The organism is Paraburkholderia sprentiae WSM5005, assembly GCF_001865575.2.
GTDB classification, from domain to species: domain Bacteria; phylum Pseudomonadota; class Gammaproteobacteria; order Burkholderiales; family Burkholderiaceae; genus Paraburkholderia; species Paraburkholderia sprentiae.
The window spans coordinates 1-55,792 of record NZ_CP017562.2 but is presented as its reverse complement, the minus strand read 5'-3'; the positions used below and the strand labels follow the sequence as shown (position 1 = coordinate 55,792).

Genomic DNA, 55,792 nt, shown 5'->3' with positions numbered 1-55,792 from the left:
TTCAAACGCAGACGCATTAATCTTTGGCGAGTGCAAACTGTGTCGCAATGGGAGGACTGACATGTCGCACGTCGTCGTTGAAAGGAGCTTTCCGATGCCGCAGTCGGACGCGGACCTGTACGTCCTGGAAGACCACCTGGCCCCGTGCAGCGAACTGCATGGCGTTGTCTGGATACGCAGTGTCGTGTCCATCGATCGCCGGCATATGATCTGCGAGTATGAAGCGCCCGATGCGGAAACCGTCCGAAAGGTGCAACGGGAAGCCGGCGCTGCCTTCGATCACATCTGGTCGGGCGACGTCATTGAAAGCTAAAGCGGCACGCGCGTTGGCGTAAGCCGCAGCGTCGAACAGACACTTGGGAAGCTCCTGCTTCCTAATGACGCGCCGCGCGCGTCGTTTTTTTATCGCGGCTACCGCGCTTTGACAGGCGCTATGTCCCGAACGACTCGGCGGCGCATGCAGCCAACGCCGCCCGTCTGCTACAGGTCAAAATGACCGCAGTTCCATGTCAATCTGCCGTTTTCAAAGACCGAACGCCGGCAGCGTCGAAAGGCCGTTAGTGGCCGCACCCCGCCCGACCAATCGATTGCGCGGATCGTCGGCGTAACCGCGCCATGCAAAGGGATATCACGACCCATTATGCCGCCGGTCGAGCCGTCAGGGCTGCAACGGCAGGTATCAGACGATACTGTTGAAAAAGTCGCTGACAGTCTCTGTCGCTGGATCTTGCAGCTGATCAATTTAGAACTGCGACTTGTTCGTGCCTGACAGAGTCTAGGTTCACTCAAGCCGTGGTGTGCTCCAGACACGCATTCAAGGAGGCTGTTCCATGAGCGACCAATATTCTTCGGCACTCGATACCGCCTACCGCAGAGCGATTCGATTCCACAAGGCAAGGAAAGGCCTGCCGGCACAAGCGTCTGCGACGTTCGACCAACTGCTTGAAGCTTTCGGCGGTCCGATGACGGATGCCGGTATCGCGCCGGCAACGGTCATCGAGCGCCTTGCAGATGCCGCGGAGCCTGGTTTGACCGGCACGGCTGGACCGCGCTTTTTTGCCTGGGTGATGGGTGCATCACACCCGGTCGGAGTCGCCGCGGATTGGCTAACGAGCATGTGGGGCCAAAATGGCGCCGGCTATCACAGTTGCCCGGCGAACGCGGCGGCCGAGACTGTAGCTAGCAGGTGGCTGCTAGAACTCCTCCAGCTTCCGCCCGAGTGCTCGGTCGGATTTACCACTGGTGGGACAATGTCGCACTTCGTATGTCTTGCAGCCGCGCGTGGCGAACTGCTCAGGCGGCAGGGATGGGACGTTGAGGCAGACGGCCTGTTCGGTGCACCAGAAATCACGGTGTGCGTGGGTGCTGATGCTCACGTCAGTGTGTTTTCCGCCCTGCGATATCTTGGATTTGGTCAGCGTCGCGTCGTCGCAATACCGACGGACGGTGAAGGGCGAATGAACGCGAACGAGCTTGGACGGGCGATTGCGCGGGTCAAGGCCCCATTGCTGGTGATCGCTCAAGCCGGACAAATCAACACCGGGGCCTTCGACCCTCTGGATACGATCGCTGAGTCGACGCATGAGAGACAGGGCTGGCTGCATGTCGACGGCGCTCTCGGACTTTGGGCTCGCGCCTGTCCTTCGCGTGCACATCTGGCGGAAGGAGCTGAACGGGCGGACTCATGGACGACCGACGGGCATAAATGGCTGCAAAGCCCCTACGACTGCGGCTATGCAATCGTCCGCGATGCGCGCGCGCACCGTCGCGCCATGACGGTTAAAGCCAGCTACCTCCCCGTGTCAGGAAACGAAATTCGTGACCCGAAGGAGTGGGTCCCCGAGCTGTCGCGCAGGGCTCGAGGTTTTGCGAGCTGGGCATTGCTCTGCGCATTTGGCAAGGACGGAATTTCGGCGATGGTTGAACGGCATTGCCAACTTGCCGAACGAATGTCATCCGCGCTAGCCAGCGAACCGGGCATCTGTGTGCTCAACAAAGTAGAGCTTAATCAGTTCCTTGTCCGATTTGGCTCGGCCGAGGTATCCGAGCAATCCGACCAGGCGACGAGGGATGTCATTGCTCAGTTGGAGACAGAGGGCAGCTACTTCTTCTCGGGCGCGGAATGGAGAGGAATGTGGGTCATGCGCGTGTCAGTGATCTCCTGGGCGACGACCCAGTCGGATGTGGATCAGGCGATCAACGTCGTCGTGGAAGCGTGGCGCCGGGTGACGGGCGAAACGAAGAATCCGGCAACCTGAGCTAATACCCAAGCGCCGACACAATCCGTCACGAAGGTCCGTTACTTGCGGCAGAGCCGACGTTCGAACGTCCGCACGACGGCATCGGCGAACGTCGCTAGCTGGCCGATCGCGGAAGCCGCAATCAAGCGGTGAGCCCTGCTTTCGCCTCCGTCAAGCCGGGTGCAGCAGTTTGCCTCGGGAACAGCGCCGCCAAAGCGGCTCAATTCTGGATGTTTTCCTCGCAATCGTTCCAGTACCGCAGCGGGTCGCGATGTTGTGGATAGCGTAAGTTGAGCCACGCTGACAGCCTGGTCCAATCTGGATGATTGGTACCGGTCTGAGCGGACCAGATCGATGACCGCTCAAGAATTTGACCGTTCCCGCGATCACGGACAAGCAGGCTGCCTAGTCCGCTAGAACTGTTCGCTTGTGACTCAATAAGATATCGCGGCAGAATTTTGAGTTCAGCATCCGCAGCCCAACCGTATAAGGCGCGGACCACGCCGGACGGATCTCTCAGCTCTATGGGGCCGCTTTCCGGGCGAACGGCTGTCCATCCTTCGGGAAACTCGGTGACAACCTCGTTTTTACCTTCCCTCACCCACTTCACGCGCCATGCGCGGACCATCGCCTCGCGCATGCGAGACACCGACTCGTAGCCAACGGGCAACTCGATCGCCATCGGAAGCGTAATGAGGTTGTCTTTCCAGAGTTTGGTTTCGTCGTCGACGCGCTCGAGCACGTCGAATGCTCCTGCTTCGAATGGGTTCTCGGGCCGGCCCGATACTTTCGCGTTGCCGCCGGGCAATCCCTCGAAAAGGCGCTCAGCATCATGGCGGGTAAGTTTTGTCTTTCCTTTCTTCATGGGTCTTCCTACAGCAAGGTTGTTGTCTCGCTAACGCCTGGGCCCTCATGATTCGGCCACTGCCGGCCGCGCGTTTCCCGCCGACTTCGTCAGGGTTTCGCATCGTCCGGCTTGGGGCTCCAGGCCGCAGCCAAGCGGCTTTGTACAGCGACGAGTTGGTCATCGGTGGTCGCCACCAGCCACAAACGTGAGTGCTCCGCGATTTGGCGGTTGTGGTCCTTCAACGGTCCCATGGTGGCAGCGGACTTCCAGGCCACCGGGCCGATTCGGCTGCTCCGGCCCGAGGGCGCACCCACCAGCAGGCAGTAAGGTCCAAGAGGAAGCGAGACGAACGGGAGGGCCGGACTAGCGCGCACGCGCCAGTCGATGAACGGCGCCTCGTTGATGAGCAACGGAGTGGGCAAGCCGTAAAGCACACTGAAATCGTACAGCGACAGTTGCGCGCGCGCGCCCGCGTAGATACGCCGGATATCGTCGACAACCGCGGCGCGGATTTCATCGTCGAACATGGGCTCCTGCGCATAGCGTGCAGAGGCTTCCTGAGCGTCAATCTGATATGAGCTGAACAGGCCAAGTTCCACGCAGTCCTGCACTGCGCGCTGGACCTCCACCATAGAGCCGGCTTCCTCCGGCTTGCCCAACTGCGCTGCCCTCAAAAACCGGGCAAGACCCGTCTCCTGGATCGGAGGACTCTCCATAGACGCATCGTCGTCAGCATCCTTGTCGAGCGGCACGAAAATGTATTCTTCGGCCGCGAAGCGCGACTTCTTGCCTTCGTCAAACTTGATTTCGCCATCGATGCAGTCCAGATAGCGAGTACCGATTCGGCCATGCTCCCAAACCCAATTCTTCAGGAGCGGACGTAGCGGATGCAGCCTGTCGTGATTAGCCATGGGGGTCTCCAACTGCCCAAGTATAGATCCAAGTCGCCGCTTGCTCTGTTGGGGTCTAGTCTGGCAACGCGCGCTTGAGCGGGTTTCTGCGGTCACTCTTGGTCGGCAAGTGTTAGTCCGGGCCCAGCACGGTACCGACGGCCCTTTGCCGCCACAACCCTGCAATGGTTGCCACTCGCAAAAGGGATCTACGCTATCTCGTTAGCCGTGATCGATTGCGAACTTCGCAATTGCGGACCAGTCACGATCACCGAAACCCGCGTTCACGGCGTCCCGCATCCGGCCGTGAACGACATCAAGCATCGGCAGTACGCGAGCCGCATCGGTGGCGGCCTCCTTCGCCAGACGAAGATCCTTGAGCCCAAGCGTTGCCTTGAATCCAGGTTGGTATTCGTTCCGGATGATATTGCCGGAATAGGTCTGGTAGGGACGACTGCCGAACAGCGTACCCAGGATCAATTCAAAGAAGCGCTCTCGCGAAAGTCCGTTCGTCTCCGTTAGAACGACGGCTTCCGCCATCGCCTCAATTGCCATCGTGATCATCATGTTGCAGGCGATCTTCGCAGCATAGGCCGTGGGCGGTTCATCACCCATCTCCCAAACCTGTTTGCTAATGACTTCCAGCACTGGTTTGACTTTTTTCAGAGCGCCGGGCGCGCCGGCGGCGAGAACGTTGAGTTCGCCCCTAGCGGCGACATCCGGCCGCCCGAGCACTGGAGCAGCCACATAGGCGACGCCTGCCGCGCGATGAATCGCCACCAGTTCTTGCGCGAACGCCACGGAGATTGTCGATGCTACAACATGCACCAGGTCTGACCGCGCCTGGGACAGCAACTTCGCGTCAACCAGAACGTTGCGGATTGCAGAGTCGTCGGACAGCATCGTCAAGGCCATGTCCGCCTGCAACGCTTGCGCAGGCGTCTCTACCATGCGTACACCTTCGACATCCCCGCCTGAACGGTTCCAGGCTTTGACGGCGTGACCGGCAGCGACCAGATTGCGGGCAATTTCCCGGCCCATCGCGCCTAAACCAATGATTCCAATTCCATTTGAGTTCCCTGGCGGCTCATCACTATCGATGGCACGCAGCATGACTTGAATAGCCCTGGTCGGATCACCCGCCTGCTGTCTTTTCACGTTCATTGCTTTCGCTGAGTTGGGGTTTCCGTGTTCTCGATAAGCCAGTTCAACACCGGCATCAGTGCGTCATCGGAGTTCTTCTCGTAGATGAGACCGTGGCCGTTTCCGAACACACCATGGTCGGGAAGATGCAACAGTTCCGCCTGGCTGCCAGCCGCTTTCAGTTGCTCAACAGCGGGGCGACTGGCGGCGGCGAAGGCTGAGGCTTCGGCAGTGACGGCGACGATCGGCAAACCGGCGAGCGCAGGCAGCCGGTGCGCGCCAGCAGCAGCAGCCCGCAGATCTTCAGGTGTGGCGACGGACGGCTCCCAGTTCAGCGGCACCGCCGCGAGGCCCCATGTGAGCGACCCGATATTGGGAATATCCGCAAACGGGGGGCCCATCGGCTCAACGGCGACGATCGCTTTGACCAGCCCGGGCCGACGATCTGCCACTACCCAACCGACCGGTCCCGACGCTGAGTGCGTCAGGAGAATCGCCGGGCCAATCCTGTCCAGCAGCTTTGCGATCCTGTCCGCCTCCATGTCCTCGGAGAACGCGAGGTCTGCGGGAAGCGGGCCATAGCCGGCGATGAACCCGTCCATCGCCGCCTCGTCATCCCGGGCAAAAGGCCATTGGGTGTGTTGATCTTCATATTTTGTCGGGAAGTAGATATCGCGCCCGTGTTCATACGAGAACCCCGGTCCCATCGGCCCCATCGTCTCGACGTGGTACGGCGATCGTCCTTGTCCAGGACGGTCGACCACGAGAACCGCGTAGCCTGCTTCCACCAGACGTTGTGCCCAGCCTGGACGGCCATCCGGCGTGTCGAACCACTCGGTTCCCTGATAGCCACCGCCATGCACAAGCACAATCGGCCACGGACGCGTGGCCTGCTCCGGCGCTTCCCACTCAACGAAAAGCGGGCCGCATTGGTACGTCTCTCCGTCTCGTTCGATACGATTGCCAGAAATCCACATATGGCCGCGACGCACGGTGCGGGGGGCAGTACTTTTCCAGAAGGCCAAGATCTTTCTCCAATTTGCAAGTGAGAGGCGCGTAGCGCCGATCTGAAATTGACCCGCTCAGAGCGGAGTGACGCGCAAGCGTGTTGGTGCAAGGTCGGTGAAACTCGGAACGTCGGCCATGACCTCCCGGGTTTCTGGAGATCCGAAGGCGGTTTCAATTGCCGCTTTGTCTCGAAAACGGCATTCACAAATCGCGAGGGTGCCGACATGCGTCATCGGCGGAAAGAAGGCCGCGACGCTCTCAAGGCCGTAGCGCTGCCATGCCTGCATCACGAGCGGCAGGTGACGTTCGACGTAGTAGCTCCGATCAAAACGGTCTCCTGGCGCACCTTCGTAGGTGACATAGACGGTCTGCGATACAAGTTGCGACATGCCAATCTCCGTTTTGCCAATTTCTCCGAGCTGTCCCGGCCCGTAACCTGAAACGCCGATCAGGACGAGCCATGAGGGCGCCGCGACAGTGGATGCAGCGAAGTTTCCCGCATTCACTATTGTTCGACAATCCAATAAAATGAACATTCGCCGTTCATTTTTGTGGGACTCGGGTATGGAATGGAGTGATGTCCGGATTTTTCTGGCGATAGCGCGCACTGGAACATTGGGTGCTGCTGCACGACTGTTGCACCTTAGCCATCCAACAATTGGGCGACGCCTTCGCGCGCTCGAGGACGCCACGGGACAAGTGCTCTTTCAGCGAACAGCGGAGGGCTTCGTGCTGACGGAGGAAGGCACCGCGATCCTGCCCCTCGCCGAGCAGATGGAGGACAGCGCGCTGACCATGGAGCGGCGGCTGGCTGGTGAACAGCAACAGCTGGAAGGAACGCTGAGGGTGTCATCGGCTGACTGGTTTGGCGCCTATGTCCTGCCGCCAGTGATTGCTGAATACTCGCGCGAATATCCGCATGTTGAGATCGAGGTCCTGACGGGAACACGCTTGTTCAACCTCGCGCAGCGTGAAGCGGACGTTGCCTTCCGTATTGTTCCATTCGAGGGACCCGATATCGTGCAAAGACGGTTGGCCCAGATGCGATATGGCGTCTACGTGGCTCACGCGAGCGCCGATCCGATGGAAGGTGACGGCACAGGGAACCGTTTAATCGCAATGGACACGTCGACTGGTCGCTTTCCTGATATCGAGTGGCTAAAAAATCGGTTCCCGAACGCTGGTGTCGTATTGCAGTCGAACAACCGTAATGTCCACGCCCAGATGTGTGGGATAGGTTTGGGCATTGCTGTACTGCCGCGGCCTGTCGGAGATCAGGTCGGTACCATTCGCAGGCTCGATCTGAGCGAAGAGCCACCGCGTCGCGAGATCTGGATGGGCTATCACCGCGATCTCCGGCGGCTACATCGTCTTCGCGCGTTCGTGGATCTCGTCATCAAACACCTGGCCAATTAGTTGTACCCCGGTTCTCGGACATTTCAGCCCCGTTGCAAAAGGCCTGAAGAGAAGAAATCAGGCTGCTACACGCCACACTGATGCTGGAGCGTAGCAAAGAGCGGCACGAACGCGATTATCGAAGCGGTCGAACCGGTGACCGGCGACCTCGCCATCAATCACGAACAGTCCGCGCAGTAGATATCGTAAAGTTGAGGAATAAAAGACGGCTCGCACTCCATTACTCACCAAGGCCGGACATGACCAATCCCGGGTAACGATGCCGAGACCAGATCCCGCGCTGTACCGCAGCCACAGAACGCCGATGACGCGCCGGCGGCGGCGTCTTCTGATCGTCGGCGCGATCGTGCTCGTCGCCGCGTTCGGCTGGATGCTCGCGCTTGTGCTCGAGCCCGCGTTCCAGCGCACGATCGTCATCACCTCCGGCGCGGACGGCGGCATTTATCGCGGCTTCGCCGATCGCTACGCGCCGCTGCTCAAGCGCGAAGGCATCAAGCTAGACATCCGTAGCTCGTCGGGCTCGGTCGAAAACTACCAGCGGCTCGCGGACCCGGACAGCGCCTATCAGGTCGGCTTCATCCAGTCGGGCACGACCAGCCCGAAAGACACGGACAATCTGCAAACCATCGCCGCCGTGTCGTACGAACCGATCTGGGTGTTCTATCGCGGCGACGCGACGATCGACCGGCTGTCGCGACTGCGGGGCAAGCGCATTTCCATGGGCGTGCCTGGCAGCGGGCTGCTCCACGTCTCGCAGGTGCTGCTCGGCTATAGCGGCATCACGAGTCGGAATTCGACGCTGCTGCAGATGGACGCGAACGCTGCATACCAGGGGCTCGAGAGCGGTCAGCTCGACGCGGCGTTCTTCATTGGCCGGCCCGACGCCGACATGCAGCACACGCTGCTCACCAGCAACCTGAAGCTCATGAGCTTCGCTCAGGCCGACGCCCTGGTGCAAAAATTCCCGTCGCTATCGAAGATCGTCTTGCCGCGCGCATCGACGAGCGTCGCCGACGACTTGCCGCGCAGTGACGTGACGCTGCTCGCGGCGACCGCATTGCTGGTGTCGAAGGACACGCTGCATCCGGCGCTCGTCTATCTGCTGCTCGACGCGGCGCGCACGGTGCACGGCGGCGAGGACTACTTCACGCCGCTCGGCACGTTCCCGAACCTGAACACCGAAGAATTCCCGATCTCCGACGAAAGCGTGCGCTATTTCAGATCGGGCCGGCCGTTTCTGTATCGCTACCTGCCGTTCTGGCTCGCGAGTCTGATCGAACGACGGCTGTTGATTCTGGTCCCGTTCCTGGCGCTGCTGATCGGCCTCGCGCAGGCGCTGCCGCGCATGCTTGAAGCGCGTATGAAGAAACGGCTCGTCGTCTGGTACCGGGCGATCAAGGCGCTCGAGGACGACGTGTGGAAGAACGCCCAGCCGTCTCGCGCGCAAATCGCGCAATGGAGCGACGAGATCGAGAGCATCGACGCGCACGCGAGCCAGATTCGCATTCCGTATCGCTACTTTCAGGATGTTTACGCACTGAAGCAGGCGATCGGCGTCGTGCGTGACCGGATAGCGCATGTGGCGCAGAAGGTGCAAAGCTGAAACGGCGTTCCCTTACCCCTGCGCGATTCTCGGGTATTCACCACCGCTCAACCGGTTGATTTTCCGCGGGACCCCACCGTGCGGGCGCTTGCCGCAGCGCAAGAAAAAAATCTCTGTGAAATGGGTTGCGCGATAGCGCGATTCAATTGGCGCGCTAGCGGTTCGCATTCTGTAATGAACTTCTGCCGTCCGTACCGCCATCCCGCCCGCCGCACTGCCCGGAGTAAGCCCATGTCGCAGCCAGAGCCGAACGTAGATGAAGTCGTCCAAAGCATCGCCGAGGAAACCGACACGCCGGCTGAAACGGTGTCCCGCATGTACACCGATACGCTCGCGGAAATCCGCAGCGAGGCGCACGTGTTCGACTACGTGCCGCTGTTCGCCGCGAAGAAGGTCCGCAACGAACTGCGCGACAAGCATCATCGCAAGCACTGACCCGCGGTACGCGGTGATGCATCGGCCCACCGCAATCTTGCACGCGCCCGTGGCTCCAGACTTCGCGCATGTGGTGGAGCTAACAATCGCGCCGTAGATTTTCTATGCTGGCGGTTCCACAGCTTTCCAAAGGAATCGCCGTCATGTCCGCCCCGCTGCAGATTCGCGCCGTCAACCGTGACGATTTCGATGCATGGCTGCCGCTATGGGACGCCTACAACGCGTTTTATGGCCGCTCGGGCGAGACCGCGTTGCCGCGCGAGATCACCCACATTACGTGGAACCGCTTTTTCGATGGCTACGAGCCGATGCATGCGTTCGTCGCGGACCGCGCCGGGCAGTTGCATGGCATCGTGCATTTCCTCTATCACCGTCACACGACGATGGCCGGACCGATCTGCTATCTGCAAGACCTGTACACGCTCGATAGCGAGCGCGGCAAGGGCGTCGGCCGTGCGCTGATCGAGGCAGTCTATGCACGGGCAAAAGCCGACGGTGCGCAACGCGTGTACTGGCAGACGCACGAGACGAATCGCACCGCGATGCAGCTCTATGACAAGGTCGCGGACAAGTCGGGCTTTGTGATTTATCGCAAGTCGCTTTAACCATAACCGGTGTCGCGCGCACCGCTTCGAGCGGCGCCGATGCGACCGTCACGTCTCCTGCGGAACTCACCGATGACCGACCACGATCCTCACCTGCCGCCGAAACTGGACAACCCCGATTCAATCGATCGCGCCAACGACACCCCCGACGACCCTGAACGCCGGCGCGTGCTGTCGGGTCTCGCGGCGGTCGGCCTCGGCCTCGCGCTCACCGGCTGCAAAACGGGCGAGGGACTGGCAGGCAACGGTCCGCCGCGCAGCGCCGCCGACTTGCGGCTCGACGCTGCACTGCACGATCAGGTGAAGAACATCGTGGTGATTTACGCGGAGAACCGCAGCTTCGCGAACCTCTACGGCAATTACCCGGGCGTCCAGCACCCGCTCGACTCGGTCACCGCCGAGCAATACGTCCAGTTCGACCGCGATGGCAAGACGCCGCTGCCACGGCTGCCGGCGATCTGGGGCGGCCTCGTGCCGCAAGCGCAGGAAGTGGACGGCAAGCGCTACATGATCGGCGAAAACGATCTCGATCATCTGCGCAACCGGCCGTTTGGCATCGTCGATGCGCACGGCGTGCCGCTGCCGACCGGCGTGATCACGCGCGACCTCGTGCATCGCTTCTATCAGAACCAGATGCAAATCAACGCGGGCCGCAACAATCAGTTCGCCGCGTGGGGCGATTCCGGCGGCCTTGTGATGGGGCATTACCGCAATTCCGCCGAGACGCTGCGCCTATGGAATCTCGCGCAGCAATACACGCTGTGCGACAACTTCTTCATGGCCGCTTTCGGCGGCTCGTGGCTGAACCACATCTTCCTGATTTCGGCGCAGGCGCCGTACTATCCGGACGTCCACAACAGTCCGGCGAAGAAGATGGTGTCGGTGCTAGAAGGCGACGATCCAACCGGCACCCGTTTGAAGCTCGCCCCTAACTCACCCGCGTCGGCGCTCGACGGTCCGCCGAAGTTCGTCAATGACGGCGCTTTCACGGCCGACGGCTACGCGGTCAACACGATGGCGCCGCCGTATCAGCCCAGCAGCGTGCGTCCGGCCGAGGGCGGCGACCCGGCTTTCGCGGATCTGTCGGACCCGCGCGTGATGCCGCCGCAGCATTACGCGACGATCGGCGACCGGCTGACCGGCAAGGGCATCGACTGGGCCTGGTACAGCGGCGCATGGCAATACGCGCTCGATCATCGCGATACGGGGGCGATGCCCGACTTTCAATACCACCATCAGCCGTTCAACTACTTCGCCAATTACGCGCCGGGCACCGCCGCGCGCCGCCGCTACCTGCACGACGGCGGCATGGGCAATGACGCGTCGACCAATCGCCTGATCGCCGACATCGATGCGGGACGTTTGCCGACCGTCACGTTCTACAAACCGCAAGGCGACCTGAATATGCACGCGGGCTACGCGGACGTCGCCTCGGGCGACCGTCACATCGCGACGCTGATCGAGCACATTCAGCGCGGCCCGCAATGGCAGAACACGGTCGTGATCGTCACCGTCGACGAGAACGGCGGCTGGTGGGATCACGTCGCGCCACCCATCGGCGATCGCTGGGGTCCGGGTTCGCGCGTTCCGGCGCTCGTGATCTCGCCGCTCGCGAAGAAGGGCTATGTCGATCACACGGTGTACGACACGAACTCGATTCTGCGTTTCATTAACCGTGTGCATGGACTCGCACCGCTCGATGGCGTGGTCGCGCGCGACAAGGCATTCGCAAGCAACGGACTGGCGCCGCTCGGCGATCTGACCGCTTCGCTCGATCTCGCTTGAGCGCCTGGCGGCTGCGTTGCTCGGCCGCGCCGCGCCGTTTCGCGAATCTTTCCATTCGGATGTCGTGCCTTTGCCTTGCATAAAGCGCCGCGCGGCCTAGACTGATAAAGCCCTTCGCAATTTATGAACGGAACTGATATGCGACTGACCATCCTGATTAACGGTTCCGATCCCACCGTAAGCCATGACTACGCTGTGCTCTGGCTCGATACCGACGAACATCGGTGGTCGAGAGAAGCGCATCAAGGGATCGACCTGCCCCCCTGGGGCGAACTGCGCGACGAGAACGGCGTGACCACGCTGTGCGCACCGAGCGCCGACGCGCCGGTCTGTACGTTGCGCGGCCTGCACGTCGATCGCAAGGAGCGAGTGAGCGCCGCGCAAGGCGCCGCGGCATGGACCGCGCTGCAAACGCGCAAGGCGACGAGTGGATTCTGGCGCTTGCAGGCAGTGGATCGTCAAAAAGTCTGCGCTGAAAACAGCGTGTTCGGTAATTAAGTTCTGGCGCGATTCTTCGCGCTTTTCTTTTCCGGTCGAAACTTCCGGCTCGTTGCGCGAGCACTGCTCGCACGCGTAAATCTGTTAGTGCGCAAACGAACACAACGCAACGCGCTATCGCACCACTTAAGACCTTCTTAAGCTTGCGTGCGTAGAGTCGGAAGTCCACGCATTCGGGTCGCTGCAAAGCGGCCCATTTTTTTGTCCGCCGCGCGCCGCCTCTTTTTCCCATTTCCATTCCCTTTTGCATCGTGCTGTCGCTCGACGCGGGCCGCGACGCTATACTTGCGCCCCCCGTCCATGAACCACCGACACATGAAGAAGTGGCTTGCCTGTCTGTTTTTCGCCGCCGCCGCCCATGCGAGCGCGGCGCCTTCCTGCACCGGGTTCACGCCGAATGCGCAATGGCCCGTCCTCACCAACCAGAAGATGGCGCCGAAAACGCGCCTGCTTTGCTATGGCGATTTCGCGGTACTGCATTCGGGTGTTACGCACGGTCCGCTGTGGTCGGCCGAGCATCTGACGCGCGAGCACATCGAAGAAGCGAAGGATAGGGTGCGCACCAACAAGTTCTTCGAAGACGCGCGCCTGCCTGATGGCGAAGGCGCGACGCTCGCCGACTACAAACGCAGCGGCTTCGATCGCGGTCATATGAGTCCGGCGGGTAATCGCTGGAACGATGAGGCGATGGCGCAATCCTTCTCGCTCGCGAACGTCGTGCCGCAAAACCGTCAGAACAACCAACGATTGTGGGCACGCATCGAAAGCGCGGTGCGCAAGATCGCGCTCGCCTACGACGACACATACGTCGTCACCGGACCACTGTTCACCGGCCGGCAAGTGCAGACGATCGGACCGACGCGCGTGTTGGTGCCGACTCAGTTATACAAGGTCGTCTATGTGCCGTCGCGTCAACTCGCATTCGCCATCGTGGTCGATAATGTAGCGACCAACCGCTACGACATGCGCACGATTCACGAACTCGAAGCGATGTCGGGCATCCGTTTTCCGGGCATTCCGGACAACCTCAAGGACCAGCGGCCAGGAGGACTAAAAGGTGTTTAAACCCTATTCGAACGATGACGACGTGCTCAACATTCAGGGCGATGCGCTCACGCTCAGCAACGGCACGACGCGTGTCGTGCTGAACGGCACGCTGGAATTGACGCGCGACCAGCGCGGGTTGAAGGCTGCACTCGCGCTCAAGGAAGCACTCGATGCGATTGTCGCGAGTCTGCAGGCGCAGAAGGATTTACCGGCGAAGGTAAAAGACGAGCCGGATGCTGAACCGGGTGTCGTGCAGAATCCGTTTCAATGAGTTGATTCGCCGGCGTTGCATTTACGCAACCTGGCAGCTGCCCATTTTTTACTCATCTCGGGCACGCAAACCTTTGCGTGCCCGGCTGTTTTCTAATCTCGCGCCGGTAGAGTGAACAGACGCCCTTCTGTCACAGAAAGTACATGGAGAAACTTTAGCGTGCGAGGTTTCTTCATACACCGACTGGCGTCGCCATGCATCCAGCGTTCTCGAGATTTCGCCGTTCTTCCGCACAGGGGAATCCGCGCACTGCCGGAGATTTGTGCCAGGAAGTCCCATACGTAGACGTTGAGGATCCCAACTCGGTGGTCATGGAGATCTTCTCTGCGCGCCGCGATATGCAAAGTCTCGCTGTCATCGACAACCACCGTCCCATCGGCCTGATCAACCGCGATATTTTTATGTCGCAAATGAGCAGGCCGTTCCATCGAGAGCTTTACGACAAGAAAAGCTGCATCGCGTTCATGGACAAAGAGCCGCTCATCGTCGATGCCGACGTGAGCATCGAAGCGCTGACGTTCAGAACGGTCGAAGCGGGAGAAAAGGCGCTGGTCGATGGTTTCATCGTGACTCGCGAGGGACTCTTCTCGGGCCTGGGGAGCGGTCTACAGCTGATCAGCGCGGTCGCGGAAATGCAAGCGGAGAAGAACCGCCAGATCATGCAGAGCATCGAGTACGCCAGCGTGATACAGCGCGCGATGTTGCGTGCTTCCAGCGAGACGCTGTCGATGAAGCTGCGCGACGCAGCGATGGTCTGGGAACCTCGCGACGTCGTCGGCGGCGATTTCTATCATTTCGCGGCGTTTCCGAACGGCTGGTTTGGCGCGGTCGCCGATTGCACCGGACATGGCGTTCCCGGCGCCTTCATGACCTTGCTTGCTTCGGCGTCACTGTCGAAGGCGCTCGAGCACATCGGTCCGCGCGATCCGGCCGCACTGTTGGCGGCCGTCAATCGAAACGTCAAGGGCTTGCTGGGACAAGTGAGCCGTGCCGCCGAAGGAAATCAATCCAACGACGGCCTCGATACAGCACTCTTCTGGTTCGATGCCACCGAAAGCATGTTGCATTTTGCGGGGGCGAGGATCGCGCTGCACATTCTGTCGCCTGACGCGGCAGAGTTCGAAACGATCGGAGCCGACCGGATGGGCGTCGGTTATGTGGACAGCCGCGCCGACTACGCGTGGCGCTTGCACTCGATTCCGGTCACGGCGGGCAGCCTGCTGTTCATCTACACCGACGGCCTCGCCGATCAGATCGGCGGCCCGCGCAACATTTCTTTCGGCCGGCGCCGTGCGCTCGACCTGATCGTCGAAAACCGCGCCGAAACCCCCGCGACGATTTGCGAGCGCGTCCGGCTCGCGCTCGCGCAATGGCAAGGCAACCAACCGCGCCGTGACGACGTCACGCTTTTCTGCGCCCGCATTTAGTGAATTCCCAGAATGTCCCCACTCCTAGAACAAGACAGCGCCTTTTTCGAACTTGCGCAGCGACGCAATGTGCTCTTCTATCATAAGGGCTACTTCTCCCATAACATTGTCGCGTCGATGGGCGAGGTCGTGAAACTGCAGCTGGAAGTCGCCGGCGTGAGCGGTCCTACTCGCCGCAAACTTTTTTCGTCCTTTATCGAGCTGGCGCAGAACATCGTTCACTACTCGTCGAACGCTCTGGAGCCTGGCGGCGAACGGGCAGGCGAGATACGCGAGGGCGCCGTGTGCATCTCCAGGCATGGCGAGCATCACGTGATGTTGTGTGTCAATCCGATCGCGACCGCCGAGGTCGAAGGCCTGCGAAACAGGCTGGAGCCGCTGCGCAACATGTCTGTTGAAGAAATCAGGCAGGCGTACAAGGTGTCGTTGCGCACTGACGCTCCGAAAGACAGCAAGGGCGCCGGCCTCGGCTTCCTGACGATGGCGCGCGATGCGAGCGCACCACTTGAATTCGCTTTTCATCCGCGTGCCGACGAACCCGACACGACGCTGTTTTGCCTCACGGCCATCATCTGAGCAGGAAGGCACACGAACAATGGAAAACCTACACATCCCCGCGACCGCGACGTCGCCCGAAGTCGATTTTCGCTTCGACCAACATGCGTTGTCGATCAAGGGCGAGTCCTACCCCGAAAACGCGGCCGCTTTTTACGCGCCGATCATCGAGCAGATGCGCAGGTACCTCGCCGCGAGCGCCGGGGCCGAGATCACCATCGACGTCGCGCTGACTTACTTCAATAGCTCGAGCACCAAAATGCTGTTCAGCATCTTCGACGCGCTGGATCAGGCGGCGGAATCGGGAAGCCGCGTGTTGATGAACTGGTATCGCGACGAGGAAGACGAGACCATTGCCGAGTTCGGCGAAGAACTGAAATCCGATTTCCGCGCGATCGAGTTCACCGATCGTCCTATCGCACACCAAGGAAAATAAGGTGCGCTCGAACTCTTTCCGCGAAGTGTCCTCGGGTGGCGCGCCCGATCTGTTCCAGAACGAGAGTTCGGCGCTGGCAAAGGCTCTCGCCATGCATTCGATCATCGATGCGGAAGCCGCGGAGTATCGCCAGTCATTGGGCGAACTGATCGAGCACTTCGAGCGCCTGATGCGCGAAACACGGCGCCTGATCGGCCGCAGCGACCGGGCTGAACGCGAAATGCAGGCGCTGGCCCAGCAGTTGGCGTATCGCGCATCGCACGACGCGTTGACGGGCGTATTGAACCGCAGTGCTGTGATCGAGCGGACCACCAAGGTCCTGCGCACCAGCAGCGCGGTGATGATCATCCTGGACATCGACGAGTTCAAACGGATCAACGACGATTACGGCCACCCCACTGGAGACGCGGTCATTTCGGGGGTCGTCGATTGTCTGCGCAGAATCGTGGGCGAACAAGGCTTTATCGGGCGAGTAGGCGGTGAGGAGTTCACCGTGTTGCTGCCCGGTCATGAGCCGGCCAGTGGGGCCATGCTTGCTGAGCGTATGCGAGAAGCCATCAGTGAGTCGGTGGTCGTTGCACCGGTCGAGCGCCGCATCACGGCGAGCTTTGGCGTCAGCATCAATGAAGTCGGAACCGGCTTCGACACCGCCTATGGCCTCGCCGATGCGGCTCTGTACCGCGCCAAGCGAAGCGGGCGCAACCGCGTGGAATTTGCCGATCGATAGGCGGACAAGCACACACATAGCACACCGTCACAGGCAGATCCGGAGCGCCCGAACGCAACTCATGCAGCCACCTGAACAATCACTATCCGGGCGGGCCGGTTTTCGCTCGCGCCGCGTTGACGGAAAGGGAAGTGCCGTGGGACAGGAAGCAACGCGCAAAGCCGGTACTGTCATCGCCGTGCTTGCCATTCTCGCTGTCATTGCGACGAGCACCTTCCTCGCAATCCGCCAGAGCAGCGAACAGGACAGTTCGCTTCGGACGATCCAGGCTTCCGGACGGCTGCGCCACGACCTCGACCAGGTTCAGCACGTCATGCTCGATGAGCATGCCATGCTCTACACCTCGATAGCGACGGTGCCGCTCTACCATCGCGCCGCCTATAGCTTTCCGATGCTGGAACTGCTCGCCTTGACGCGCGACGCGCGCGAGAGCTGCAGCGAGAATCAGGAATGCGTATCGCGGCTGTCGGATCTGGACGACATGATCGGCAGACTGAGCGAACTGAGCTTTGGGCTGGCGCGCAAGATTGCGGAGCATCCCGGAAGCGTGGCAATGGGCGATCCGAGACTGGAGGAAATCGACGCCTACTTTTATAGCGTCCTCGAGCGGGTCGTCGACGTACGGCTTGCGGCCGACGCGAAGGTCGCCTCAGTCGTCAGCAAATCCTCAGTGGATGCGAAGTGGTTTGCGCGCATGCTGTTGAGCTGCGGCGTGGTCGCGGCCTTGTTGCTGGTCTCGCTGATTCACTGGAATGGGCGGATTGGCGCGCGCCTTCGTCGTTCGCTCAAAAGGCTCGAGCATCAAGCGAGATACGACGCCCTGACCGATCTGCCGAACCGGGTGCTGCTCGCCGAACACCTTTCAGCGTCGTTAGTTCGCGCGGCCGCTACAGGTCAAAACGTCTCTGTGCTTTTTCTCGATCTGGATCGATTCAAGGACGTCAATGATTCGCTCGGACACCGCATTGGCGATTTGCTGCTCGAGGCCGTCGCGCGAAGGCTCCAGCGTCTGTTGCAGGCAACGGATTTCGTCGCGCGCTACGGGGGCGATGAGTTCGTCATCGTCGCCGAACGAACTGACGCGGGGGAACTCACCGAAATGCTGGACACGCTCATTCACGAGATGAGCGAGCCGTATCGCATCGGCGAGCATGAGCTTTATCTCGAAGCAAGCATTGGCGTCAGTACTTTTCCACAAGATGGCGCCAAGCCGGATCTGCTAACGCGAAATGCGGATGCCGCGTTGTACGGGGCGAAATCGCGTGGGCGAAACGGCTACCGGTTCTACGAACCGGAACTGAGCCGGGCCGCGGCGGAGAAGTTGCGGCTCACGACCCGGCTGCGGCGTGCAGCGAAAGCCAATGAGCTGTATCTGGCCTATCAACCGCAGATCGACATGCAAACCGGTTGCATCGTCGGTACCGAGGCGCTGTTACGGTGGCACGACGAAGAACTCGGTGAGGTCTCGCCGGCCGTCTTCATCCCGCTTGCGGAAGAAACCGGCCTGATCCAGAGCATCGGCACGTGGGTATTGCGGCACGCGTGCCTGCAGGCGAACGCATGGGTACGCTCCGGTCTTCCGCCTGTGCGCATATCGGTCAATGTTTCGCCGCTTCAGGTCGAGCGAGCGGACCTTCCGGGCGTAGTGCGCTCGGCACTCGCGGATGCCCACTGGCCCGCCGAACTATTGGAACTCGAAGTCACCGAGGGCACGTTGATGCGCAACGCGGAAGAAGCACAACGGGTTTTTCGCGAACTTCGCGAGCTCGGTGTGTCCATCGCTATCGACGACTTCGGCACGGGTTATTCGAGCCTGAGCTATCTGAAACGCTTCAGCGTCGACCGCATCAAGATCGATCGCGCGTTCGTTTGTGAGATCGGCAGAGACAAGGAACTGGAAGCTCTGTCGCTCGCCATCATTGCAATTGCTGAAACGCTGAGCTTCGATGTCATCGCCGAAGGGGTGGAGCTCGATGTCCAGCGCGAATTTCTGGTCCGCCACGGATGCACGGTGGCCCAAGGGTTTCTGTTCAGCCCAGCGGTCTCGCCGGAGGTGTTAGCGCAAATTCTCGGCAAGACCGCGGCCGCGCCTTCCTTCAGCATGGCCGCTTTCCGGGGTCTCGCATTCTGACCGACGACATGTATCCGCGCTGAAGCACTACTTACGCTTTGTCACCAGCGCGGCGTCAACTCCTGTATTCCGCCCTACGTTAAACCGGCAGCGCTGAAATGATTCAGCCGCGACAAACGAATCCCCCGATTCAACCAGGAGTCACATCATGAAGACGCTTTTCGCCGCTGTTGCTTCCGCTCTGCTCGTCTCGACCGCATTTGCTCAAACCGCCGCACCGTCGGCCGCACAACCTGCGCAACCCGCGCAAGCCACGCAGATGCCGGCCGCCGGCCAGGCGAATCTGAAGGCGAGCACCGCGGTAGAAGCCGGCGCGACGAACGACAACGCGACCGCGACGAAAGCGCCTGCCAAAGCTGCTGCGCACAAGCACGTGAAAAAGACGTCGGCCCATACGAAGAAGGCCCACAAGTCCACGGCCAAAAACGCCGTCGACACGAGCGCCGCGAAGACTAAAACGGAGAGCGCGAAAGAGGCCAGCACCGCCCCGGCGAAAGCCGACGGCGCACAAGCCGACACGACCAAAACGCAATAACACGTGATCGGTTTCGGCGCTGACCGGCCATGCAGATGGCGTTCAAATAGAAGTTGATCGAAGCCGGACGTGCCGTTCAGGGAGGGCGAGTCTTATGACTCGCCTTTTTTCTATGCGGCAAGAGCCTGTTCACGCAGTTTGTCCGCATCGACGATTTCGATCTCCGCATAGCGCAGCTTCAACGCGCCCTGCGTCTCGAAGTGCTTGAGCACCTGATTGATGGTCTGCCGCGATAACGCGAGCATCATCGCAAGATCTTCCTGCGGGAGCTTCAGCACGGTTCGGCATGCGCCGGGTTCGCCATAGCCGCCCGCCATCAGCAACAGGCGACGCGCGACACGCGGCGCGGCCGGCAAAAGCGCGGCTTCCTCGATCGCCTCGAACGCAAGGCGCAGTTTGTGCGTGAGCAGCAGACCGAACGCATGCCAGTAAGCCGGCGTGCGCTCGAGCAGCGCGGCGAGCGCGGCGCGCGGCACGTGAAACAGTGCGGTATCGCGCTCGGCATACGCGTCGTGGGTTCGCGGACGATTGTCGAACAGCGCGATTTCGCCGAACCAGTTGACCGGCTCGATCACCGCGAGCAACGCTTCCTTGCCCGTCGAACTCGCCGCGCCGATTCGGATGAGCCCGTCGAGCACGCAGTAGAGGCCGTCGTCGGCAGCGCCGCGCGTGAAAAGCCGCTGACCGGCCCCAAGCGATTCGACGCGCCCCGCGTCGCGCAACTGCAGGCGCAGATCGGCGGGCGCCGCGCGAAACCACGCGCTGTGTTCGAGCAGCGCGGCCAGCTCATTCGATGAAAAACGCTCTGTGATGGATGGCATTCGTGCCCGATCGTCGCTGATTGTCGGCTACCCGATGGTTTGAAAATCCGCTGCCCGCGATTATGCTGACTTTGACACAGGAGCGGCATTGATGAGAACGCTGACGCAGCAACTGACGCAATACGCGGCCTACCATCGCGACCGGCGCAATATCGCTACGCACTTCGTCGGCATTCCGATGATCGTGCTCGCGCTCGCGGTCTTGCTGAGCCGCCCGTCGCTTGGCGCGGGGATGTTCCCGATCACGTTGTCGCCGGCGTGGCTGTTGTTTGTCGCGGCGACCGTCTACTACCTGGCGCTCGACGTGCCGCTCGGCGCGGCGATGGCCTGCGTCTCCGCGTTATGTGTCGGGTTCGGCGAGTGGATCGCCGCGCAGGCGACGCTCGTGTGGCTCGCGACCGGCATCGGGCTCTTCGTGGTCGGCTGGGCGTTTCAGTTCGTCGGTCACGTCGCGTACGAACATCGCAAGCCGGCGTTCGTCGACGATGTAATCGGCCTGTTGATCGGTCCGCTATTCGTGCTCGCCGAAGCGCTGTTCGGTGTCGGCTGGCGCCCCGAGATGCGCGATGCGATCGACGCGCAAGTGGGGCCGACGCGCATCAATGCGCAGCGGACCGAAGCGCATCGCTGAGCGGGGGCCACCGCTCAGTTCGACGCGAGCCGAACGAAGCGCACGCTATGCAGCGCGGTCAGCGCGACGGCGATCCAGATCGGCACATAGGTCGCGAGTTGTGCGGCGCTCAGCGTTTCGCGCAACAGCGTGATCGACACGAACACGAGCAGCACCGGCTCGACGTAGCCGAGAATGCCGAACAACGCGACCGGCAACAGACGGCTCGCCTTCAGATACGAAGCGAGCGCGAGCGTGCTCAACGCGCCGAGGCCCGGCAACAGCAGACACCACATTTCCGCACGCGCTGCAATCGCTTGCAGCGAGGCGCCCTTGATGATGAACACGACCGCCACCGGTAACATCAATGCCATTTCGACCGTAAACACCGCGAGCGAATCCTGATTGATCCGACGCCGCAGCATCAGATAAGGCGGATAGCCGAGCGCGACGACGAGCGTCGGCCACGAAAACGCGCCTGTCACCCACAGCTCGTGGGCAACACCCACCGCCGCGCACGCGACCGCGAGCCACTGCAACGCGTCGAGCCGCTCGTGATAGTGGAAGCGCCCGACCAGCACCATCACGAGCGGCAGCAGGAAATAGCCGAGCGACACTTCGAGCATGCGCCCATGCAGTGGTGCCCAAAGAAACAGCCACAGCTGCGTGCCGAGCAGGCCCGAGGCCACGACCATCGCGGCGCCGAGCTTCGGCTGCGTGACCACTCGGACGACCAGCGCGCGCAGAATCGGCAGACGCTTGCGCAGCGCGACGAGCAGCAGCGCGCCGGGCACGGTCCATACGATGCGCCATGCGAAGATGTCGAGCCCCGACAGCGGTTTGAGCAGCGTCGCGTATGCGGACAGCAATGCAAACATCGCCGACGCGCCGATCGACAACGCGAGCCCGCGCCTGATGTCGCTGTGATTCATTGCGCGGTCCGGGATCGGTGTGACGCGTGGGCTTGCGGCGCGCGACCCAGGCGCGCGGCGTTCGTTGACGTCATGAATGCGATGTCTCATGAGCAGGCGGCCATGCGTGCACGGCGGCGGACGCTGCATTGTTGTTCTGAAGCCGTGGCGCAAACCGCAGGGAAACGGGCATTCTAGACGGGATATTCGCCAAAGGCCTGCGATTTCTCGTCAATCGACTGCAATTAGTCGTGCGCATCCCGCGTCGATGCACTAGAACATAACTTCATGCGCGGCGGCTAGCGAAGCCCATTTCCGCTTCGTCATCGCCTCGCGCGAATCTTGCTAGAAAGTTTCCGCTCGCTGTGGCAGCATCACCCGCGACTATGACCGCGACAGCGGCACGAAACCCGCAATCGCCACGAGCCGGGTCGGCGAATGCAGCTCTGAGCGTAGTCTTGGAGGCCGCCACGAACCGCGCCCGCGCATCTCGCCCACGGCATGCCTCAACCGCGTTGTATCGCGCATGCCACCGCCCGGCAGTAATCCCGCTCATCGAATGTGACTACTGGAGCCCGCATGACCCAGCCAGCCCTATCGCTTAGCAACTCGCCTTCCGAACTGCGTCGCGCCTTCGCCGCCGACGTGTACGCCGGTCTCACCCACACGCCGCAGAAAGAGCTGCCGTCGAAGTATCTGTACGACGAGGTCGGCTCGGCACTTTTTGAAGTGATTACCGTATTGCCCGAATACGGCGTCACGCGCGCCGAAGAACGGCTGCTCACGAAGCACGCGGCCGATATCGTCGAGCATTTGCCGCATGACGTGACGGTCGCCGAACTCGGCAGCGGCAGCGGTCGCAAAACGCGGCGCATTCTCGAGGCGCTGTGTAAAAAACGCCCTACTTCCTACTGCCCGATTGAAATTTCGCGCAGTGCGTTGCAGTTGTGCCGGCGCGAACTCGGCGACATCGAACGGATTTCGATCGTCGGTTATGAGCGCGACTATCTGGCCGGCCTCGCTGAAGTCAGCCGCCACCGTGCGAGCGGCGACCGGTTGCTGGTGCTGTTTCTCGGCAGCACGATCGGCAACTTCGGCAGACTCGCGGCGACGCGTTTTCTGCGTGACATCCGCAACATGCTCGCACCCGGCGACGCGCTGCTGCTCGGCACCGATCTGATCAAACCGACGCCGGTGCTGGTCGCCGCCTACGACGACGCGATCGGCGTGACCGCGTCGTTCAATCTGAACCTGCTCGCGCGCATCAATCGCGAACTCGACGGCGACTTTCCGCTCGATGGGTTCGAGCACGTGGCGCGCTTCAATCCGGATGCGCGCAGCATCGAGATGCATCTGCGCGCGAAGCGCGATATGACGGCGCACGTGCGCGCCGCGCAGCTGACGGTGTCGCTGAAGGAAGGCGAGACGATCTGGACCGAAAGCAGCCATAAGTATCGCGCGGACGAATTACCCGCGATCGCGAATGACGCCGGCTTCGTATGCAGCCATCAATGGATCGAGGATGAGTGGGGATTTGCGGAGAGTTTGCTGGTGGCGCGCTAAGCGCTGAGAACGCGGCAAACGGCGGCACATACGCTGCAAACCAAAAAAGCGGCGCACCCTCCTCCGGACGGCGCGCCGCTTTTTCGACTCGCGCAGCTTCCGCTCAATGCTGCTCGAACCGCTCGTAACGTTTTTCCGTCGCGCGCTCCTCGCCGCTCACCTCGGTCACGCGCGCCGCCGGCGGTCCGTGACGCAGCCACGACAGCATCCGGTCGATTTGATTGGCCGATCCCTGCAACATCGCCTCGACCGAACCGTCGTCCACATTCGCAACCCATCCCTTGATGCCGAGCGCGTGCGCCTGGCGCACCGTCGCGTGACGAAAGCCGACGCCCTGCACCGTGCCGCGCACCCGCGCGTAATACGTTTCGATCCGCTCATCCAGATCCGGGGCCATGCCCTACCTCCTTTGAATGCCTGACAGTCTTTCAAGCGGGCATTCTAGTCGTGTCGCGTCGAGCATGCTCGACGACGCCCATCTCGCGCGCGCGGCACGTACAATCCGTCGACCGTCACGCAAGAAATGGAAACAGAATGACCGAACAAAGGGGCGATCTCGTGCTCGTGACCGGCGCGTCCGGCTTCGTCGGCTCGTCGGTGGCGCGCATCGCGCAGAGCAAGGGCTTTCGCGTGCGCGTGCTGGTGCGCGCGACGAGTCCGCGCAAGAACGTCGAATCGCTCGATGCGGAAATCGTCGTCGGCGACATGCGCGACGAAGCGTCGATGCGCAACGCGCTGCGCGGCGTGCGCTATTTGCTGCACGTGGCCGCCGATTATCGGCTGTGGGCGCCCGACCCTGGCGAGATCGAGCGCGCGAATCTGGAAGGCACCGAGGCGACGATGCGCGCGGCGCTGAAGGAAGGCGTCGAGCGCATCGTGTACACGAGCAGCGTCGCGACGTTGAAGGTGACGAGTTCCGGCCAGTCCGCCGACGAAACTTCGCCGCTTCGCGCCGATCAGGCGATCGGCGTCTACAAGCGCAGCAAGGTGCTCGCCGAGCGCGCGGTCGAGCGCATGATCGCCGAGGACGGTCTGCCCGCGGTGATCGTCAATCCATCGACGCCGATCGGCCCGCGCGACGTGAAGCCGACGCCGACCGGGCGCATCATCGTCGAGGCGGCGCTCGGCAGGATTCCCGCATTCGTCGATACGGGGCTGAACCTCGTGCACGTCGACGACGTGGCCACCGGCCATTTCCTCGCGCTCGAACGCGGCAAGATCGGCGAGCGTTATATTCTCGGCGGCGAAAACCTCCCACTGCAGCAGATGCTCGCCGATATCGCCGCGTTGACCGGTCGCAAGGCGCCGACGCTGAGCCTGCCGCGTTGGCCTCTGTATCCGCTCGCGATGGGCGCGGAAGCGGTCGCCAAATTCACCAAACGCGAACCGTTCGTCACCGTCGACGGGCTGAAGATGTCGAAGAACAAGATGTATTTCAGTTCGGCGAAAGCGCAACGCGAGCTGGGGTATCGTGCGCGGCCGTATCGCGAGGGTGTCGCCGATGCGCTCGAATGGTTCCGGCAGGCGGGGTATCTGAAGGGCTGAGCGGCAGCCGTAAGCATTTTGTTACAAGTCCCGCGCCGGCGGTGGGTCCAAGCCCGCGCGCAGCAGGTAAAATCGCGGGTCCTACCTGAGATACCTCGCATGAATCTTCACGAACAGCTCGGCGCACTGGAAATGGGCGTCGATCAGCTCATTCAGGCTGTCGTGGCCACGCAGGCCGAGAACACTCCCGAGACAAGCGCTGACGCGGCGGTATCGCCCGCGACGGCGGAGCACGCCGCGCATGACGCAGCGGCCGACGCGGCAGCGGAACCCACCGCGCTCACCGAAGCGAACGCCGAAGCGAACGCCGAGCCTGCCGCCCAGCCATTCCAGCCGACGCTCGAGATCAACCGCCCCGCGCGCGACGAAATCACGATGACGATCGGCAACCAGACCGTCGCGCTGCGCCCGGCTCAGATCAGCCGGCTGGTCGAAGAGCTGTCGAACGCGCGTGCGTCGATGACGCCGGAGCAGCCACAAGGCATCCCGCCGGGCTGGCAATTCGTCTCGACGAAGAATCCGATGATGGCCGTGCAGAAGCAGTCGAACGGCGACCGCCTGCTCGTGATGCGCCACACCGGCCACGGCTGGGTGCCGTTCACGTTCTCGCCGGACATCGTGATCCAGATGTACATGATGCTGACCAACGCGTGAAGAAAGACGGGTGATGTAAAAAAAGCGGCCGAGCCGCTTTTTTTACGCCTGCTTCCGAGGGTTGCATCGGCCATCGCCGACTTTCAGCGCTCCTGCATCGGTGCCTGCACGCGCGCCTTCCACTGCCCACCTTTGCCACGCCAGTAACGCACCGCCGATGCGAACGTCGCGCCCACATAGAACAACGCCACGAGCGGCAGAAACGGCGCCCACAGCGGCGAGCGCCGGTAGTAGACGAGCATCGGCGCGTACGCGCAGCACATCGCCGCCCACGCAATCCAGGCCGGCCAGCCGAGCGGCCCGAGGATCAACGCCGCGACCGGCGGCAGCAGATAGATGATCGCCATGCCGAGCAGCGTGCCCGCGAGCAGCAGCGGCGAGTAGCGCAGCTGCGTGAACGCGGTACGCGCGATCATGTTCCAGATGTCGCGCCAACTATCGTAAGGACGCAGCGACACGCTCTTTGCCGCCACATCGAGCCGGATCGGATGGCCCCCTGTGCCGCGATGCTTGATGCGGGCGGCGAGACTGCAATCGTCGATCAACTCGGCGCGGATCGACTCGATGCCGCCCGCTTCCTCGAGCGCCGCCCGGCGCACCAGCATGCACCCGCCCGCCGCGGCCGCCGTGCGGTTACGCGGATTATTCACCCACGCGAACGGATACAGCTTCGCGAAGAAGAACACGAAGGCCGGAATCAGCGCCTTTTCCCAGAACGAATCGCAGCGCAGTCTGACCATCAGCGAGACGAGGTCGCGCTTTTCGACCTCCGCGCGAGCGACGAGCTGCGTCAGCGCCTCGCGAGGGTGGCCGATGTCGGCATCGGTCAGCAACAGGAACTCGGCGGGCAAATCGAGCGTGCGCACCGCCTCGATGCCCTGCGACTGCGCCCACACTTTGCCGGACCAGCCGGGCGGCAAGGGCTTCGCGCTCAGTACGGTGAGGCGCTCCGGGCTTTGCAGCTGTAACGCGGCGGCACGCGCGGCTTCGGCGGTGCCGTCGGTGCTGTGATCGTCGACTACGATCACGTGCAACGCGCCCCGATAGTCCTGCCTGAGCAGCGATGTGACCGCCTCGGCGATCACATCGACTTCATTGCGCGCCGGCACGACGGCTGCTACGGCCGGCCATGCGTCGCGAGCAGCGATGTCGAGCGGCGCGGCGGGACTCGCACGCCAGAAACCGCCGCGTGCAAACACCAGCACGCACCAGATCAGCAGGGAAACACATGTAAGAACGAACAGGACCGCCACCATTGAGCATTACCCTCTATTGAGCGCGCCGCCGCCACGCACCGGTCGAACACATCGAGCACCGCGCGCTCGCGGAACACATCGTAGTCCGCCAGACGGGCAGGCGGCCGGGCGGCGTTGCAGGCGCTTTCGTCGGCGATATCGGCCGCAGTGTGCATCGTCTGATAGATAATACCGACAGGCGCGCGCAGCAAGGATCGGTAGTTTAAGGGTTCCGCCGAGGCGATGCAGTGTGGGGCGTGGCCGGTGCATTGGCCAGGCATTTTTGCGCCGGCGCCTTACATCGTCGTAATGGTCGCAGCCGCGGTCCTTTGCAAGGCCCGGCGGCTGCGGCAAGCGCCCAACACATGGGCCGCGCCAAAAAGCAAAGTGGCCCCGATAGCGTTAGAATGCGCGTTTGGTTTTGCTGTACCGGCCCGTCGCCGGGCTCAAGACGTCAACTAATCAAGATGAGCGCGGCGATAAAGTCAGTTCCACGACTTGTTCGAAACCCGCGTTAGTCGGAGTTCGCCAACTTATGCGAGTCATCCTTGCTCAGCCCCGCGGCTTTTGTGCGGGCGTTGTCCGCGCAATCGAAATCGTCGATCGTGCGTTACGGCAACACGGCGCGCCCGTGTATGTCCGCCACGAGATTGTCCACAACCGTCACGTGGTCGACAATCTGCGCCAGAAGGGCGCGCGTTTCGTCGAGGAACTCGATGAAGTGCCGCAGGGTGCCGTCGCCATATTCAGCGCGCATGGTGTTGCGCAAACCGTCGAACGTGATGCCGAAGCGCGCGGCCTCGACGTGCTCGACGCGACCTGCCCGCTCGTGACCAAGGTGCACGTGCAGGGTCGCCAGTACGTGGCCGCCGGCCGCACGTTGATCCTGATCGGCCACGCCGGCCATCCCGAAGTAGAAGGCACGATCGGCCAGATTCCCGGCAAGGTGCTGCTCGTGCAGAGCGAGGCCGAAGTCGCGAAGCTCGAGTTGCAAGTCGATACGCCGCTGGCCTACGTGACGCAAACCACGCTGTCGGTCGACGACACGCGCGGCATCATCGACGCGCTGATGCGCCGCTTCACCGACATCGTCGGTCCCGACACGCGCGACATCTGCTATGCAACGCAGAACCGCCAGGCTGCGGTGCGCGCATTGAGCAAAGAGGTCGACGTGCTGCTGGTAGTCGGCGCGACCAACAGCTCGAACTCCAACCGGCTGCGCGAAATCGGCAGCGAAAGCGGCGTGGCGAGCTACCTCGTCGCCGACGGCTCCGAAGTGAAGCCGGAATGGTTTGCCAACGTGCGGACGGTCGGCATCACGGCCGGCGCGTCCGCACCGGAAGAAATGGTCGAAAACGTGATCGATGCGCTGCGCGCATTGGGGCCCGTCGATGTCACGACGATGGCGGGCCATGAAGAGAAAGTCGAATTCAAGTTGCCATCGAAACTGATGCAACCACTCGCTGCACGTGAAGTTTAAGGAGGACGCCTTGTCTATTCCGCTGCTACAGAAGGTCCGCGTCGGCGCATACATCATGCGCCAGCATCTCTCCGGCAACAAACGCTATCCGCTCGCCCTGATGCTGGAGCCGCTGTTCCGCTGCAATCTCGCCTGCAATGGCTGCGGCAAGATCGACTATCCCGATCCGATCCTGAACCAGCGCTTGTCGCTGGAAGAATGCCTGCAGGCCGTCGACGAATGCGGCGCGCCGGTCGTGTCGATCGCGGGTGGCGAGCCGCTGTTGCACAAGGAAATGCCGGAGATCGTCAAGGGCATCATGGCGCGCAAGAAGTTCGTGTACCTGTGCACGAATGCGCTGCTGATGGAAAAGAAGATGGACGACTACGAGCCGAATCCGTACTTCGTCTGGTCCGTTCACCTCGACGGCGACAAGGAATCGCACGATCACTCGGTGTCGCAGGAAGGCGTGTATGAGAAGGCCGTCGCTGCGATTCGCGAAGCGAAGCGCCGCGGCTTCCGCGTGAACATCAACTGCACGCTGTTCAACGACGCGCAGCCGGAACGCGTGGCGAAGTTCTTCGACACGCTGGGCCCGATGGGCGTCGACGGTATCACGGTGTCGCCGGGTTATGCGTATGAGCGCGCGCCGGATCAGCAGCACTTCCTGAATCGCGACAAGACCAAGCAATTGTTCCGCGAGATCTTCAAGCGCGGCAACAACGGCAAGAACTGGTCGTTCAGCCAGTCGGCCATGTTCCTCGACTTCCTCGCGGGCAACCAGACCTACGAATGCACGCCGTGGGGCAATCCCGCGCGTACCGTGTTCGGCTGGCAAAAGCCGTGCTATCTGGTCGGCGAAGGCTACGTGAAGACCTTCAAGGAACTGATGGAGACCACGGACTGGGACAAGTACGGCACCGGCAACTACGAGAAGTGCGCGGACTGCATGGTCCACTGCGGATTCGAAGCGACGGCCGTGATGGACACGGTCGCGCATCCGCTGAAGGCATTGAAGGTCAGCATGCGCGGTCCGAAGACGACGGGTGCGTTCGCGCAGGACATCCCGCTCGACAAGCAGCGTCCGGCCGAGTACGTGTTCTCGCGTCACGTCGAGATCAAGCTCGAAGAAATCACGCGCGCCGGCAAGGGCAAGAAGGTGGAGACCGCGTCGGCGGCGCACTGAAGCTTCGACAGGATGGCGGCCGCGCGCCGCCTCTGTATCGCGCCTGGTGGTTAGCGCAAGCAGCATGAAAAAAAGCGCGGTGGCCTTAATTGGCCACCGCGCTTTTCTTTACCGATTAAAACTTCTGTCGATCTGCTTACGCGCCGCGCGCATTGTGCGCGGTCAGGAATTTGATCAGCCCGTCGATGCCGCCTTTGGCGATCTGGTCGGCGAACTGCGTCTGATACACCTGGATCAGCCACGCGCCCATCATGTTGATGTCGTAGATCTTCCAGCCAGAAGGCCCTTTGGTGAGCCGGTAGTCGATCGCATCGTCGCCGCCGTGGCTGAGCACGTGCGATTGCACGACGACGTCGGTGGCGCCACCTGGCACAGTCACCGGCGCAAACTGGAACTTCACGTCCTGATCGCGCAGTTGCGACAGGGATGCGGCGTAGGTGCGCGTGAGCAGCAGCGTAAACTGCTCGTACAGCTGCTTCTGTTGCTCCGGCGTCGCGGTCGACCACGGCTTGCCGACCGCGATACGCGTGGTGCGCTGGAAGTCGGTGGCGGGCAGAAAGTGGGTCTGGACGACCTCGGTGATCTTCGCCATGTCGCCGCCGCGCGCCTGCGGGTCGGCCTTCATTGCAGTTACAGTGCCTTGGACCGCGCTTTTTACCACCGCGTCGGGTGCGCTCTGCGCGAACGCCGCCGTGGATACCACGGCCGCAGCCACAAAAGCAGTCAGATATCGTTTCATACGCTTGTCATGACTCGAAAAGAAGTAGCGCCGGCGGGCAGCAGCCTCGCGGCTAAAGAGGGGTAGACCAGTATAGCGGGGATTGTGTTCCCATCCCGGCCAAGCCGTCGGGAGCCGTACTTGCTACCGAAGTCGGGCTTGCTTGCCCGGGCTCTGTATACTTATGCACCTTCGTCAAAAACAACACCCGTGATAAGGCTGCGTCCGCCTACATGCTGAAGTCATCTATCGTCCGTCTCGTCGCGTACTCGGTGCGTCATCCGCTGAGGATCATCGCGCTGTCGATCGTGCTCGCTGTCCTGAGCGGCATATACGTCGCGCATAACTTCAAGATCAACACGGACATCAGCCGTCTCGTCGAGACCAACAAGCAATGGTCAGCACTCTCGAACGCGCTCGACGCCGCCTTCCCCGACCGCGGCAGCACCGTGCTGGTGGTGGTCGAGGCGCGCGCGCCCGAATTCGCCGACGCCGCCGCCAACGCGCTGACCGCCGCGCTCAGAGCCGATCCCAAGGAGTTCACGTCGGTCTCGCAGCCCGCCGGCGGTCCCTTCTTCGAACACAACGGCCTGCTGTTTCCGTCCACCGACGAGGTGATGGCCACCACCTCGCAACTGGTGCAGTCGCGCCCGCTCGTCAATACACTTGCGCACGATCCGAGCCTGACCGGTCTTGCCGGTACGCTGACCACGACGCTTCTGCTGCCGCTGCAACTCGGCCAGGTCAAGCTCGCCGACATGAGCCGGCTGCTTTCACAAAGCGCGAACACGCTCGATCGCGTGCTGGCCGGCCAGCCCGCCGCGTTCTCGTGGCGCGCGCTGGTCGATAAAAGCGCGGCGACCAATCCGGCGCGCTCGTTCGTCGTCGTACAGCCGGTCGTCAACTACGACGCGCTGGAGCCGGGCGCGAGCGCGTCCAGGGCGATTCGCGCGACCGCGATCTCGCTGCATCTCGAATCGCGCTACGGCGCGACGGTCCGCCTGACCGGGGAGCAGCCGCTCGCCGACGAGGAGTTCGCATCGGTGCAGGACGGCGCGATACTGAATGGCATCGGCACCTTCATCGTCGTGCTGATCATTCTATGGCTCGCGCTGCGCTCGGGCCGCATGATCGCGGCGGTGTTCATCACGCTGTTCGTCGGCCTCGCGATCACGGCCGCGCTCGGCCTGATGATGGTCGGCGCGCTCAACATGATTTCGGTCGCGTTCATGGTGCTGTTCGTCGGGCTCGGCGTCGACTTCGGCGTGCAGTTCGGCGTCAAGTATCGCGAGGAGCGCAACCGCGACGACCGGCTATCGGCCGCGCTGATGCACACCGCGCACAGCATCGGCGTGCCGCTCACGCTCGCGGCCGTCGCAGTCGCGCTGAGCTTCTTCTCGTTTCTGCCGACCGCGTATCGCGGCGTCTCCGAGCTGGGTCAGATCGCGGGCGTCGGCATGTTCGTCGCATACTTCACGAACATGACGCTGCTGCCGGCGCTGCTGAAGCTGTTCAATCCGCCGGGCGAAGTCGCCTCGCCCGGTTTCAAGCAGCTCGCGCCCGTCGATGACTTCCTCGACCGTCATCGCAAGCCGGTGCTGATCGGCACGCTATTGGTCGTGATCGGCGCGTCGCCGCTGCTCGCGCACCTGCGTTTCGACTTCAACCCGCTGCATCTGAAGGATCCGCATACGGAGTCGATGGCGACGTTGCTGTCGCTGAGGGATTCGCCCGAAGCCGCGGTCAACAACGTGCAGGCGCTGGCGCCATCGCTTGCCGAAGCCGACGCGATCGCCGCGCGACTGCGCAAGCTGCCGGAAGTCGGCCGCGTCACGACGCTGAGCACGTTCGTGCCGGCGGACCAGCAGCAGAAGATGATGCTGATCGCGAGCGCCGCGCAGCAACTGCTGCCGGCGCTGCAACAGCAGCCCGCGCCGCGCGCCACCGACGACCTGCGCGTCGCCGCCTTGAAGCGCGCGGCGAATCAGTTGTCGCTCGCCGCCGAGGACCATCCCGGACCGGGCGCGGCGGATGCGCAGCACCTGTCCGCGACCTTGCAAAAGCTCGCCGCCGCCGACGCCGCCACGCGCGAGCGCGCCGAAGTAGCGATGTCCGACACGCTGCGCATCGCGTTGAAGCAACTGGAGAACCTGCTGCAGCCGACCGAAATCACCCAGCAGAACCTGCCGCCAGGCATCACCGCCATGTGGATCGGCAAGGGCGGTCGCGCGCTCGTCGACGTCGCGCCGAAGCTGTCCCCCGGCGTCGATCCGAACGACGACCAGATGCTCGCCCGTTTCGCGCACGCGGTTAAGAAGGCGGAACCGGGCGCGATCGGCGGACCGATCTCGATCCTGCATTCGGCCGACACGATCATCAAGGCGTTCCTGCAGGCGGCCGTCTACGCGCTGCTATCGATCGCCGTGCTGCTATGGATCGCGCTGCGCCGTGTCGGTGACGTGCTGCGTACGCTGGTGCCGCTGCTGGTCTCCGCGCTCGTCACGCTCGAGCTGTGCGTGGTGTTCGGCATGCCGCTGAACTTCGCGAACATCATCGCGCTGCCGCTGATGCTCGGGGTCGGCGTCGCGTTCAAAATCTACTTCGTGATGGCATGGCGCCACGGCCAGACCGGTCTGTTGCAATCGAGTCTCACGCATGCGGTGCTGTTCAGCGCTGCGACAACGGCCACCGCGTTTGGTAGCCTGTGGCTGTCGCACCATCCGGGCACGTCCAGCATGGGGAAGCTGCTGGCGCTTTCGTTGTTATGCACGCTGATCGGCGCGGTGGTCTTCCAGCCGGTGCTGATGGGCAAGCCGCGTCAACGTCGCGGAAAGCAAAAAGGAATATAAGCATGAAGCTGCGTAACACCGCGCTGGCGATCACCGCCGCGGGTCTCATTTCCGGCTGCGCGACCGCCCCCGACCGCAAGCCAGGCGATCCGTTCGAGCCGGTGAACAGGGTGATCTTCAATTTCAACGACGGCGTCGATCGTTATATCGCCGTGCCGGTCGCGAAGGGCTACCAGAAAGTGACGCCGCAGCCGCTGCGCACGGCCGTCAGCAATTTCTTCTCGAACCTCGGCGACCTCACCAACGCCGCCAACGCGCTGCTGCAATTGAAGATCACCGATGCGACCGAAGACATCATGCGCTTCGCGTTCAACTCGGTGTTCGGGATTGGCGGGTTGCTCGACTGGGCGACGCCGGCCGGTCTGCCCAAGCATCATCAGGACTTCGGTCTGACGCTCGGGCATTGGGGCATCCCGTCGGGTCCGTATCTGGTGCTGCCGCTGTTCGGGCCGAGCACGGTGCGTGACAGCATGGGGCTCGTCGTCGATGTGAAGTTCAATCCGCTGAATTATGTCGAGCCCGCGACTCGCAATCCGCTGTATGTGCTGCAGTTCGTGAGCACGCGTTCCGATCTGCTCGGCGCGACCAGCCTTCTGGAGCAAGCCGCGCTCGACAAGTACTCGTTCGTCCGCGATGCCTACACGCAGCAGCGTCTCGCGCGTCTGCGCGGCACGAGCAATGCCAATCCGCCGCTGCCGAATTACGACGATCACGGCGATACCGGCCCGGCTGCCGCGCCCGCGGCCGGCGCGCCCGCGGGGGGCCTGCCGAACTATTCTGATCCGGGCAATGTCGGGCCGAATGGGGCCTCGGGGGCGGGCGGCGCGACCCAGGGTGCGCCGGGCGCGCTGCCGAATTACAACGATCCGGGTGAGTCTGCACCAGCGCCCGACGGAGCTTCCGGCAACGGGACCAACCCGCCTGGCGGCGGGGATCTGCCAAACTACACCGATCCGGGCGATACCGGCGGAAGGGCCGTGCCAGCCGAGCCGGCATCGGCCCCGCAATAGCGGTTGCGGTGGCCGCGGAACCGGCCGCCGCGCCGGCTATGCGATAGCGTTTCGATCTGGCGCTCGTACAGCCGAACTGTCGCCCGACAAAACCGGCGAGCTAAACGCATTCACTAATCCATCGGGTCGTACCGGTGGAATCCCTGATAACCGGTTGTGTCTTCTACCTTGGTTATCCGCCAGTGTCCGTTCTCCATTGCAACGAACACGACGAGATTCTGTTTTTCCGTCGACCCGAACGTCACTGGTATTACCGCCGTTCCGCCAAGCGCGATCGCCGGATGCAAAGTCATCGTTCTGAGCCATGTTTGCGGATCGAGGTCTTGCACTCGCGTGAAGTAGTCGGCTCCGCCCGGCAAGCGTTTATGGCGATAGTCGTCCCGCAGATTATCGACCGTCGGTTTTGCCACATAGTCGTAAATGTGCCTATCTGTCAGTTGATAAACGCTGCCTTCCTGCTGTAAATACCAGGTGTAAAACGCCTTCACAGCGGCTTCTGGTGTTTCCGGAGTCGCTGCGGTGGTTACACCCGGCCCGAGCGCCAATGCAAGAGCCAGTGAGGCAAACACGCGTAAAAGAAATTTATTGATGTCATTCGTGACGGTAGATTTTGTATGCAGGTTTGATGGTCCGATAGGCCTGCCCCGGATAAAAGCCGTGGGTTTGTCGAAAGTCCGATACCATATCTGACCGTCAAACATCGCCATGTGGCCTATGGTTGACCCGTAATAGGCTGAATAACTACCACATCGCCGCGCTGCGGAGTGCCGTGCACCTCGCGAAACCCCGCGACAACGAGCGATGAGCCGTAATCTTTCGCGTACGCCGTATGCGCAAGCCGCAGTCCACCCGCTTCAATCGCCCGCCTGGTGTACTCCGCGCATCGACTCTGGCTGGATGACCTCCCGTCGGATTGCGAGGACTTTCCAAGCAATTTTTAAGAAATCGCTGATCGGTTCGGACTCAGGCGGCATCTAAAGTTGGTCTTCCCCAACTACGCGGTAGGCAGACAATTTATGAATTCCGTTAGCTGTCGCAACGTCGGTAAGGCATTTACAGCTAACAGGAACGCGCTGGCCCTTCCCTCGCCCGGCAGCCTGTTTGGCAGTCGGCAGACAGCGCCGTCCAAATCACGGCCAAGCTTAACGCCTGACATCACACGGTTCGAATGCAACGGTCACTGAGCTGATTGTCCATCGAGCTGAATCGATATGAATTGGATCATCGATAAGGCGGCGGTTCTGCTCGCCGCTATGGCCTGTGCAGCGATTGCATGGGCGCTCATTCACTACACCGGCCAGCGGTTTCCGCTCCTGTTACTCGTCCTGGCATTTGCGGGGCTTTACGCAGACAACCAGCGGCTGCGCAACCGCCTCAGGGACTTGGGTGAGGACCCACGTCGCCGCTCCAACGGCGGTCCACGCACACGCTAGCGACTTCCCTAATCGCCATCACCTGTCGTGCAGCTGCCAACGCCCTAAATCCGCAGCGCACCGCCCTTGCCTAGCGCCCGTCGCAGCTCGACCAGCGTGGCCCGCGCGGCGCGCGCATCGGCGGCCAGGCGCAGCAGCGCGCCCAGTTGCGACGGTTGCCGCAGCAGTTCGCGCAGAATCGGCCCCAGCGCCGTAGTGCCGTCGTCGCGCAAGCCCGCCGTCGCGGCGGGCGGCAGCGTACGCCAGGCCGGATCGACGACCGCGCGACACACGGCGAACGGCACACCGTGCGCAGCAGCGCTCGCGCCGGCGATATGCGATTCCATGTCTACCGCGAGCGCGCCGGTCGATTCGTGCAGCGCGCGTTTGTCTTCAGCGGTGATCAACGGCGCGGCGACCGCCGCCATTGCGCCGCGGCGCAGGCGTCCCGCGAGCCGTTCAGCGGTCACGGCGGCGACGATCCGCTCCGTCCACTGCCGATCCGTATCGATACGTCCAAACGGCCCATACACCGCATCCGCGACGATCAGCGCGCCCGGCTCCAGATCCGGCGCGAGCCCACCCGCGGTGCCGAAACTGACGATCCCCGCCGCGCCGCGAGCGACCGCCGCGTTCAGCGCGCGCTCGAGCAGATCGGCGCGCGCGGCATACACGACCTCGACGCGCTCGCTGTCGTCGCCGCGCGCAATGCGCGCTTCGAACGCCATGCCCGTCACGACGATCACCGGCAACCTGCTATCGCTCGTCCCGACGGACGGCCTCATCGACACGGACATCCGTCACATCCCGACCGTGACGCGCGTGAGCCCCTTGCGCTTCAGATGACGGAAGCGCGCGAGCGCCCACAGCGGGAAGAACTTGCGATAGCCGTGGTAGCGCAGATAAAACACGCGCGGAAAGCCGGTGGCGGTAAAGCGCGTTTCGTCCCACAGCCCATGCTCGCGCTGCTCGCGCTGCAGATAGTCGATCCCGCGCGCCACCGCCTCGTGATCGATCTCGCCCGCCGCCATCAGCCCGAGCAGCGCCCACGCGGTTTGCGACGCGGTGCTCGGCGCGCGCTCGTAGCCGCGATAGTCGAGCTTGTAGCTCTCGCCGCCCTCGCCCCAGCCGCCGTCCTCGTTCTGGATCGACACGAGCCATTGCACCGCGCGCCGCATGCGCGGGTCGTCGTGCGGCATGCCGGCGGCGTTCAGCGAGCACAGCGCGGTCCACGTGCCATAGATGTAGTTCAGGCCCCAGCGGCCGTACCAGCTGCCGTCCGACTCCTGCTCCTGCAGCATGTAGTCAAACGCGCGCCGCGCCGGCTCGCTGCTTTGCGGCAGCTCGCCGATCTGCGCGAGCATCGACAGACAGCGGCCCGACACATCCGCGGTCGGCGGATCGAGCAGCGCGCCGTGATCTGAGAACGGTATGTTGTTCAGGTAGTACTGTGTGTTTTCCGGTTCGAACGCGCCCCAGCCGCCGTCGCTGCTCTGCATGCCGACCACCCATTCGCGCGCGCGGGCGATCGCTTCGTGATCGACATCCGACTGCGTAAGCGCCGCCGAGCGATGCATCGCCATCGCGACCACCGCCGTATCGTCGACGTCGGGGTAATGCGCGTTGTTGTACTGGAACGCCCAGCCGCCGGGCCGCACGTGCGCGCGGCGCGAAATCCAGTCGCCGCGCACATCGAGAATCTGTAGCGGACGCAGCCATGCGAGCCCACGTTCGGCCGCCTGTTCGGCGCGCGCCTCGCCGGTTTCGAGCAGCGCGTGCGCGGCGAGCGAGGTATCCCACACCGGCGACAGACACGGCTGGCAATAGGCTTCGTCGTCCTTGATGACGAGCAGCTTGTCGAGCGACTTGCGCGCGATCGCGCGATGCGGATGATCGGCCGGATAGCCGAGCACGTCGTACATCATCACCGAGTTGGCCATCGCCGGGAAAATCGCGCCGAGGCCGTCCTCGCCGTTCAGCCGTTCGTCGACGAACGCGACCGCCGCGCGGATCGCGCGCTCGCGGGTCGCCTTCGGCAACAGGCCGTCGACCGCGCGCAGCACCGTATCGACACAACGGAAAAAGCCGAACCAGCCCGCGTGCTGATGCGGTGCGCGCTCGTTCATGCCGGTGTTCACCGGCGCGCCGCGGAACAGTTCGTCGATGCGCACCTTACGCGGATTGCGCGCGAGCGGCCGCTTCGCGTTGAGCACGAGCAGCGGCACGATCACGGTACGCGCCCAATACGACACCTTCGACAGATGGAACGGGAACCACATCGGCAGCAGCATGATCTCGACCGGCATCATCGGCACCGCGCGCCACGACACGACGCCAAACAGGGCGAGCAGGATCCGGGTGAACACGTTTGCGTGTTCGGCGCCGCCGTGCGCGAGGATCGCGTCGCGCGCGCGCACCATGTGCTCGGCGTCGACCGGGTCGCCGATCATCTTCAGCGCGAAGTACGCCTTCACGCTCGCGCTGACGTCGAGCGCGCCGTCGGTAAATAGCGGCCAGCCGCCGTTCGGCAACTGGATGCGGCGCAGATACCGCGCGATCTTCTGTTCCAGTTCGATATTCGGCGTTTCGCCGAGATAGTGGACCAGCAGCACGTATTCGGCCGGAATCGTCGCGTCGGCTTCGAGTTCGTAGACCCAATGGCCGTCGGGCTGTTGCGCGGCGAGGATCGCATCGGTTGCGCGCGTGATCGACGCGTCGAGTGTGCTCGCGCCGTCGCCTTGCACCGGCGCCGGCGTTGCGGTTGCCAATGCGTCCGCGACGGCGGGCGCGTTGGCAACCACGGCAGCCTCGGCCGGGTTCAGCGCCGCATCGGCGGCTTCGGGCAGCACCGCGTCGAGCGGCTGGGGTTGAGATAAGTCGTTCATCGGCGTTCCATCGGTTGATTCAGAAACGTATCCGCGGCCTTCTGGCCGGAGCGGATCGCGCCTTCGAGCATCGCGGGCAGACCGGTGGCCGTCCAGTCGCCCGCGAGCAGCAAATTGTTCCAGCGCGTGCGCGTGCCCGCCCGCAATGTCTCCTGCGCGGGCAGTGCGGCAAACATCGCGCGCGGTTCCATCATGACCTGCCACCGCGGCAGCGGCGCGAGCGGCAGATTCACGGCCCGCGCGACCTCGGCCCAGACGGTCGCCGCGAGCGCGTCGTGCGGCGTGTCGACGAGCCGCTCGGCGCCGTTGAGCGTCACCGACAGGCGCTCGTCGAACGCGAACAGCCATTCGGCCGTCCCGTTCAGCAACGCGGTGCTCTGCGGCAGGCCGAACGGCGGCTCGACCGCGAAATGCACGTTGAGCGCGGCCGCGAAGCGCGTCGGCGCGCGCAGACCCGGCACGAGCGCCGTCGCGGCGTCGGGCGGCAACGCGAGAATCACCGCCTCGTTCGCGCCGAGCGCGATACTGTCGTCGGCGAAATGCAACGCCTGCACGCGCGCCGGGTCCGCCGCGAACGTGATGTCGCGCAGACGCGAACCGAGCCGGATCGTCGCGCCGCCATGTTGCAGCAGCCGCAGCGCCGGATCGACGAACGCGCTGCCCAGACCGTTACGCGCGACGAGCGGCCGGCACGCGAGCCCGCCCGCGAGCAGCGTTTCGCGCACGAGCGCGCCGGTCAGCTCGGCCGACGCGTCTCCCGGCTCCAGATTCAGCAGCACATGCAGCAGCGGGCGCAGCAGCCGGTCCCACAGCGGTCCCTGGCAGCGCATCGTCTGCGCGACGCTGCGGCCCGGCTTCGCGAACAGCAGCGGCACGAGCGACAGGTAATCGGTCGGGCCCGTGTTCGGCACGCGCGCGTGCGCATCGAAAATCCACCACGGCAAGCGCCCCGGCGACAGACGCACGGTCCAGCGCGCAAGCGTGGCCAGATCGACGAACGGATACTCGGACTGCGTGGGACCGACCAGTTCGTCGGCGGCGCCGATCGCGCGCGTGTAGTTCAGCGTCGCGGCATTGGCCGACAGCACGATGTGATTGCCGCTGTCGAGCGTCGCACCGAGCTTCGCGTCGTAGTACGAGCGGCAGCGACCGCCCGCGTGATCCTGCGCTTCGTGCAGCACGACCCGCGCGCCGCGCCGCTGCAACTGCACAGCGGCTGCGAGGCCGGCCACGCCTGCGCCGACCACGTGGACGAGCTTCGGCATCAGTTCAGAAAAGCGCGTAGCGCGCGACGATCCACAGCAGGCGCAGCTTCGGCTTGCTGACCTTCGTGCGCGGAACGTCGAAGCCGCGCTCCAGCGTGCGCTCGAGCAGCACGCGATAAACGCCCGACATGATGCGCGGTGCGCGCACGTGGCCGCGCGGCTCGCGATCCATGATCGCGTCGGATTCGGCGAAGTGCTGCTTCGCGCGCTCGGCGAGCGTCGCGCAAACGTTCGGCAGCGTCGGATCGTCGGCGATCTGCCGCGGGCTCGTGACCGCGATGCCTTCGCGCGCGAGCAATTCGCGCGGCAGATAGCAGCGGTTGATGCCGGCGTCTTCGTCGATATCGCGCAGGATGTTGGTGAGCTGCAGCGCGCGGCCGAGATGATGCGCGAGCAGCCGGCCCGGCTCGTCGCGCATCCCGAAGATCCTCACCGACAGACGACCGGCCGCGCTCGCGACGCGGTCGCAATAGAGGTCGAGCGTGGCGTCGTCGGGCGCGCAGATGTCGGCGGCGGCGTCCATCGCCATGCCGTCGATCATCGCGTGAAAATCCTCGCGTTGCAGATGAAATGTGTGAATGTGTCGCGTCAGCGCACGCAGCGACGCGCGCGGCTGGCCGGCGTAGCACGCGTCGATGTCGGCGCGCCATCGATCGAGGTCGGCCGCGCGTTCGGCGCGCGGCAAGTCGCTGTCGGCGATGTCGTCGACGGCACGGCAGAAGGCGTAGACCTGATACATCGCATCGCGCTGCGCCGCCGGCAGGATGCGCATGGCGAGATAAAACGAGCTGCCGGACGTGGCGGCAGCGGCGTCGATTTCAGTATCGTCCACGACAAGATTGGAAACAGCCAAGACGATCTCCGCTGGAGGCGCCCGCTGAAAGGCGTTCAAAGAGGTTTTTATGCCGACCCGCAGGGCAGTGCGCCCGCGCGCGCGGACACGCGCGAAACATCCGGCTGGGCGGCCGGAAACGGCGAAAAGTATAGCAATCTTTGCCGCTGACCGCAGTTCGCCAGCCAATAGAGGGACGGCAACGAAGGCCGCCGGGGGCGGCGCGGCGGGTTCGGCCGCGCCGCCCCCGTCAGCGGATCAGGCCCCCGCGAGCCGGAACGCGACCGCGCAGTTGCGGCCTTGGCGCTTTGCGCTATACAGCGCCGCGTCGGCCTCGTTGATCAGCACGTCGTAGGCGGGCACGCCGTGGCGCGCCGAGGCGCCGCCGAGGCTCGCCGTGACCGGCACGCTGGTGCCGATCAGCTCGACCGGCGTTTCCTCGATCACGCGACGGATCTTCTCCGCCACCAGCATCGCATCGTCGAGTGGCGTGCACGGCAACAGCAGCGCGAACTCCTCGCCGCCGAAGCGCCCGAACGTGTCCTGCGCGCGCACCACGCCGGCGACGCGCTGCGCCATCACGCGCAGCACGGTATCGCCGACGCCGTGACCGAACTGGTCGTTGATCTTCTTGAAGTGATCCAGATCGAACAGCAGCATCGACATGTCGCCGCCGTAGCGCTGCCAGCGCGTGAACTCGTCGGACAGCCGCGCCTCGAAAAAGCGCCGGTTCGCGATGCCGGTCAACCCGTCGAGGTTCGCGTACTCCTGCAGCTTCGCGACCGCCTCCTCGCGCTCGCGCTGCACGATGCTCACATGCGTCACGTCGGAGATCGTCACGCACACGGCCACCACTTCACGATCGCGCATCAGCGGCATGAACGTGCAGTCCTGCTGCATGAAGTCGACCCCGCCGGTGATCGGACGGTCGTGATCGAACTTGAACAGATACGGGCGCTGCTCCCACGAACTGAACGCGAAGCTGCCGAGCTGGAACACGCTCTCGATCTTGCGCGACAGCCACACGCGCGGCAGTTCCGGAAAGTTCAGGTAGATCGAGCGCCCGACCACCTGCTCCGCCGACAGGCCGCTATGGTCCTGCATGAAGCGATTCCACATCAGCACGTTCAGTTCGCGGTCGAGCACGAAGATGCCGAAGCCGACCCGTTCGACCACGAGGTCGCTCAACGATTCCACGGAGACGTTCATAGACTGGACAGCAGCGCATCGAGCGCTTCGTTCATGTGACGGATTGAGTCTTCGGGCATCAGCATCACCAGATGCGCGCGAAAACTGTGATGTTCCAGCGCGAAATTCACTTCGACGAGCAGCGCCACCTTCCATTGCAGCACGCCGGGCTGGAACACTTCGTCGAGCGTCAGTGCGTCGCCGAGCATGCCCGGCGCGGAAAACACCGGCGTGCGACCGAGCTGGTCGAGTATCGACGACACGCAAGCGCCGGACAGCAGGTTCGCGACGTCGAGCATCAGTTCGCGCTCGCTGACCGCCTCGTAGCTCGAGCGCGCGTACGGGTCGCTCACGAGCGAACACAGCTGCGCGATGCTGTCGCTGCGACAGATCACCAGCACCTCGCCTTTGATGTCCGAGCGAAAGCCCTGGCGCACCGCGCTGACCGTGTCTTCGATGTGGGTCATCTCGCGCAGCGTGCTTGCCGCGTCGCTCACCGCGACCATCCGCACGCGCGGCACCGACAGCTCGATAAACGAATCGAGCAGCCGTGCGAGCCGCGTCGCGGCCCGGCCCATCGCGAGGTTGGCGATTTCCTGTAGCGCGTCGCGCTGGTCTTCGGTGAAGGCGGGCTCAGACATACAAGCCGTACTCCTTGAGGATGGGCATGACCGCCTCCGGCGTCACCGGCTTGGCGATGAAGGCGATCGCGCCCAGTTCACGCACCCGGGCCTGAGCGAGCGGCTGCACGTCGGCGGAAACGACGATCACGAAGGTATTGAGGTCCTCGTGCTGCAACGCTTCGAGAACCTGGTAGCCGGTCATGTCAGGCATCGTCAGATCGAGGAACATCACCGATGCCTTGCCCTCGCGATACAGCGCTAGCGCCTCGCGCCCGTTCGTCGCGTAGGACACGTCGACGGCCCAGTCCGGCGGCAGTGCCTTCGTGAGCAACTTGCGAGCGAGCAGCGAATCGTCGGCGATCACAATGGGCAGCATGGCAACGGCGCGGTGGGCGGTTTGGGCAGGTGAATAAAGGAATCGGCTGTTGGTCCGCGCGTTGTCCGCGCCTGGTTGTTTGCGTCTTTCGTGGTTCCGGCAGCGAGGGAGTCACGCTTTCGCGACGCCGACCGACGCGCGACCGGATACAGTGGCGCGTGCGAATTGCAGTTGCCTTGGGCGAGAGGGGTGCGAATGCAGCAGGACGCTTTGGCGGACTTTGACGATCCGGCTCACAGGGGTGGCAACGGCCTTTTTATCGTGGCGAGAATTGTCGAAGTAAAGCCGCGCAAAAGCAACTCGCCAGAATCGCCGACGGCAACGATCTGTTTCCCTGCAAGGCCAATTTTAGAAATGCTTCTATCGTTCTGACGGAGATTTGCTTATGTTTATACTTTTGTGTACGTTTGCGCTTTCCGATTCGTCGCTGTTTTAAAACCGCTGTTAAAGAACGACCCGCACGCCGCACGCCCGTCTCCGACGCTTTGCGGCAATTTTTTCCGCGTTCCGTCTATGCTTGTTTTGAAGGCGGCAGGGTGCCGGCATCGGCCCGATACGGGGCGGCCAATTTCGAACGACTTTTCGCATCAACGACAATGACATCACACCAGGTCGACTCCGCGCGTGCGGGCCGCCATCCGGGTCATCCTGCCCACGAGCGGGACGACGCGTCGTTTCCCGCCGTGCCGGAACAGAATTTCCAGGTGCGCCGCATCACGCTGATCGCACTGCTGGTGGCGGCGATCGTGTTGCCGTTCGTCTACGTCGCGGCGATGGCATTCGCCGATCTGCGCTCGCGCGAGGCCGACGCGACCGACCTGACGCTGCGCACGGTGCGCGTCGCCGAAGAACATGCGTTGAAAGTGTTCGACATGAACGAGACGCTGAACTCGCGCATCGTCGATCTGACCGAGGGCCTCGACGACGACGGCATCCGCGCGCGCGAACACACGATTCACGACAAGTTGCGCACCCTGGGCGGCGGCTATCCGCAGGTGGCCTCGGTGTCGATCTTCGGCCAGCAGGGCGCCCTGCTCGTAAGCAGCCGCCTGTATCCGTCGCCGGAGATTTCGATCGGCCAGCGCGACGATTTCGTCGGCATCCGGGGCGGCAACCTGCTCGAACACGTGTCGAAAGTGATGACGGGGCACGTGAGCGGCGAGCAGGTGTTCAATATGGGCGTCGAGCGTCAGGCGCCCAATGGCTCGTTCGCGGGCGTCGTGTCGATTGCGCTGCGGCCCAGCTATTTCGACGCGTTCTATCGCGAGCTGCTCGGCAGCAGCGACGCCACGCCGATCGTGATGAGCCTCGTGCGCACCGACGGCGCAGTGCTCGCGCATTACCCGCGCGGCCCGCGCGAGCCGACCGCGATCGCGTCCGATTCGCCGTTCGCGGAAGCGGTCAGGCTAGGGCAGCGCTCCGGCGTCGTGCGGATGCGCTCGGGTTTCACCGACGGCAATCTGATCGTGGCGTTCCGGCACGTCGGCTCGTATCCGGTCTACGTGCTGTGCGGCTACCGCACGTCGGCGATCTGGGCGTCTTGGTACACGCACCTCAGCGTGCTGATGCTGTCGATGTTCACGCCGTCGATCGCGCTGTGGTGCGTGATCTGGCTGTCGCTGCGCCGCCTCGGCGCCGAAGAGGAAGCGTGGCAGCGCTGGCAGGCCGAGGCATCGATGCGCCGCTCGATCGAGTCCGCGTACCGCCAGTCGCGCAAGATGGAAGCGCTCGGCACGCTGGTCGGCAGCGTCGCGCACGACTTCAACAACCTGCTGATGATCCTCTCGGCCAACGTGCAGATCTTGCGACGGCGCGGCGTCGGCGGGCTCGAGCGCGAACTGTCGTCGATGGAGCGCGCGCTGAAGAGCGGTCAGTCGCTGACGCGGCAGCTGCTCGGCGTCGCGCGCAAACAGCCGCTGCGCAGCGAGACGCTCTCGCTCGAACGCTGGCTGCCGTCGTGCCGCGAGCTGCTGCGCGCGTCGCTCGGCGCGAAGGTGTCGCTCGTCATCGATAGCGGCGTCGCAACCTGGCCGGTGCGCGTCGACGTTGCCGAGCTCGAGCTCGCGCTCATCAACGTCGCTGTCAATGCGCGCGATGCGATGGCCAACGGCGGGCGCTTCACCGTGCGCGCGAGCAACGTCGTGTTCCGCCACGAGGACGGCTTTGCGCTGACCGGCGAGTTCGTGCAACTGTCGCTCGAAGACACCGGCGCCGGCATGGCGCCCGAGGTGCTCGCGCGCGCGTTCGAGCCGCTTTTCACGACCAAGCCCAAAGGCATGGGCACGGGACTCGGGCTGCCGCAGGTATTCGCGTTCTGCGCGGGCTCGGGCGGGCTCGCGGCAATCGACAGCGCGATCGGCGCGGGCACCTCGGTGCGGCTCTATCTGCCGCGCGCGTCGGCCGAGCCGCCGACGGCCGGGCCGGCCGAAGCGCTTGCGCCCGAACAAGGCGCGCCGCAGGCTTTGCGCGTGCTGCTCGTCGAGGACAACGAAGAAGTCGCCGCCGGCACCGAGGCGCTGCTGCAGATGATGGGTCACCAGGTCACCTGCGTGTTCAACGCCGACACGGCGCTGCGCGTGCTCGACGACGCTCGCGCGACGCGCGCGGGCACCGGCGAGCCGCTGCCGTTCGATCTGGTGCTGTCGGACATTCATATGCCCGGCAAGATGAACGGCATCGATCTGGCCGAAGCGGTGCTCAAGTTCGACCCGCAGCTGCCGGTCATCCTCGTCACCGGCTACGCGGAAGAGCTCGACCGCGCGCGGCACGTGAACGCGCACGTGCTGTCCAAGCCGTTCGATATCGGACTGCTCGAGAAGCTGCTCGAAGCAATCCAGCACAACGGCGCGCAAACGGGCACCGCTGCGGCCACGCATCCGGCCGATACCTGAGGTCCGCGTCATCCCGGCGTCATTTACCGGGCCTTGTAAAAAGCGCGGCCTTCACACCCCGCGCTTTTTTTGCATCACGAGCCTACGTAATGCGTAGCACGGCGGGCATCGCGGCTACGCATGGGGCGTGCCGCCGCCGCGCGGCGCCGCGGGGGCATGAACGTTGCGTGCGTAAAGACGGCCAAGGGACGGCGCTTCGGGTGCCGCCCGTTCCAGCAGAACATGTCGGGAGACAGCCATGCAACATACCGTGATTGGTTTATTCGACACCTACATGCAGGCTGAAAACGCCCGCGACACACTCGTGCAAACCGGTTTTGCGCGGGAAAAAGTCGAGTTGCAGGCGAACCCCGAGCCTTCGGTTGGCTCGGCTACCAGCGAAGTCGCCAACGCCGGCGTGCTAGCGAATATCGAGCGCTTTCTCGCCAGCCTGTTTTCGACCGGGCCGCGTGCGTCGGACACCGCGCGCTACGCGGAGGCGATGCGGCGCGGTGCGGTGCTCGTGTGCGTCCGCGCGGCGAGCCAGTCTCACGCGGAACTGGCGCGCAATACGCTGGTGCGGCTCGGCGCAACCGATATCGGCGACCGTCTGCCCGAGGCGGACACGCCGGTCGCATCCGGGCGCGACCACTCGGTGCTCGATGAGCTCGGCATCGGCGCGGTGATGCCGGGTACGCCCCGCACGTCGAGTGTGACGACCGAGGCGCGCGCGACGCCGGGCATGCGGGACACCACTGCAACACCCGGGGCCACCGGCGCGCGTTCGACCGGCGGCGCAGTGGGCGCCGCGGGGGCCGCGGGCGTGACGGAGTCGACTGGAATCGCCGGGGCGACGGGCGCCACTTCGGCGACCGGCCCGAGCGCAGCCGACACCAGCACCAGCACCGAGCCGTTCGCGCCGCCACCGATCAGCGAACGGCCGACCAGCGATCCGGCCAACGAACCGATCGCCGATCCGCTCGCCGGCGACGCCGGACGCAGCGCGATTGCCGCCGGCTCGGCGCCGGGCTCGGGCGCGGTGATGCAGCCGTCCGACATCGTCCCTGAAGGCGGACAGCCGGGTGCCGGTCCTGGCGCTCAGATGCCGAACGAATATCTGGAGTACGAAGAAGATTTCCGCACGCACTACGACGAGCAGTACGCGGCCGCGAACGCGCGTTACGAAGATTATGTGCCGGCCTACCGCTACGGCGCGGAGATCGGTCGCGACGCGCGGTTCCGCAATCGTCCGTGGGAAGAGATCGAGCCCGAGGCACGCCGCCATTGGGAAAGCACGTCGTCGGAGAGCACGTGGGAGCGCTTCAAGCTCGCGGTGCGTCATGGGTGGGAGCGAGTGACCGGGCATCACCATGTGTAGCGATACGGCCGGTCCGACCGGCCCGGCGGTGGTGCAAGCATCGCTGTCGTAGCCGGCGCCTGTGCTGGCGAAACGAGTGGGGCCGCGTTGAGCGGCGCGCGCCGTGTCCGCGGTGTTTCGACGGGGCTCAGGGCGCCGTCGTGCGCGCGACGCTCAGCTACGCCGCTCGAAACCGCTTGACCCACGCGACGTAGCGGTCCATGAACGTTTGCAGGAACTTGCGCGTGCCGTCGTTGACGATCTCGCCTTTTTCATTGATCACCGACGGATCGTGCTTGATGAAGATCTCGGGCTGCCCCATCGTCGCGACGTCGAGATAGGCAAGCACGTTGCGCAGATGCTGCTGCGCGAGCGCCGTCCCGGTCGCGCCCACCGAAGTGCCGATCATCGCGCCGGGCTTGTTGCCCCATGAGTTCGTGCCCCACGGGCGCGAGCCCCAGTCGAGCGCGTTTTTCAGCACGCCCGGAATCGAGCGGTTGTATTCGGGTGTGACGAACAGCAGGCCGTCCGCGGCTTGCACGCGCTCCTTGAGTTTTTTGCCGGCTTCGGGATAGTCGGCGTCGTAGTCCTGGGAGTACAGTGGCAAGGAGCCGATATCGATGTGTTCGAAGGTGAAATCGGACGGAGCAAGGGAAATCACTGCCTGAGCCAGTTGGCGATTGAACGAATCCCGCCGCAAGCTGCCGACGACAACTGCAATGTGATAGGCCATTTTTCGCTTCCTCGGTAAGGCGCTCGACGCGCGCAGAGTACGGACTGTTCATCATAGGCAAAGCCGCGCGAAACGCCCAGGCGCTGGCGGATTTGGCAAGGCGATAGCGGATCGGGAAGGGTTCTTGCGCTGCCGTCGGTGGATAACCTCGCAGCGAGAGAAGTTATCCACAGATTCGCTGAATAACCTTGTGGATAAGTGCGACTTTTGCCTTGTCAATCAAGCATGCCTTCGGGCCAAGCCAATCTGAGGCAAGTGGACAGGATCGACATCTGGAGGACCGGATCATGAGTCTCGACTACGCAGGAAAATCACACGACGAAGCTGTCGCCGCGCGCAAGAAGGCGAGGCAACGCGCGCAGGAGCCCGCTGGCGGCGAGATGGCCGTCGACGGCGTCGAAGCCGATGCCACGCATAGCTGCGGCCAGTTGTCGGAGCAAGGCAAGCAGGTTTGGCGCACCGGCGCCGGACTCGATGGCGGGGGCAAGGCGCCAAGCCGGTAGAAGTTCGCGGGTTCCCGTCCGCTGTGGATACGAGGGCGAGTCGACGCCGCCCTTCCCCCTTCCGCGCTTTCAGATGCGAAAAGGGCGCCGTTGCCGGCGCCCTTTTTTCTTGCTGCTTGGCTGTCTGTTTGGACGTGCCGCTCAGTTGCCGAAAAATACGTTGCAGTACGACGCCGGGCCGTTGCAGGCCGAAGCCGGAGCTGCGGCGTGAGCGACGCCGGAAGCAGCTGCGAACAGTGCGGCCGAAGCAATCAGGGCGGAGAAAATGCGTTTCATGGTGCGGGTCCTCGCAGAGTAGGGTTGCGCGATCTGATGCGATCGATGGCGTGAAGAATAACGAGCGGACCCGGTTCTACAAACAGCGAAGACGAGAAGACGTTTTTTCATAAATCGAAATAATCGTGATGACCTGACTGCGCGAGATCGGCGCTTGGTCGCGACGCGTGGGCAAGCCATGCGGCGATTCAAAATTCCTCCGGCAGCGAAGTCCGAAATTTCATTTTTTCGCAACAATTAATTTCCAGTGTCATAAGTCGCCGCACCGCGCGACTAAGTCTCTACGGCTATCGATTGCCGAGGGGCATATGTTCAATACCGATTCGCTTGGGCACGAACGTGAGGGAGAATGGCGCACGCATCCGCACACCCTGCGAGGACAACCTTCCGCTCATGAATCACCACGTTTCAGGGCCACGCGCGCAGCGCATGGCGCGGCCGAGCGCGCGTCGACGGAGTTCGCGGTGACGCAGCCGGCCCCGTCGCTCGACGATCCGATCTACCTGGCGCAATTGCGGCGCGACCTCGTGCGCTTCGCCCGTCTGCAATTGCGCGATGCCGCGGCCGCCGAGGACGCCGTGCAGGAAGCGCTGACCGCCGCATGGACTCAGGCCACGCGCTTCGCCGCGCAGTCGGAGCATAAGACCTGGGTGTTCGGCATCCTGCGGCACAAGCTCGTCGACACGCTGCGCGCGCGCCAGCGCACGGTCAATCTGTCCGCGCTCGAAGCCGAACTCGACGGCGAGGCGTTGCTGGATCGCGAACTCTTCAAGGACAACGGCCACTGGTCGAGCGAGACCAAACCGCGTCCGTGGCCGACGCCCGAAACCGCATTGCGCCAGCAGCAGTTCTGGACGCTGTTCGAGATGTGCCTGGAGCATTTACCCGAGCACATCGGGCGCGTGTTCATGATGCGTGAGTTCCTCGAGCTCGACATCGCGGCTATCTGCGCCGAACTGCAGATCAACGCGAATCATTGCAGCGTACTGATCTATCGCGCGCGGCTGCGGCTGCGCACGTGTCTGAGCGAAAAGGGCCTATCCAGCGAGGATGCGAATGGGCAAATGTAAAGACATCACGCGGCTGCTATCCGACGCGCTCGACCGCTCGCTATCGACTGGCGAATGGCTCGCGATCCGGCTGCATCTGCCCACCTGCAGCGGGTGCCGGAACTATCGCAAACAGATCCGCCTGCTGCGGGTCGCCGCGCACGTGGCGAGCGGAGCCGCGGCCGTGGATGGCGCGGCGAGCGGCGACGAGTGAGGCGTCGGGGCCAGGAAGGCGCGCATCACTCGGGGCGAAGAAGGGCGATGCTGTTGTTTGCGCTGTCGTTACGTCAACGCGCTCCACAGCATCAGCGTCAACGCGAGACCGACGACCGATACGATCGTCTGCAAGACCGACCACACCAGCACAGTCTGTTTAAGCTGGAGTCCGAAGTATTCGCGGACCATCCAGAAACCCGCGTCGTTCACGTGGCAGAACAACACCGAGCCCGCACCCATCGCCAGCGCCATTCGCAGATGATCGGCACCATCATCACAAGGCCGATCTCGAAGAACAACGGCAGGCCGATGAGCAGCGCGACGACGGCGATCATCCATGGCAGCGTGCGCGGGGTCGAGTGCCGCGGGATTGTCGACAGGAGCCGGTCCGCGGCGCCCGATTCGGCAATCAACGCACCGAGCATCGCGCCCAGCGCAATGATGATGCCGACCTCGCCGAGCAACGCGCCGGCCGCCTTTGCTGACCGCGCTCGCGACCGCCTCGAGCGGCAGGCCTGCCGCGAAGCCCGCCGTGAACGTACCGACAAGGTCGATAGGAATGGCGCGAGCTTCAGCACGCTGATGAAGATGAGCGGTTTGTCGCGGCGGGAGGGGACAGATTGGGCACGGGGGCAATGCTTCGCTAGTCCCGCATGATTTGCTTATGCGAATTTATCGGTTTGTCCAGGCCGGCGGACGAATTATTGTCGGAGCCAATCAGACCATCGTTTGGCGTTCGTCAAATTCTTTTTCAACGAGTATTTTCATGTCCCGTGATCCGCTGCCGACGCGCCGTACGTTTCTTGCCGGCGTAGGCGCAACGCTGGCCGCTGCCACGTTGCCTGTCTTCTATGCCGGCGCATTTGCCGCCGATGAACATGCGAAAGAGCTTCGCATCGGATATCAGAAAGCCGCCAGCACCCTGGTATTGTTGAAGGCGCATGGCACGCTCGAAAAAAGGCTCGCGCCACTCGGCATCGCTGTGAAATGGACCGAGTTTCCGGCTGGGCCGCAACTGCTGGAAGGCCTGAACGTCGGTGCAATCGACTTCGGCTACGTGGGCGAAGCGCCGCCCGTGTTCGCGCAGGCCGCGGGCGCCAATTTCGTCTATACCGCGTATGAAGTTCCGACGCCGCACGCCGAAGGCATCCTCGTGCATCCCGATGCGCCAATCAGGACCTTGGCCGATCTGAAGGGAAAGAAGATTGCGCTAAACAAGGGCTCGGATGTGCACTGGTTTCTCGTCGCGGCGCTACAGAAGAACGGCGTGAAGCCAAGCGAGATTCAACTCGTGTACCTGCCGCCCGCCGATGCGCGCGCAGCCTTCGAACGCGGTGCGGTCGATGCCTGGGCCATCTGGGATCCCTTCCTCGAAGCCGCCAAACGGCAGACGAACGCGCGGCTGCTCGCCGATGCCGAGGGTATCGTGAGTCACCACCAGTTCTTTCTGAGCGCGCGGCCATTCGCACAACGGAACGGCGGAATCATTGCGATCGTGATCGATGAAGTCAGCAAGGAAGGGGAGTGGGTGCGCGGTCATTACAGTGAGGCGGTCGCACAACTCGCGCCGATTCAAGGGCTCGACGCGAGCGTGATCGAATCGGGCTTGCGCCATTACGCGCATGTCTACAAGCCCGTCGACGCGAATGTGCTCGCGGAGCAGCAGCGCATCGCCGATACGTTCACCGAACTGCACCTGATTCCGACGAAGATCGTCACCAAGGATGCCGTGCTGCCCGGCAACGCCTAACCGAGCAGGTCGAGTCTGCCTCAGCACATCGCTCCGGTTTGACCGTTGCGCGGTCAGCCGAAAAGCACGGCCACATTTTCGGGCGGGCGGCCGATGACGGCACGCCCATTTCTGACGACGATCGGTCGTTGCAACAGAATTGGATGCTTCGCCAACGCCTCGTAGAGCTGGACGTCCGTCAATGCTGCGTCGGCAAGGTTGAGCTCTTTATATGCGGCCTCGGTGTCGCGGATCATTTCGCGGACGGGGCACCCAAGCTGAGCGTTGAGATTTTTGAGCTCAACCACGCTGAGCGGTTTCTTCAGATATTCGACGATTTGCGTCGCTTCATTTTCGGAGTTGTAGGTACTCGCGACAAGTTCGCAGGCGGCGCGCGATTTCGAGCAGCTAGGGTTGTGGTAGATGGTGATCATGGCTGGTTCAGAGCGTGTGGCGTTTGAAGGTTGCTGTGGCTGTTACCAAGAGTGGGCAATTTTAGCGGGTGACCTGGTGGCATGGCATGGATTGACTGTTCGGCACCCGGGCTGTTTGGGTGATCGGTGGAGGGTGTCGGTTTATGCGCATAAACCGACGCTGCTCCCGAAGCGAGTGGAATTCTTCTAGCGCTGGCTTGCCGGAGTTCTAGTTCTAGCCGTGCTTACGATCGGCCCGGGAGGGCCCACCATACAAACGACAACCTGAAAGCCTGTGCCAGCAGCGCACCGGCGGCATGTTTGCCCTTGGCGGCCAACTTCAGGCAGAAACCGGGTTGAACGAGGGTATGGGGAATGCTTTCTATTTGCCGACTCCCCACGCGACCTTTATGCGCATAAAGTCCCGCACCCCTTTTGGTCGCTCCGACGCGCGTGCTCGTTTTCGCAATGGATCAGCCCGAGAACCCCGAACAGTCGTCGTCGACCGAGCACGCAGTACGGAAGCACTGAATCCTTTTCCGCCCCCCGCCGCCATACGGCGATCAATGACGCTTGCGCCTCAGTCCACGCGGCCTCGCAGGTGGTTCAAGACCTCTTGCGCCTCCGCCGCCTCTTTATGCGCATAAATCCTTCGCCGAAAAGCCTATTTCCGAATTTCGCGAACGTAAATGATTTGAAATAGCAATTCAACCAGGTAAAATCCATTTGCGTCTAAAAAGAGGAGGTGAAATTTGGCGGCAGAAATCATCGCGGTAACACAGCAGAAAGGCGGGGTCGGGAAGAGCACCATCGCGATGCATCTCGGCGCTGCATTTCACGAGAAGGGCAAACGCGTTCTCGTCGTCGACGCGGATGGCCAAAACACCCTGATTCACTGGGCGAGCGCTGCGTCCGACGGCGACACCGGCATCCCATTCGCCGTAGTCAACCTGTCGGAAGCTGGTAGCCAGATCCATCGCGAGATCAAGAAGTTCGTGGGTGACTACGACATCATCGTCGTCGACTGCCCGCCCTCCATCACCGAAAAAGTCTCCGGCGTCGTCCTGCTCGCGGCGAGCGTCGCGGTGATCCCAACGTCGTCGTCTCCCGCCGATTACTGGTCGAGCATCGGCCTCGTCAAGCTGGTTCAGCAAGCGCAGGTCATGAACGAAGACCTACGCGCCGTATTCCTGCTGAACAAGACTGAAGAGAAACGAATGCTGACGCGCGAACTGAAACGCGCGCTGGAAGAACTCGGCTTTCCTCTCCTGAAGACCCAGATCCCCACGCGCGAAGCGTACAAGCAGGCAATGGCGTTGGGGCAAACGGTGCTTCAGATGAACGACCGCGGCGCGAAGCTCGCCGCGCTTGAAGTAAGGGCGTGCGCCAACGAGATCGCCGCCTTGCTCCCGTGAATTTATGCGCATAAAGGACCCTGAATGAAACCGTCCCAGTTCGCCAAAGGCTTTCAAGCACGTCCTGATACGACCAGCAGCGAAAAGCGCACCGCGCTCGACCGTCTGAATGCGATCGACGGCCTGGTCGCAAACGAACCGAAAGCTCCCGCAATCGCCGGGCGTCCGATTCCGGCCGTCGTGCCGTCGCGTCTGCAGGACGCAGAGATTCCTGATCCGGACAACGAATCGGCGGCCTACCGCGCGTGGCGGCTCGAACACGGCTATCGTCCAGGCCAGGTCATCGAACTCGCGCTCAAAACCATCAAGCCGAGCCCCTTCAATCCGCGGCACTTCTATGTGAAGTCGTCGATTGCAGAGCTTGCCGTCAATCTGGCGAAGCAGGGCCAGCAGCAGGCGATTCACGTCATTCCCGACTACGACAATCCTGGCACCTACTTCGTCAGTGACGGCGGCCGACGCGTGCGCGCGCTGAAAGAGGCAAACAAGGAGTCGGTGAAATCGATCGTCATCGATTTGCCGGTCGGCATCCAGAGCTACAAGCTCGGTTATGACCTCAACGTGCAACGCGACTCGCAGACGGTGTTCGACAACGCGGTCGTCTGGCGACGCTTTCTCGACGAGCGGCATTTCCAGAGCCAGAAGGAGCTGGCCGAACATCTCGGTCTCGACGAATCGACGGTCGCAGTCGCGCTGTCCATCGCCAAGCTCCCGGAAACCGTGATGCAGGAGATGGTCGCGCGCCCTGACCGCTTCGGCTCGAACATGGCTTATCAGGTGGGCCGCTATCACACCGCTCGCGGCGCGGACGCGACGTTGCGACTGATCAACCGGATCCTTTCCGACGATCTGAGCACACGTCAGGTCGCCGACATCGTCAAAGGCCGAGCGACCGCGCAAGAAAGCGCCAAACCGGCGGGCCGGCAGCGCTATGCGCAACGTCTGGAAATCAAGCTTGGCGGTGTGTCGGTTGGCGATCTGAAGTCGTACGGGGACGACCGGCTCGAGTTGCGCCTGAAAGGCCTCACGCGCGAAAAGCGCGACGACATCCTGCGGCAGATTGAGAAGATGCTGAAGTAAGACATGACGGGCGGTGTGCGTCCACCGCCGGCTCGAGTTCAAGAGGCCGTTATCGACCCATCAGGCCGCGCGCGACTGACTTAGCGTGAAGGCGAGCAGATCGCCATCGGTCGGTTCGCCCCAGGTCCGGCGCGCGAGCCAGTCGAAGAACGCCGTTTCGACGATCTTCGAGTCGAGCCCACGACGCCGCCAGTCGTCACGCAGGTGCGTGCCGAGCCCCGGCAATTCCTCTTCCTCGAACGACTGCCGCGCGATATCGCGTTCCGATTCGCCCTGTTCGTTGTACAGCTCGTAGGCCTGCTTGCGACGATAAGCCGAGTATTCGCCGAGCAGACGCGCCTTCAGATCGTCAGCCGGCGACGCCGCGGCCTTGTTGACGCCGCCACCCGATGGCAGCGCCTCGACCGGCGGCGCATAGCCTTTCTTCAACGCATCCTTGAACAGCGCCGGCGCGCTGCGCACCGGCGGCAGCGACGTACTGCGCATGCGCTGTTCGGTCATCTGCAGCGCGGCGCGGATCCGGTTCTCCTCGCTGTCCGCGTAAAGCGTCTGCGCTTCCTTCAGCGGAATGCCGATCTTCACCATCCGGTCGACGAGCGTGCTGTCGAACACGTTCGGATGTTCGTCGAGCGCAAGCATCGGCTGCTTGCGCTCGGTCACGCGGAACTGGATTTCGGCGACGCGCCGACCCTCGCGATGCTCGATCAGCTCGACAAAAATATTCGTGACCGCGTTGACCTCGGCAATCGCCGGGCGCAGATAATCGCGCTTGAAGTACTTGTACTCGCGCTTCGCTTCGTCGCCCGCTTCGGTATCCGGCGTGCCCGAGAGGATCGGCCGCCACCATTCCCAGGTCTCACGCATCGTCAGATGGCTCGGGTTGGTCAGGTAGCGCACGCAGATCTCATAGAGCGCAAGGCCTGCGCTGCTGCGCAGCTGGCTCTGGAACTGCAGGCTAAGCCGCGCATACTGAACTGGATCGAGCAGCTTCTTCTTGATCTTCGGTGCAAACGAAAACTCGACCCAGACGCGGCGCGTGGTCGGATCTTCGAGAATTTCCGCATCTGCGATCAGCGTCGAAATACCCCATTTGCGGCCGGGCTTCTGACTCGACGTCCCGGTGCTCCACTCGACCTGCACGGACACCATGCGGCGCAGGTGCTCCTTGACGAGCGCGGTGTCATTGGAATCGAACGCGGAATTGGCGACGATGTCGGACAGCAGCGCCCGATACGTGTCGCCCGACTCATCCGCTTGCTGGGCCACCGCGAGCAACACGTTAAACAGCTTGCGCGTGAGCAGCGTGATCTTGCCGCTCTTGGGCTGGATCGCGATCGCCTCGACGGCTTTGCGCAGCTCAGCCGAGCTCGGGCTGACAACATCGGTCTTTTTCGCTCGCTTCGTGGCCAT

58 protein-coding genes (1 of these 58 cut by a window edge) are annotated in these 55,792 nt (G+C 63.1%); 33 read left to right on the top strand and 25 right to left on the bottom strand.

Annotated elements, in window-relative coordinates; translation table 11 throughout:
- The 3 genes from BJG93_RS16995 to BJG93_RS16985 all read left to right on the top strand — a co-directional run.
- Positions 1 to 20, top strand: the end of a protein-coding gene (locus BJG93_RS16995; protein ID WP_231337549.1) for an ATP-binding protein. 3,031 nt of this gene lie to the left of the window's left edge; 20 of the gene's 3,051 nt are visible here — the last part of the coding sequence; its start codon lies beyond the left edge, outside the window; it ends in the stop codon at positions 18 to 20.
- A gap of 41 nt (positions 21 to 61) precedes the next feature.
- Complete coding sequence (locus BJG93_RS16990) at positions 62 to 313, top strand: nickel-binding protein (RefSeq protein WP_027195489.1); 252 nt, start codon at positions 62 to 64, stop codon at positions 311 to 313.
- A 517-nt stretch (positions 314 to 830) separates the two neighbouring features.
- Complete coding sequence (locus tag BJG93_RS16985; RefSeq protein WP_027195488.1) at positions 831 to 2,258, top strand: pyridoxal phosphate-dependent decarboxylase family protein; 1,428 nt, start codon at positions 831 to 833, stop codon at positions 2,256 to 2,258.
- A 202-nt stretch (positions 2,259 to 2,460) separates the two neighbouring features.
- Here the strand turns inward: BJG93_RS16985 and BJG93_RS16980 are convergent, their stop codons facing one another.
- From BJG93_RS16980 to BJG93_RS16960, 5 genes are all read right to left on the bottom strand, one after another.
- Positions 2,461 to 3,105: a hypothetical protein gene (locus tag BJG93_RS16980; protein WP_027195487.1), complete on the bottom strand. Its 645-nt coding sequence runs from the start codon at positions 3,103 to 3,105 to the stop codon at positions 2,461 to 2,463.
- Positions 3,106 to 3,194: 89 nt separating this feature from the next.
- Positions 3,195 to 3,998 carry a hypothetical protein gene (locus BJG93_RS16975; protein WP_027195486.1) on the bottom strand — a complete coding sequence of 268 codons (804 nt, stop codon included), beginning with the start codon at positions 3,996 to 3,998 and terminating at the stop codon, positions 3,195 to 3,197.
- A gap of 201 nt (positions 3,999 to 4,199) precedes the next feature.
- Positions 4,200 to 5,018, bottom strand: a complete 819-nt coding sequence (locus BJG93_RS16970) for an NAD(P)-dependent oxidoreductase (protein ID WP_027195485.1) — start codon at positions 5,016 to 5,018, stop codon at positions 4,200 to 4,202.
- A 119-nt stretch (positions 5,019 to 5,137) separates the two neighbouring features.
- Positions 5,138 to 6,145 carry an alpha/beta hydrolase gene (locus BJG93_RS16965; protein ID WP_027195484.1) on the bottom strand — a complete coding sequence of 336 codons (1,008 nt, stop codon included), beginning with the start codon at positions 6,143 to 6,145 and terminating at the stop codon, positions 5,138 to 5,140.
- A 57-nt stretch (positions 6,146 to 6,202) separates the two neighbouring features.
- On the bottom strand, positions 6,203 to 6,517 hold the full coding sequence (locus tag BJG93_RS16960; protein ID WP_027195483.1) for an EthD family reductase: 315 nt from the start codon (positions 6,515 to 6,517) through the stop codon (positions 6,203 to 6,205).
- Between the two features lie 175 nt (positions 6,518 to 6,692).
- On the opposite strand from BJG93_RS16960, the gene BJG93_RS16955 reads away from it, so the two are divergent.
- The 14 genes from BJG93_RS16955 to BJG93_RS16890 all read left to right on the top strand — a co-directional run bounded on the left by BJG93_RS16955 (position 6,693) and on the right by BJG93_RS16890 (position 19,599).
- Positions 6,693 to 7,544 carry a LysR family transcriptional regulator gene (locus tag BJG93_RS16955; protein WP_027195482.1) on the top strand — a complete coding sequence of 284 codons (852 nt, stop codon included), beginning with the start codon at positions 6,693 to 6,695 and terminating at the stop codon, positions 7,542 to 7,544.
- A 304-nt stretch (positions 7,545 to 7,848) separates the two neighbouring features.
- Positions 7,849 to 9,147: a TAXI family TRAP transporter solute-binding subunit gene (locus BJG93_RS16950; RefSeq protein ID WP_027195481.1), complete on the top strand. Its 1,299-nt coding sequence runs from the start codon at positions 7,849 to 7,851 to the stop codon at positions 9,145 to 9,147.
- A gap of 231 nt (positions 9,148 to 9,378) precedes the next feature.
- A complete protein-coding gene (locus BJG93_RS16945; RefSeq protein WP_027195480.1) occupies positions 9,379 to 9,582 on the top strand; it encodes a DUF3562 domain-containing protein in 204 nt (67 codons plus the stop codon).
- A gap of 143 nt (positions 9,583 to 9,725) precedes the next feature.
- A complete protein-coding gene (locus BJG93_RS16940; RefSeq protein ID WP_027195479.1) occupies positions 9,726 to 10,187 on the top strand; it encodes a GNAT family N-acetyltransferase in 462 nt (153 codons plus the stop codon).
- Positions 10,188 to 10,259: 72 nt separating this feature from the next.
- Entirely contained in the window at positions 10,260 to 11,972 is a 1,713-nt protein-coding gene (locus tag BJG93_RS16935) for an acid phosphatase (protein ID WP_034478100.1), read from the top strand.
- A 138-nt stretch (positions 11,973 to 12,110) separates the two neighbouring features.
- A complete protein-coding gene (locus BJG93_RS16930) occupies positions 12,111 to 12,470 on the top strand; it encodes a DUF3564 domain-containing protein (RefSeq protein WP_027195477.1) in 360 nt (119 codons plus the stop codon).
- Positions 12,471 to 12,785: 315 nt separating this feature from the next.
- Positions 12,786 to 13,535, top strand: a complete 750-nt coding sequence (locus tag BJG93_RS16925) for a DNA/RNA non-specific endonuclease (protein ID WP_027195476.1) — start codon at positions 12,786 to 12,788, stop codon at positions 13,533 to 13,535.
- Positions 13,528 to 13,788 carry a hypothetical protein gene (locus tag BJG93_RS16920; RefSeq protein ID WP_027195475.1) on the top strand — a complete coding sequence of 87 codons (261 nt, stop codon included), beginning with the start codon at positions 13,528 to 13,530 and terminating at the stop codon, positions 13,786 to 13,788. The genes BJG93_RS16925 and BJG93_RS16920 overlap by 8 nt, the downstream gene beginning before the upstream one ends.
- Positions 13,789 to 14,099: 311 nt before the next feature.
- Entirely contained in the window at positions 14,100 to 15,215 is a 1,116-nt protein-coding gene (locus BJG93_RS16915) for a SpoIIE family protein phosphatase (RefSeq protein ID WP_034478096.1), read from the top strand.
- A 12-nt stretch (positions 15,216 to 15,227) separates the two neighbouring features.
- Positions 15,228 to 15,791: a SiaB family protein kinase gene (locus BJG93_RS16910; RefSeq protein ID WP_027195473.1), complete on the top strand. Its 564-nt coding sequence runs from the start codon at positions 15,228 to 15,230 to the stop codon at positions 15,789 to 15,791.
- Positions 15,792 to 15,810: 19 nt separating this feature from the next.
- Positions 15,811 to 16,206, top strand: a complete 396-nt coding sequence (locus BJG93_RS16905; protein ID WP_027195472.1) for a DUF1987 domain-containing protein — start codon at positions 15,811 to 15,813, stop codon at positions 16,204 to 16,206.
- A gap of 1 nt (position 16,207) precedes the next feature.
- A complete protein-coding gene (locus BJG93_RS16900) occupies positions 16,208 to 16,933 on the top strand; it encodes a GGDEF domain-containing protein (protein WP_034478093.1) in 726 nt (241 codons plus the stop codon).
- Positions 16,934 to 16,994: 61 nt separating this feature from the next.
- Positions 16,995 to 19,064, top strand: coding sequence for a putative bifunctional diguanylate cyclase/phosphodiesterase (locus BJG93_RS16895; RefSeq protein WP_027195470.1), 2,070 nt, complete (start codon positions 16,995 to 16,997; stop codon positions 19,062 to 19,064).
- A gap of 148 nt (positions 19,065 to 19,212) precedes the next feature.
- Positions 19,213 to 19,599, top strand: a complete 387-nt coding sequence (locus BJG93_RS16890) for a hypothetical protein (protein WP_027195469.1) — start codon at positions 19,213 to 19,215, stop codon at positions 19,597 to 19,599.
- A 110-nt stretch (positions 19,600 to 19,709) separates the two neighbouring features.
- On the opposite strand, the gene BJG93_RS16885 is transcribed toward BJG93_RS16890, so the two are convergent.
- A complete protein-coding gene (locus BJG93_RS16885; RefSeq protein ID WP_034478089.1) occupies positions 19,710 to 20,420 on the bottom strand; it encodes a Crp/Fnr family transcriptional regulator in 711 nt (236 codons plus the stop codon).
- A gap of 91 nt (positions 20,421 to 20,511) precedes the next feature.
- Between BJG93_RS16885 and BJG93_RS16880 the strand changes: the two genes are divergently transcribed.
- Entirely contained in the window at positions 20,512 to 21,051 is a 540-nt protein-coding gene (locus BJG93_RS16880; protein ID WP_027195467.1) for an Mpo1 family 2-hydroxy fatty acid dioxygenase, read from the top strand.
- A gap of 14 nt (positions 21,052 to 21,065) precedes the next feature.
- On the opposite strand, the gene rarD is transcribed toward BJG93_RS16880, so the two are convergent.
- Entirely contained in the window at positions 21,066 to 21,962 is an 897-nt protein-coding gene (gene rarD, locus BJG93_RS16875; RefSeq protein ID WP_027195466.1) for an EamA family transporter RarD, read from the bottom strand.
- Between the two features lie 558 nt (positions 21,963 to 22,520).
- Between rarD and egtD the strand changes: the two genes are divergently transcribed.
- Entirely contained in the window at positions 22,521 to 23,504 is a 984-nt protein-coding gene (egtD, locus tag BJG93_RS16870) for an L-histidine N(alpha)-methyltransferase (RefSeq protein ID WP_027195465.1), read from the top strand.
- 103 nt (positions 23,505 to 23,607) lie between these two features.
- Here the strand turns inward: egtD and BJG93_RS16865 are convergent, their stop codons facing one another.
- A complete protein-coding gene (locus BJG93_RS16865; protein ID WP_027195464.1) occupies positions 23,608 to 23,901 on the bottom strand; it encodes an acylphosphatase in 294 nt (97 codons plus the stop codon).
- A 137-nt stretch (positions 23,902 to 24,038) separates the two neighbouring features.
- Here BJG93_RS16865 and hpnA point away from each other — a divergent pair, with 137 nt between their 5' ends.
- Entirely contained in the window at positions 24,039 to 25,049 is a 1,011-nt protein-coding gene (hpnA, locus tag BJG93_RS16860; RefSeq protein ID WP_027195463.1) for a hopanoid-associated sugar epimerase, read from the top strand.
- 99 nt (positions 25,050 to 25,148) lie between these two features.
- Positions 25,149 to 25,703 carry a hypothetical protein gene (locus tag BJG93_RS16855; protein ID WP_027195462.1) on the top strand — a complete coding sequence of 185 codons (555 nt, stop codon included), beginning with the start codon at positions 25,149 to 25,151 and terminating at the stop codon, positions 25,701 to 25,703.
- An 83-nt stretch (positions 25,704 to 25,786) separates the two neighbouring features.
- Here BJG93_RS16855 and BJG93_RS16850 read toward each other — a convergent pair whose 3' ends face one another.
- Together BJG93_RS16850 and BJG93_RS16845 are read right to left on the bottom strand one after the other, a co-directional pair.
- Complete coding sequence (locus BJG93_RS16850; protein WP_027195461.1) at positions 25,787 to 26,959, bottom strand: glycosyltransferase; 1,173 nt, start codon at positions 26,957 to 26,959, stop codon at positions 25,787 to 25,789.
- Positions 26,917 to 27,219, bottom strand: coding sequence for a hypothetical protein (locus BJG93_RS16845; RefSeq protein WP_154671738.1), 303 nt, complete (start codon positions 27,217 to 27,219; stop codon positions 26,917 to 26,919). The genes BJG93_RS16850 and BJG93_RS16845 overlap by 43 nt, the downstream gene beginning before the upstream one ends.
- A gap of 254 nt (positions 27,220 to 27,473) precedes the next feature.
- On the opposite strand from BJG93_RS16845, the gene ispH reads away from it, so the two are divergent.
- Together ispH and hpnH are read left to right on the top strand one after the other, a co-directional pair.
- Complete coding sequence (gene ispH, locus BJG93_RS16840) at positions 27,474 to 28,418, top strand: 4-hydroxy-3-methylbut-2-enyl diphosphate reductase (protein WP_027195460.1); 945 nt, start codon at positions 27,474 to 27,476, stop codon at positions 28,416 to 28,418.
- Between the two features lie 10 nt (positions 28,419 to 28,428).
- Positions 28,429 to 29,583, top strand: a complete 1,155-nt coding sequence (hpnH, locus tag BJG93_RS16835) for an adenosyl-hopene transferase HpnH (RefSeq protein WP_027195459.1) — start codon at positions 28,429 to 28,431, stop codon at positions 29,581 to 29,583.
- Between the two features lie 136 nt (positions 29,584 to 29,719).
- Here hpnH and BJG93_RS16830 read toward each other — a convergent pair whose 3' ends face one another.
- Positions 29,720 to 30,322: an MlaC/ttg2D family ABC transporter substrate-binding protein gene (locus BJG93_RS16830; protein WP_027195458.1), complete on the bottom strand. Its 603-nt coding sequence runs from the start codon at positions 30,320 to 30,322 to the stop codon at positions 29,720 to 29,722.
- 212 nt (positions 30,323 to 30,534) lie between these two features.
- Here BJG93_RS16830 and hpnN point away from each other — a divergent pair, with 212 nt between their 5' ends.
- Together hpnN and BJG93_RS16820 are read left to right on the top strand one after the other, a co-directional pair.
- Complete coding sequence (gene hpnN / locus BJG93_RS16825) at positions 30,535 to 33,150, top strand: hopanoid transporter HpnN (RefSeq protein ID WP_027195457.1); 2,616 nt, start codon at positions 30,535 to 30,537, stop codon at positions 33,148 to 33,150.
- Between the two features lie 2 nt (positions 33,151 to 33,152).
- Positions 33,153 to 34,160, top strand: a complete 1,008-nt coding sequence (locus tag BJG93_RS16820; protein WP_027195456.1) for an MlaA family lipoprotein — start codon at positions 33,153 to 33,155, stop codon at positions 34,158 to 34,160.
- Between the two features lie 113 nt (positions 34,161 to 34,273).
- On the opposite strand, the gene BJG93_RS16815 is transcribed toward BJG93_RS16820, so the two are convergent.
- The 8 genes from BJG93_RS16815 to BJG93_RS16775 all read right to left on the bottom strand — a co-directional run bounded on the left by BJG93_RS16815 (position 34,274) and on the right by BJG93_RS16775 (position 42,741).
- Positions 34,274 to 34,867, bottom strand: a complete 594-nt coding sequence (locus tag BJG93_RS16815) for a DUF3828 domain-containing protein (protein WP_322786939.1) — start codon at positions 34,865 to 34,867, stop codon at positions 34,274 to 34,276.
- 770 nt (positions 34,868 to 35,637) lie between these two features.
- Entirely contained in the window at positions 35,638 to 36,369 is a 732-nt protein-coding gene (locus BJG93_RS16805; protein ID WP_027195453.1) for a phosphorylase, read from the bottom strand.
- A gap of 3 nt (positions 36,370 to 36,372) precedes the next feature.
- Positions 36,373 to 38,457: a squalene--hopene cyclase gene (gene shc, locus BJG93_RS16800; protein WP_027195452.1), complete on the bottom strand. Its 2,085-nt coding sequence runs from the start codon at positions 38,455 to 38,457 to the stop codon at positions 36,373 to 36,375.
- Entirely contained in the window at positions 38,454 to 39,722 is a 1,269-nt protein-coding gene (gene hpnE / locus BJG93_RS16795; protein WP_027195451.1) for a hydroxysqualene dehydroxylase HpnE, read from the bottom strand. The genes shc and hpnE overlap by 4 nt, the downstream gene beginning before the upstream one ends.
- Positions 39,723 to 39,726: 4 nt before the next feature.
- Positions 39,727 to 40,575, bottom strand: a complete 849-nt coding sequence (hpnD, locus tag BJG93_RS16790; protein WP_027195450.1) for a presqualene diphosphate synthase HpnD — start codon at positions 40,573 to 40,575, stop codon at positions 39,727 to 39,729.
- Positions 40,576 to 40,812: 237 nt separating this feature from the next.
- Positions 40,813 to 41,763, bottom strand: coding sequence for a sensor domain-containing diguanylate cyclase (locus BJG93_RS16785; protein WP_027195449.1), 951 nt, complete (start codon positions 41,761 to 41,763; stop codon positions 40,813 to 40,815).
- Positions 41,760 to 42,383 (bottom strand): chemotaxis protein CheC, encoded by a 624-nt coding sequence (locus tag BJG93_RS16780; RefSeq protein WP_027195448.1) that lies wholly within the window; start codon positions 42,381 to 42,383, stop codon positions 41,760 to 41,762. Before BJG93_RS16780 ends, BJG93_RS16785 begins: the two co-directional genes overlap by 4 nt.
- Positions 42,376 to 42,741, bottom strand: coding sequence for a response regulator (locus BJG93_RS16775; RefSeq protein ID WP_027195447.1), 366 nt, complete (start codon positions 42,739 to 42,741; stop codon positions 42,376 to 42,378). The genes BJG93_RS16780 and BJG93_RS16775 overlap by 8 nt, the downstream gene beginning before the upstream one ends.
- A gap of 596 nt (positions 42,742 to 43,337) precedes the next feature.
- Here BJG93_RS16775 and BJG93_RS16770 point away from each other — a divergent pair.
- Both BJG93_RS16770 and BJG93_RS16765 read left to right on the top strand, forming a co-directional pair.
- Positions 43,338 to 45,632: a hybrid sensor histidine kinase/response regulator gene (locus BJG93_RS16770; RefSeq protein WP_027195446.1), complete on the top strand. Its 2,295-nt coding sequence runs from the start codon at positions 43,338 to 43,340 to the stop codon at positions 45,630 to 45,632.
- 238 nt (positions 45,633 to 45,870) lie between these two features.
- Positions 45,871 to 46,989: a hypothetical protein gene (locus tag BJG93_RS16765; RefSeq protein WP_027195445.1), complete on the top strand. Its 1,119-nt coding sequence runs from the start codon at positions 45,871 to 45,873 to the stop codon at positions 46,987 to 46,989.
- 157 nt (positions 46,990 to 47,146) lie between these two features.
- Here BJG93_RS16765 and BJG93_RS16760 read toward each other — a convergent pair whose 3' ends face one another.
- The gene (locus tag BJG93_RS16760) at positions 47,147 to 47,701 is read right to left on the bottom strand and encodes an NADPH-dependent FMN reductase (RefSeq protein WP_027195444.1); all 555 of its coding nucleotides are present in this window, start codon (positions 47,699 to 47,701) and stop codon (positions 47,147 to 47,149) included.
- Between the two features lie 287 nt (positions 47,702 to 47,988).
- On the opposite strand from BJG93_RS16760, the gene BJG93_RS16755 reads away from it, so the two are divergent.
- Complete coding sequence (locus BJG93_RS16755) at positions 47,989 to 48,204, top strand: hypothetical protein (protein ID WP_027195443.1); 216 nt, start codon at positions 47,989 to 47,991, stop codon at positions 48,202 to 48,204.
- Positions 48,205 to 48,345: 141 nt separating this feature from the next.
- On the opposite strand, the gene BJG93_RS36070 is transcribed toward BJG93_RS16755, so the two are convergent.
- Positions 48,346 to 48,480 (bottom strand): hypothetical protein, encoded by a 135-nt coding sequence (locus BJG93_RS36070; RefSeq protein ID WP_269217466.1) that lies wholly within the window; start codon positions 48,478 to 48,480, stop codon positions 48,346 to 48,348.
- Between the two features lie 464 nt (positions 48,481 to 48,944).
- Here BJG93_RS36070 and BJG93_RS16750 point away from each other — a divergent pair, with 464 nt between their 5' ends.
- Both BJG93_RS16750 and BJG93_RS16745 read left to right on the top strand, forming a co-directional pair.
- Entirely contained in the window at positions 48,945 to 49,550 is a 606-nt protein-coding gene (locus BJG93_RS16750; protein ID WP_027195442.1) for an RNA polymerase factor sigma-70, read from the top strand.
- Positions 49,531 to 49,743, top strand: a complete 213-nt coding sequence (locus BJG93_RS16745) for a zf-HC2 domain-containing protein (RefSeq protein WP_174566119.1) — start codon at positions 49,531 to 49,533, stop codon at positions 49,741 to 49,743. The genes BJG93_RS16750 and BJG93_RS16745 overlap by 20 nt, the downstream gene beginning before the upstream one ends.
- Positions 49,744 to 49,811: 68 nt before the next feature.
- Here the strand turns inward: BJG93_RS16745 and BJG93_RS16740 are convergent, their stop codons facing one another.
- Positions 49,812 to 49,985 carry a GntP family permease gene (locus BJG93_RS16740; RefSeq protein ID WP_231337547.1) on the bottom strand — a complete coding sequence of 58 codons (174 nt, stop codon included), beginning with the start codon at positions 49,983 to 49,985 and terminating at the stop codon, positions 49,812 to 49,814.
- A complete protein-coding gene (locus BJG93_RS16735) occupies positions 49,952 to 50,323 on the bottom strand; it encodes a GntP family permease (protein WP_231337546.1) in 372 nt (123 codons plus the stop codon). The genes BJG93_RS16740 and BJG93_RS16735 overlap by 34 nt, the downstream gene beginning before the upstream one ends.
- A gap of 188 nt (positions 50,324 to 50,511) precedes the next feature.
- Between BJG93_RS16735 and BJG93_RS16730 the strand changes: the two genes are divergently transcribed.
- The gene (locus BJG93_RS16730) at positions 50,512 to 51,495 is read left to right on the top strand and encodes a sulfonate ABC transporter substrate-binding protein (protein WP_027195439.1); all 984 of its coding nucleotides are present in this window, start codon (positions 50,512 to 50,514) and stop codon (positions 51,493 to 51,495) included.
- Positions 51,496 to 51,548: 53 nt separating this feature from the next.
- On the opposite strand, the gene arsC is transcribed toward BJG93_RS16730, so the two are convergent.
- Complete coding sequence (gene arsC, locus BJG93_RS16725; RefSeq protein ID WP_027195438.1) at positions 51,549 to 51,908, bottom strand: arsenate reductase (glutaredoxin); 360 nt, start codon at positions 51,906 to 51,908, stop codon at positions 51,549 to 51,551.
- Positions 51,909 to 52,639: 731 nt separating this feature from the next.
- Between arsC and parA the strand changes: the two genes are divergently transcribed.
- Entirely contained in the window at positions 52,640 to 53,302 is a 663-nt protein-coding gene (gene parA, locus BJG93_RS16720) for a ParA family partition ATPase (protein WP_027195437.1), read from the top strand.
- Positions 53,303 to 53,326: 24 nt separating this feature from the next.
- Positions 53,327 to 54,382: a ParB/RepB/Spo0J family partition protein gene (locus tag BJG93_RS16715; RefSeq protein ID WP_027195436.1), complete on the top strand. Its 1,056-nt coding sequence runs from the start codon at positions 53,327 to 53,329 to the stop codon at positions 54,380 to 54,382.
- 60 nt (positions 54,383 to 54,442) lie between these two features.
- Here BJG93_RS16715 and BJG93_RS16710 read toward each other — a convergent pair whose 3' ends face one another.
- Positions 54,443 to 55,792, bottom strand: coding sequence for a replication initiation protein (locus BJG93_RS16710; RefSeq protein WP_027195435.1), 1,350 nt, complete (start codon positions 55,790 to 55,792; stop codon positions 54,443 to 54,445).

Bases quoted from the DNA above. Each gene is read 5' to 3' on its own strand.
- BJG93_RS16990 (WP_027195489.1), top strand. From the start codon at position 62: ATGTCGCACGTCGTCGTTGAAAGGAGCTTTCCGATGCCGCAGTCGGAC.
- BJG93_RS16985 (WP_027195488.1), top strand. From the start codon at position 831: ATGAGCGACCAATATTCTTCGGCACTCGATACCGCCTACCGCAGAGCG.
- BJG93_RS16980 (WP_027195487.1), bottom strand. From the start codon at position 3,105: ATGAAGAAAGGAAAGACAAAACTTACCCGCCATGATGCTGAGCGCCTT.
- BJG93_RS16975 (WP_027195486.1), bottom strand. From the start codon at position 3,998: ATGGCTAATCACGACAGGCTGCATCCGCTACGTCCGCTCCTGAAGAAT.
- BJG93_RS16970 (WP_027195485.1), bottom strand. From the start codon at position 5,018: ATGGGCCGGGAAATTGCCCGCAATCTGGTCGCTGCCGGTCACGCCGTC.
- BJG93_RS16960 (WP_027195483.1), bottom strand. From the start codon at position 6,517: ATGTCGCAACTTGTATCGCAGACCGTCTATGTCACCTACGAAGGTGCG.
- BJG93_RS16955 (WP_027195482.1), top strand. From the start codon at position 6,693: ATGGAATGGAGTGATGTCCGGATTTTTCTGGCGATAGCGCGCACTGGA.
- BJG93_RS16950 (WP_027195481.1), top strand. From the start codon at position 7,849: ATGACGCGCCGGCGGCGGCGTCTTCTGATCGTCGGCGCGATCGTGCTC.
- BJG93_RS16945 (WP_027195480.1), top strand. From the start codon at position 9,379: ATGTCGCAGCCAGAGCCGAACGTAGATGAAGTCGTCCAAAGCATCGCC.
- BJG93_RS16940 (WP_027195479.1), top strand. From the start codon at position 9,726: ATGTCCGCCCCGCTGCAGATTCGCGCCGTCAACCGTGACGATTTCGAT.
- BJG93_RS16935 (WP_034478100.1), top strand. From the start codon at position 10,260: ATGACCGACCACGATCCTCACCTGCCGCCGAAACTGGACAACCCCGAT.
- BJG93_RS16930 (WP_027195477.1), top strand. From the start codon at position 12,111: ATGCGACTGACCATCCTGATTAACGGTTCCGATCCCACCGTAAGCCAT.
- BJG93_RS16925 (WP_027195476.1), top strand. From the start codon at position 12,786: ATGAAGAAGTGGCTTGCCTGTCTGTTTTTCGCCGCCGCCGCCCATGCG.
- BJG93_RS16915 (WP_034478096.1), top strand. From the start codon at position 14,100: ATGGAGATCTTCTCTGCGCGCCGCGATATGCAAAGTCTCGCTGTCATC.
- BJG93_RS16910 (WP_027195473.1), top strand. From the start codon at position 15,228: ATGTCCCCACTCCTAGAACAAGACAGCGCCTTTTTCGAACTTGCGCAG.
- BJG93_RS16905 (WP_027195472.1), top strand. From the start codon at position 15,811: ATGGAAAACCTACACATCCCCGCGACCGCGACGTCGCCCGAAGTCGAT.
- BJG93_RS16895 (WP_027195470.1), top strand. From the start codon at position 16,995: ATGCAGCCACCTGAACAATCACTATCCGGGCGGGCCGGTTTTCGCTCG.
- BJG93_RS16890 (WP_027195469.1), top strand. From the start codon at position 19,213: ATGAAGACGCTTTTCGCCGCTGTTGCTTCCGCTCTGCTCGTCTCGACC.
- BJG93_RS16885 (WP_034478089.1), bottom strand. From the start codon at position 20,420: ATGCCATCCATCACAGAGCGTTTTTCATCGAATGAGCTGGCCGCGCTG.
- BJG93_RS16880 (WP_027195467.1), top strand. From the start codon at position 20,512: ATGAGAACGCTGACGCAGCAACTGACGCAATACGCGGCCTACCATCGC.
- rarD (WP_027195466.1), bottom strand. From the start codon at position 21,962: ATGAATCACAGCGACATCAGGCGCGGGCTCGCGTTGTCGATCGGCGCG.
- egtD (WP_027195465.1), top strand. From the start codon at position 22,521: ATGACCCAGCCAGCCCTATCGCTTAGCAACTCGCCTTCCGAACTGCGT.
- BJG93_RS16865 (WP_027195464.1), bottom strand. From the start codon at position 23,901: ATGGCCCCGGATCTGGATGAGCGGATCGAAACGTATTACGCGCGGGTG.
- hpnA (WP_027195463.1), top strand. From the start codon at position 24,039: ATGACCGAACAAAGGGGCGATCTCGTGCTCGTGACCGGCGCGTCCGGC.
- BJG93_RS16855 (WP_027195462.1), top strand. From the start codon at position 25,149: ATGAATCTTCACGAACAGCTCGGCGCACTGGAAATGGGCGTCGATCAG.
- BJG93_RS16850 (WP_027195461.1), bottom strand. From the start codon at position 26,959: ATGGTGGCGGTCCTGTTCGTTCTTACATGTGTTTCCCTGCTGATCTGG.
- BJG93_RS16845 (WP_154671738.1), bottom strand. From the start codon at position 27,219: ATGCCTGGCCAATGCACCGGCCACGCCCCACACTGCATCGCCTCGGCG.
- ispH (WP_027195460.1), top strand. From the start codon at position 27,474: ATGCGAGTCATCCTTGCTCAGCCCCGCGGCTTTTGTGCGGGCGTTGTC.
- BJG93_RS16830 (WP_027195458.1), bottom strand. From the start codon at position 30,322: ATGAAACGATATCTGACTGCTTTTGTGGCTGCGGCCGTGGTATCCACG.
- hpnN (WP_027195457.1), top strand. From the start codon at position 30,535: ATGCTGAAGTCATCTATCGTCCGTCTCGTCGCGTACTCGGTGCGTCAT.
- BJG93_RS16820 (WP_027195456.1), top strand. From the start codon at position 33,153: ATGAAGCTGCGTAACACCGCGCTGGCGATCACCGCCGCGGGTCTCATT.
- BJG93_RS16815 (WP_322786939.1), bottom strand. From the start codon at position 34,867: ATGGCGATGTTTGACGGTCAGATATGGTATCGGACTTTCGACAAACCC.
- BJG93_RS16805 (WP_027195453.1), bottom strand. From the start codon at position 36,369: ATGTCCGTGTCGATGAGGCCGTCCGTCGGGACGAGCGATAGCAGGTTG.
- shc (WP_027195452.1), bottom strand. From the start codon at position 38,457: ATGAACGACTTATCTCAACCCCAGCCGCTCGACGCGGTGCTGCCCGAA.
- hpnE (WP_027195451.1), bottom strand. From the start codon at position 39,722: ATGCCGAAGCTCGTCCACGTGGTCGGCGCAGGCGTGGCCGGCCTCGCA.
- BJG93_RS16785 (WP_027195449.1), bottom strand. From the start codon at position 41,763: ATGAACGTCTCCGTGGAATCGTTGAGCGACCTCGTGGTCGAACGGGTC.
- BJG93_RS16780 (WP_027195448.1), bottom strand. From the start codon at position 42,383: ATGTCTGAGCCCGCCTTCACCGAAGACCAGCGCGACGCGCTACAGGAA.
- BJG93_RS16775 (WP_027195447.1), bottom strand. From the start codon at position 42,741: ATGCTGCCCATTGTGATCGCCGACGATTCGCTGCTCGCTCGCAAGTTG.
- BJG93_RS16770 (WP_027195446.1), top strand. From the start codon at position 43,338: ATGACATCACACCAGGTCGACTCCGCGCGTGCGGGCCGCCATCCGGGT.
- BJG93_RS16765 (WP_027195445.1), top strand. From the start codon at position 45,871: ATGCAACATACCGTGATTGGTTTATTCGACACCTACATGCAGGCTGAA.
- BJG93_RS16760 (WP_027195444.1), bottom strand. From the start codon at position 47,701: ATGGCCTATCACATTGCAGTTGTCGTCGGCAGCTTGCGGCGGGATTCG.
- BJG93_RS16755 (WP_027195443.1), top strand. From the start codon at position 47,989: ATGAGTCTCGACTACGCAGGAAAATCACACGACGAAGCTGTCGCCGCG.
- BJG93_RS36070 (WP_269217466.1), bottom strand. From the start codon at position 48,480: ATGAAACGCATTTTCTCCGCCCTGATTGCTTCGGCCGCACTGTTCGCA.
- BJG93_RS16745 (WP_174566119.1), top strand. From the start codon at position 49,531: ATGCGAATGGGCAAATGTAAAGACATCACGCGGCTGCTATCCGACGCG.
- BJG93_RS16740 (WP_231337547.1), bottom strand. From the start codon at position 49,985: ATGGGTGCGGGCTCGGTGTTGTTCTGCCACGTGAACGACGCGGGTTTC.
- BJG93_RS16730 (WP_027195439.1), top strand. From the start codon at position 50,512: ATGTCCCGTGATCCGCTGCCGACGCGCCGTACGTTTCTTGCCGGCGTA.
- arsC (WP_027195438.1), bottom strand. From the start codon at position 51,908: ATGATCACCATCTACCACAACCCTAGCTGCTCGAAATCGCGCGCCGCC.
- BJG93_RS16715 (WP_027195436.1), top strand. From the start codon at position 53,327: ATGAAACCGTCCCAGTTCGCCAAAGGCTTTCAAGCACGTCCTGATACG.
- BJG93_RS16710 (WP_027195435.1), bottom strand. From the start codon at position 55,792: ATGGCCACGAAGCGAGCGAAAAAGACCGATGTTGTCAGCCCGAGCTCG.